The organism is Pantoea ananatis LMG 2665 (assembly GCF_000710035.2).
GTDB lineage: Bacteria > Pseudomonadota > Gammaproteobacteria > Enterobacterales > Enterobacteriaceae > Pantoea > Pantoea ananatis.
In genome coordinates this window covers 53,800-106,375 of record NZ_JMJJ01000012.1, presented here as the reverse complement: position 1 = coordinate 106,375, position 52,576 = coordinate 53,800, and the positions used below count along the sequence as shown (strand labels likewise).

Annotated in this window: 36 protein-coding genes and 7 pseudogenes (1 of these 43 cut by a window edge); 18 read left to right on the top strand and 25 right to left on the bottom strand. The window is 51.8% G+C overall.

Features of this window, described 5'->3' with window-relative positions; all coding sequences use genetic code 11:
• From EL29_RS21290 to EL29_RS21270, 5 genes and pseudogenes are all read right to left on the bottom strand, one after another.
• Positions 1-314 (bottom strand): annotated as a pseudogene (locus EL29_RS21290) (helix-turn-helix domain-containing protein); the annotation flags it as partial.
• A 315-nt stretch (positions 315-629) separates the two neighbouring features.
• Positions 630-1,032, bottom strand: a pseudogene (locus tag EL29_RS23370) (C40 family peptidase); the annotation flags it as partial.
• 768 nt (positions 1,033-1,800) lie between these two features.
• Positions 1,801-2,499 (bottom strand): annotated as a pseudogene (locus EL29_RS21280) (IS6 family transposase).
• A 59-nt stretch (positions 2,500-2,558) separates the two neighbouring features.
• A complete protein-coding gene (locus tag EL29_RS21275; RefSeq protein ID WP_028715704.1) occupies positions 2,559-3,179 on the bottom strand; it encodes a trimeric intracellular cation channel family protein in 621 nt (206 codons plus the stop codon).
• A gap of 54 nt (positions 3,180-3,233) precedes the next feature.
• On the bottom strand, positions 3,234-4,409 hold the full coding sequence (locus EL29_RS21270; protein ID WP_028715703.1) for a M20 aminoacylase family protein: 1,176 nt from the start codon (positions 4,407-4,409) through the stop codon (positions 3,234-3,236).
• 389 nt (positions 4,410-4,798) lie between these two features.
• On the opposite strand from EL29_RS21270, the gene EL29_RS21265 reads away from it, so the two are divergent.
• Positions 4,799-5,806: a choloylglycine hydrolase family protein gene (locus tag EL29_RS21265; protein WP_050442548.1), complete on the top strand. Its 1,008-nt coding sequence runs from the start codon at positions 4,799-4,801 to the stop codon at positions 5,804-5,806.
• 75 nt (positions 5,807-5,881) lie between these two features.
• Here EL29_RS21265 and EL29_RS21260 read toward each other — a convergent pair.
• From EL29_RS21260 to EL29_RS21250, 3 genes and pseudogenes are all read right to left on the bottom strand, one after another.
• Positions 5,882-6,049, bottom strand: a pseudogene (locus EL29_RS21260) (IS6 family transposase); the annotation flags it as partial.
• A gap of 367 nt (positions 6,050-6,416) precedes the next feature.
• A complete protein-coding gene (locus EL29_RS21255; RefSeq protein ID WP_029571488.1) occupies positions 6,417-6,680 on the bottom strand; it encodes a hypothetical protein in 264 nt (87 codons plus the stop codon).
• 308 nt (positions 6,681-6,988) lie between these two features.
• Positions 6,989-7,417: a winged helix-turn-helix transcriptional regulator gene (locus EL29_RS21250; RefSeq protein ID WP_050442547.1), complete on the bottom strand. Its 429-nt coding sequence runs from the start codon at positions 7,415-7,417 to the stop codon at positions 6,989-6,991.
• 114 nt (positions 7,418-7,531) lie between these two features.
• On the opposite strand from EL29_RS21250, the gene EL29_RS21245 reads away from it, so the two are divergent.
• Both EL29_RS21245 and EL29_RS21240 read left to right on the top strand, forming a co-directional pair.
• Complete coding sequence (locus tag EL29_RS21245; RefSeq protein WP_050442546.1) at positions 7,532-8,185, top strand: FMN-dependent NADH-azoreductase; 654 nt, start codon at positions 7,532-7,534, stop codon at positions 8,183-8,185.
• 26 nt (positions 8,186-8,211) lie between these two features.
• Positions 8,212-8,847 (top strand): DsbA family oxidoreductase, encoded by a 636-nt coding sequence (locus EL29_RS21240; RefSeq protein ID WP_028715702.1) that lies wholly within the window; start codon positions 8,212-8,214, stop codon positions 8,845-8,847.
• A 100-nt stretch (positions 8,848-8,947) separates the two neighbouring features.
• Here EL29_RS21240 and EL29_RS21235 read toward each other — a convergent pair whose 3' ends face one another.
• The 3 genes from EL29_RS21235 to EL29_RS21225 all read right to left on the bottom strand — a co-directional run bounded on the left by EL29_RS21235 (position 8,948) and on the right by EL29_RS21225 (position 11,455).
• A complete protein-coding gene (locus tag EL29_RS21235) occupies positions 8,948-9,352 on the bottom strand; it encodes a GNAT family N-acetyltransferase (protein ID WP_028715701.1) in 405 nt (134 codons plus the stop codon).
• 604 nt (positions 9,353-9,956) lie between these two features.
• Entirely contained in the window at positions 9,957-10,472 is a 516-nt protein-coding gene (locus EL29_RS21230; RefSeq protein WP_028715700.1) for an NAD(P)H-dependent oxidoreductase, read from the bottom strand.
• Positions 10,473-10,489: 17 nt separating this feature from the next.
• Positions 10,490-11,455 (bottom strand): aldo/keto reductase, encoded by a 966-nt coding sequence (locus tag EL29_RS21225; protein ID WP_028715699.1) that lies wholly within the window; start codon positions 11,453-11,455, stop codon positions 10,490-10,492.
• Between the two features lie 116 nt (positions 11,456-11,571).
• Here EL29_RS21225 and EL29_RS21220 point away from each other — a divergent pair, with 116 nt between their 5' ends.
• Positions 11,572-12,465 carry a LysR family transcriptional regulator gene (locus tag EL29_RS21220; protein WP_028715698.1) on the top strand — a complete coding sequence of 298 codons (894 nt, stop codon included), beginning with the start codon at positions 11,572-11,574 and terminating at the stop codon, positions 12,463-12,465.
• Positions 12,466-12,618: 153 nt separating this feature from the next.
• Here the strand turns inward: EL29_RS21220 and EL29_RS21215 are convergent, their stop codons facing one another.
• Positions 12,619-13,506 (bottom strand): LysR family transcriptional regulator, encoded by an 888-nt coding sequence (locus tag EL29_RS21215; RefSeq protein ID WP_028715697.1) that lies wholly within the window; start codon positions 13,504-13,506, stop codon positions 12,619-12,621.
• Positions 13,507-13,648: 142 nt separating this feature from the next.
• On the opposite strand from EL29_RS21215, the gene EL29_RS21210 reads away from it, so the two are divergent.
• The 3 genes from EL29_RS21210 (at position 13,649) to EL29_RS21200 (ending at position 16,474) form a co-directional block, all read left to right on the top strand.
• Positions 13,649-15,046, top strand: a complete 1,398-nt coding sequence (locus tag EL29_RS21210) for an amidohydrolase family protein (protein WP_028715696.1) — start codon at positions 13,649-13,651, stop codon at positions 15,044-15,046.
• A 14-nt stretch (positions 15,047-15,060) separates the two neighbouring features.
• Positions 15,061-15,534: a DMT family transporter gene (locus EL29_RS21205; protein ID WP_028715695.1), complete on the top strand. Its 474-nt coding sequence runs from the start codon at positions 15,061-15,063 to the stop codon at positions 15,532-15,534.
• Positions 15,535-15,619: 85 nt separating this feature from the next.
• The gene (locus EL29_RS21200; protein WP_028715694.1) at positions 15,620-16,474 is read left to right on the top strand and encodes an SMP-30/gluconolactonase/LRE family protein; all 855 of its coding nucleotides are present in this window, start codon (positions 15,620-15,622) and stop codon (positions 16,472-16,474) included.
• 538 nt (positions 16,475-17,012) lie between these two features.
• Here the strand turns inward: EL29_RS21200 and EL29_RS23005 are convergent.
• From EL29_RS23005 to EL29_RS21185, 3 genes and pseudogenes are all read right to left on the bottom strand, one after another.
• Positions 17,013-17,504: an SDR family NAD(P)-dependent oxidoreductase gene (locus EL29_RS23005; RefSeq protein ID WP_275100921.1), complete on the bottom strand. Its 492-nt coding sequence runs from the start codon at positions 17,502-17,504 to the stop codon at positions 17,013-17,015.
• A gap of 174 nt (positions 17,505-17,678) precedes the next feature.
• A pseudogene (locus tag EL29_RS21190) lies at positions 17,679-18,687 on the bottom strand (helix-turn-helix domain-containing protein).
• 329 nt (positions 18,688-19,016) lie between these two features.
• Positions 19,017-20,474 (bottom strand): efflux transporter outer membrane subunit, encoded by a 1,458-nt coding sequence (locus EL29_RS21185; RefSeq protein ID WP_028715693.1) that lies wholly within the window; start codon positions 20,472-20,474, stop codon positions 19,017-19,019.
• Positions 20,475-20,563: 89 nt separating this feature from the next.
• Between EL29_RS21185 and EL29_RS21180 the strand changes: the two genes are divergently transcribed.
• From EL29_RS21180 to EL29_RS21150, 7 genes and pseudogenes are all read left to right on the top strand, one after another.
• Positions 20,564-21,178: a TetR/AcrR family transcriptional regulator gene (locus EL29_RS21180; RefSeq protein WP_028715692.1), complete on the top strand. Its 615-nt coding sequence runs from the start codon at positions 20,564-20,566 to the stop codon at positions 21,176-21,178.
• Positions 21,179-21,252: 74 nt separating this feature from the next.
• Complete coding sequence (locus EL29_RS21175) at positions 21,253-22,368, top strand: efflux RND transporter periplasmic adaptor subunit (RefSeq protein WP_028715691.1); 1,116 nt, start codon at positions 21,253-21,255, stop codon at positions 22,366-22,368.
• Positions 22,361-25,447 carry an efflux RND transporter permease subunit gene (locus tag EL29_RS21170; protein WP_029571485.1) on the top strand — a complete coding sequence of 1,029 codons (3,087 nt, stop codon included), beginning with the start codon at positions 22,361-22,363 and terminating at the stop codon, positions 25,445-25,447. Before EL29_RS21175 ends, EL29_RS21170 begins: the two co-directional genes overlap by 8 nt.
• Before the next feature lie 85 nt (positions 25,448-25,532).
• On the top strand, positions 25,533-26,819 hold the full coding sequence (fabF, locus tag EL29_RS21165) for a beta-ketoacyl-ACP synthase II (RefSeq protein ID WP_028715689.1): 1,287 nt from the start codon (positions 25,533-25,535) through the stop codon (positions 26,817-26,819).
• A gap of 876 nt (positions 26,820-27,695) precedes the next feature.
• Positions 27,696-29,633 (top strand): methyl-accepting chemotaxis protein, encoded by a 1,938-nt coding sequence (locus tag EL29_RS21160; protein WP_028715688.1) that lies wholly within the window; start codon positions 27,696-27,698, stop codon positions 29,631-29,633.
• A gap of 506 nt (positions 29,634-30,139) precedes the next feature.
• Positions 30,140-30,274 (top strand): annotated as a pseudogene (locus EL29_RS21155) (molecular chaperone DnaJ); the annotation flags it as partial.
• Between the two features lie 198 nt (positions 30,275-30,472).
• On the top strand, positions 30,473-30,763 hold the full coding sequence (locus EL29_RS21150) for a Bor family protein (RefSeq protein WP_009089453.1): 291 nt from the start codon (positions 30,473-30,475) through the stop codon (positions 30,761-30,763).
• A 211-nt stretch (positions 30,764-30,974) separates the two neighbouring features.
• Here the strand turns inward: EL29_RS21150 and EL29_RS21145 are convergent, their stop codons facing one another.
• Entirely contained in the window at positions 30,975-31,247 is a 273-nt protein-coding gene (locus EL29_RS21145; RefSeq protein ID WP_028715687.1) for a YrhB domain-containing protein, read from the bottom strand.
• A gap of 1,039 nt (positions 31,248-32,286) precedes the next feature.
• A complete protein-coding gene (gene repA / locus EL29_RS21140) occupies positions 32,287-33,306 on the bottom strand; it encodes a plasmid replication initiator RepA (protein WP_028715686.1) in 1,020 nt (339 codons plus the stop codon).
• A 970-nt stretch (positions 33,307-34,276) separates the two neighbouring features.
• Here repA and EL29_RS21135 point away from each other — a divergent pair.
• The 4 genes from EL29_RS21135 to EL29_RS21120 all read left to right on the top strand — a co-directional run bounded on the left by EL29_RS21135 (position 34,277) and on the right by EL29_RS21120 (position 37,104).
• On the top strand, positions 34,277-34,918 hold the full coding sequence (locus tag EL29_RS21135; RefSeq protein WP_028715685.1) for an Ssp6 family T6SS pore-forming effector: 642 nt from the start codon (positions 34,277-34,279) through the stop codon (positions 34,916-34,918).
• Entirely contained in the window at positions 34,899-35,108 is a 210-nt protein-coding gene (locus EL29_RS21130; protein WP_019104923.1) for a hypothetical protein, read from the top strand. The genes EL29_RS21135 and EL29_RS21130 overlap by 20 nt, the downstream gene beginning before the upstream one ends.
• A 41-nt stretch (positions 35,109-35,149) precedes the next feature.
• Positions 35,150-35,704: a plasmid fertility inhibition factor family protein gene (locus EL29_RS21125; protein WP_235193332.1), complete on the top strand. Its 555-nt coding sequence runs from the start codon at positions 35,150-35,152 to the stop codon at positions 35,702-35,704.
• A gap of 203 nt (positions 35,705-35,907) precedes the next feature.
• On the top strand, positions 35,908-37,104 hold the full coding sequence (locus EL29_RS21120; RefSeq protein WP_235193331.1) for a hypothetical protein: 1,197 nt from the start codon (positions 35,908-35,910) through the stop codon (positions 37,102-37,104).
• Positions 37,105-37,271: 167 nt separating this feature from the next.
• On the opposite strand, the gene EL29_RS21115 is transcribed toward EL29_RS21120, so the two are convergent.
• The 8 genes and pseudogenes from EL29_RS21115 to traH form a co-directional block, all read right to left on the bottom strand.
• Positions 37,272-38,096, bottom strand: a complete 825-nt coding sequence (locus tag EL29_RS21115) for a DsbA family protein (RefSeq protein WP_029571484.1) — start codon at positions 38,094-38,096, stop codon at positions 37,272-37,274.
• A gap of 109 nt (positions 38,097-38,205) precedes the next feature.
• Positions 38,206-44,072, bottom strand: a pseudogene (mobF, locus tag EL29_RS21110) (MobF family relaxase).
• Complete coding sequence (traD, locus tag EL29_RS21105; RefSeq protein ID WP_028715678.1) at positions 44,069-46,594, bottom strand: type IV conjugative transfer system coupling protein TraD; 2,526 nt, start codon at positions 46,592-46,594, stop codon at positions 44,069-44,071. The pseudogene mobF and the gene traD overlap by 4 nt, the downstream one beginning before the upstream one ends.
• Positions 46,595-46,709: 115 nt before the next feature.
• Positions 46,710-47,057: a hypothetical protein gene (locus EL29_RS21100; RefSeq protein WP_028715677.1), complete on the bottom strand. Its 348-nt coding sequence runs from the start codon at positions 47,055-47,057 to the stop codon at positions 46,710-46,712.
• A gap of 328 nt (positions 47,058-47,385) precedes the next feature.
• Positions 47,386-48,120 (bottom strand): complement resistance protein TraT, encoded by a 735-nt coding sequence (traT, locus tag EL29_RS21095; RefSeq protein ID WP_028715676.1) that lies wholly within the window; start codon positions 48,118-48,120, stop codon positions 47,386-47,388.
• Positions 48,121-48,438: 318 nt separating this feature from the next.
• Positions 48,439-49,008 (bottom strand): hypothetical protein, encoded by a 570-nt coding sequence (locus EL29_RS21090; RefSeq protein WP_028715675.1) that lies wholly within the window; start codon positions 49,006-49,008, stop codon positions 48,439-48,441.
• A 24-nt stretch (positions 49,009-49,032) separates the two neighbouring features.
• Positions 49,033-51,969, bottom strand: a complete 2,937-nt coding sequence (gene traG, locus EL29_RS21085) for a conjugal transfer mating-pair stabilization protein TraG (RefSeq protein ID WP_028715674.1) — start codon at positions 51,967-51,969, stop codon at positions 49,033-49,035.
• On the bottom strand, positions 51,962-52,576 hold the final stretch of the coding sequence (traH, locus tag EL29_RS21080; protein ID WP_028715673.1) for a conjugal transfer pilus assembly protein TraH. 753 nt of this gene lie beyond the right edge of the window; only the last 615 of its 1,368 coding nucleotides appear in the window; its start codon lies beyond the right edge, outside the window; its stop codon occupies positions 51,962-51,964. Before traH ends, traG begins: the two co-directional genes overlap by 8 nt.

Sequence of the window (52,576 nt, the reverse complement as noted above, 5' to 3'; positions counted from 1 at the left end):
TGTATTAATCAACGGGGAGCAGATCAGTTCCACTCGAGCCATCAGTTGACGCACGGTCTCTGTGGCCAGCACAAGGTCATGAAGCTCGGCAAGCTTCTCGCAGGCAAGCGTGGGACCAAAGTCAGTGTAGTGTTGCCGGGACGCCCGCGACGTTCTGATACAATTGATGCCGCGGCGTATTCACGATAACGACGCAGAACGCGCTGAACTTGACGCTCGGAAAGATCCAGATGAAAGGCCGCATCACGGCGACGCAGACGTTTTTCAATAACAGCCGGAATGACGGAAAGACGGTGAAGTTCTTTGTTCGACATGGTCACCAGCATCAGCAGAGATCTCCCAGAAAAGGTGGTAAACGCGCCGTATCTGGGTGACATTATGAACCAGCTAAAAAGTGACATTATCAAATTGGACTCTCATCTTAAGTGCGCATAATACATCTTATGTTAAATGAGGTGTCTGGCTGTGAACTGAGTCCGTTTCTTTTTTGCCTTACCTCCCTCACCTCCTCTTTTGCCATTCATTTACTCGTCCCAGACCACAGCGCTACATGAAAAACGGTCGATTAGCCTTGTGCTGTATGGCCAGTTATCATGTAGCGATTGTCAATCTTGACTCGAAACCTGTGCCTAACTGGCTCTGTCCAGTATCATCTGTGCCCCGTATTCCAGCGTCAGACGGCGCGCTTTGTGATAAACCGATTACCAGTATGGGTTATTTAGTGATGAGTGAATCACGCCCTTACTGGCTGACGTGTGAATAAACTGCTTATCCGTATCGTAGAAGCCCAAATGCATGCCACCACTAATGCGGAAAAACACAATGTCACCCCTCAGGGGTTGTTCAGTGGTAACGCGAATGCCCATGTGCAGCAAATCGGCTGTCGAGACGCTGCACATGGGTAAATTAAAACGGTCGTGCAAGTTGCGCTACACATAGCCCGAGCAGTCCACGCCGGACAACTGCGTGCGTCCATTGGTAAGGCGTGTCATGCCAGGTGTGCATCTGATCATGCTGCGCAGCGACGATGGGAAATCCTGATTCGGCGGCGGTGTTTAGCGGTGCCGGGTGCCTCCCGGTGAGCCAGAAAAGTCACAACCTGGCCCGCTTGCATGCACGCAGTGGCAAATACACTTTGAGACTTAGCCCCGCCGCATAGGGGGATTCACCGCTTTAAAGTAATCCTATAACTAAAAACTTAAACAAATGGACACAACGCAATTGTAAAATGGCTCTAGTTTTCATTATATTACGATTAGTTGATTTAGATCATTCATTGCATACGGTATAAAAAGCATAAGAACTCAAGTTTCATTAGACAGCGATATGCCAATGAATAAAAAATTATTAGGAGTCGATTTACAACATTGTCATGAAGTGAGCGTATAACCTATTTTTGATGATAAGATTTTGGGTGACACTACATACCTAATTAGTCATGACCAAGAATATTGCCTGAACAAAATTTTTATAAGATAAAATAAAATATTATTATTTTAGGTTCAGGGTTCAGTGAATTAATAATTGATAAATAAGGAGAAATTATCATACAGATCAGGTGTGAACTCTATTGAGCCCTCCCTGTCAGTCTGCCTTAACCCTTCATAAGGGCATGAAAAATATAAAAAGATTGCATTGTTATTTTACAATGCTTTCTAAGCAGGCATTCAAAACATTCCGTCAAAAAAACACTTATTATCAAAAACTTTATCACTAGCCTGTTTTCTTGACTGGTGCTGTGCCACACGAATGGGCTCTGCCGCATTAGTGACATTTAGTTGTCAAAAGTTGCGTTGTTATTTATTTAGATGGCCAGCAATAGAATTGCTCTGCGGGTGACAATTCCCCACTTTTCGGATGTTTATATTGCCCTTTTCGTATCATGTGGAGCATTTCGATACCAGCTATGATGGTCTGCGCCCGTCGAAACGATTTGAATCCCAGCATCGGGCGTATCCGGCGTTTGATATTGCGGTGGTCTTGCTCAATCAGTTTGTTCAGATACTTACTTTGCCTGATAGTAGTGGTTTCCTCATCGGGTCTGTCGGCGTTGAGCCTGGCTAACGCTGCGGTGTTAGCACCACTTTTATCGATACTGATCACCTCGGGTTCGCCTTGATGGCGAATAGCTTTGCGAAAGAAGCGCAATGCGACTGTAGCGTCCCGTTTGGCGGTCATAAGGAAGTCGATGGTATAACCTGCTGTATCGACCTCCCGATACAGACACTTCCATTGGCCGTTATTTTTGTTTTAGGTTTCATCCATGCGCCACCGCCGACCTATTGTGCGCTTGTGTCGGCGAAAAACCTTATCTAACAACGGCACCAGGCGGATAACCCAACGATGCAGAGTGGAGTGGTCAACGAGAATACCGCGCTCTGCCATCATCTCTACGAGGTTACGCAGACCCAGGGAGTAAGCCAGATACCAGCTGACACACTGAACAATCATATCGATGGAGTAATGCAGACGCTTGAAGGCGTTTCGGATCAGAGACACGACAGGTAACATCATGAAAAAAAAAATGTTACTCGACGCAATCTTAATGCGACAGAGCTCTATTGAAGATATCTGTTCTTTATAACGGGGATTCTGATGCTATACTTAATCGCCCACATCCTTATGGCCGTACAGGATATTATAGATATCCACAAACTTAACGACGGTGACATTTTTCCAGAAACACCAAGCAGCTCTATGGTCGCCCCGACTATTGCCGCACTGGCATAAATCTCCTTTGTGAAAATTATTGGGGATTTCCCAAGTAATACGTCCCTCATACATCCCCCGCCCACAGCACTAACACACCCCAGAATTACCGACAACTGAAAACTTCCTGTCATGTGCCATGTTTTGCTGGCACCGAAGGCTGCAAAGAAACCCAGCCCTACAGCGTCAAAAAACGTAACGGGCTTCGAAAACATAATCATTGCTTTCTGGATATAGGATACACACAGCACTGCCAGCAATATAGCCAGAAAATACTCACCGCTGATCAATCCACTTGGCGGCGCAGAGGACAGACACACATCCCTGAGCACGCCCCCTCCAATCGCAGTCACCGAGGAAATGAAGAAAACGCCGAAAAGATCAAAACCTTTTTTAACGCCGGCTATAGCTCCACTTAATGCGAAAATAAACGTTCCTAGAACATCAACAAAATGGAGCATCATTGACATGGTAAGATCCTGGTATCGCCAATACGATCGTTATGGCGATACTTCTATCAGAAATTATGATGTTAAATAGGTTTCAACAAGTGAAGCCCAGTATGCTGCACCAGTAGAAATGATTTCATCATTGAAGTCATACCCTGGATTATGCAAATTGCAGTAACCCGGTGCATCACCGCCGCCGATTAGCATATAGCAGCCATCAGGGTGAGCTTCCAGCATAAAGGCAAAGTCTTCACTGCCCATCGCAGGGGAAGCCAAATGAAGCTTATCCTTTCCAACCAGGTCAGAAGCGATTTTCATCGCGAATTCTGTTGCTTCACTCCCGTTTACTAGGACTGGACTGGAGTTTACTATTTCTACTTCCGCTTTGGCGCCAAAGGAGTCGGCTTGTGCCGTCGCAAGGTCCTGAATACGGCTAACCAAAAGTTCTCTCGTATCTTTATGAATCGAACGGACACTCAACTTCATCAGAGCAGAAGCGTTGACTACATTAGCAGCCTCTCCGGACTCAATACAACCGATGGTGATAACGGCAGCCTCAACGGGATCAACATTTCGAGAAACAATACTTTGCAGGGCCACCCCAATGTGACAGGCAACCAGTGTGGCATCAATACCTTTTTCAGGCATGGCGCCGTGTGCGCCAATACCAGTGATCTTAATATGAATGGTGTCAGAAGAGGCCATCAGAGATCCCGAACGACAATAAAAATGCCCGGTTTTCAAACCTGGCACATTATGGAGACCAAAAATCTTATCGCAGGGGAACAGCTTAAAGAGGCCATCATCGATCATTCGCCGTCCCCCGGATAATGTCTCTTCAGCTGGCTGGAAAATAACGTGCAGGACACCGTTAAAACGGCGGGTATGGGCTAAATACTTTGCAGCGCAAAGCAGCATTACAGTGTGGCCATCATGCCCACACCCATGGAATACACCGTGTTCAAGGCTACTCCACGGTTTGCCGCTTTGTTCCACAATAGGCAGGGCATCCATATCTGCACGTAGCCCGATAACCTTATCTCCTGTTCCGCTGCGCAGGGTACCGACTACGCCCGTTTTGGCAAGACCACAATGAACCGTATAACCCCATTCTTTAAGTTTTGTCGCAACCAGCTCACTGGTCGATTGCTCTTCGAATCCCAGTTCGGGATGCGAATGTATATTTCTTCTTAAGTCAACGAACTCACTTACATTCTCATCCAATGTTTCTATCAAACTCTTTACATACATTAAAAAATACCTCATTAATTAGATGATAATTAAATTAAACCTCACTCCAGTACAACTAAAACCTAACAAAAATTCAAAATATGAAATATTGAGATTTATTATTGATAGATTAATTTGATATGTCAAATACTCAATTTTAACCCCCAACAAAAAAATAAATAACTGAAAACTCATAAAAAAACGAAAAGATTGATTTCCATCAATAATTTTTAAGTAATCTGTGATTTGATTAGTAATAAGACTCAGAGGTAAATATACTATTCTCAGGCGTTGCTAATGCATCATTAAAAAAGATTAAAGGCAAGCATTAAATCGTTTATTTCGCTTTAAAATTGATTATATTTAAAGATAAATGACGATTTTAACACTTAAAAAAGAGGGCTTTAATTATGTGCACCAGCATTACATTTAAATCTTTAGACGGGGATTATTATTTGGGAAGAACGCAGGAATATCATATACTCTACAGGTATACGGGCATAAAAACACCAAGAAAATTTAAAGTGAGTAGTCGTCTCGGAGTTTGGGATGCAATGTATTCTGTGATGGGTATAGGCTTCATGGAAAATGACGGCGAAGCTATTGCTCATGCCGTAATTGATGGTATAAATGAGTTTAGTCTTTGTGGCGTTACACAATACTTTTCTGAATTCAATAAGTACTCGAGTGTTGAAAAAATAAATGAAGCAAAGAAAACCCCTATCCTGGCCGAACAGTTTCTTTTTTGGGTGCTATCAAACTGTAAGAATACTTATGAAGTAGAAGAAAAAATATTGAGCATTGCTATCGCAGACATAGATTCAACAGGAACGGAACATGGTTTACCTCAACACTTCATGTTCACAGATTTAAGTGGCCGCACGATTGTAGTAGAACCGACCAAAGAACTGGAGTTTGAAGTTTATGAAAATTCAATTGGTGTGATGACAAATAACCCTCCATTTCCTTGGCATGTCACTAACCTGAAAAATTATACAGGCCTTTCCATTTATAATTCAGATGACACTGAATTTGGTAATGTTAAATTGCTATCATCGGGTAAAGGTTCAGGGTTTATGGGTGTTCCCGGCGACTATACACCATCCTCACGTTTTGTGAGAACAGCATATTTACTTAAATATAGTGAAACCGTATCTTCTGAGAAATCCATTAACAAAGCCTTTCATGTTTTAGCAACGACTGATATTGTTAAAGGATGTATAGAGTTAAATTACAATAAAAAAAAAGCATTTCAGTATACACATTACACATCAGTCTATGATCTTAAAAATAGAGTATTATATGTAAAATTATATGAAAATATTGCAATTCAAAAAATTGAATTCAGTGATGACAATCATGAGGGTATCGCTTCCTATAAACTAAAAAAATCGCAACAATATGATAATGCAAACTAATTTATAAGATTTCACAAAAAACTGGCTCTGTCGCATTAGTGACATTAAGTTGTCAAAAGTTGCGTTGTTGATTATTTAGGTAGCCAGAAAATAGAATTGCTCCGCGGGTGACAATTCACCACTTTTGGAATGTTGATATTGCGCTTTTCGTATCATGTGGAACAGTTCGATACCAGCTAGGATGGTCTACGCCCGTCGAAACTACTTGAATCCCAGCATCCGGCGTTTGATATTGCAGTGGTGACCTTCACTCCGTTTATTTGTATGGATTGAATTTAACAATGTCCGCTGACCCGCTCCCGGTAAACTAGCATACCATGATGCAAGCAACGTCCGCTTCTGGCACACAGTGGAATCAGGAACAGGCTGTTGTTCGCTATGAGCGAAAAGCGGACGTTCGAAGCTATTCAACAGTAAATGAAGAATCTGCTAATGAAGCTGCATATTAATTTACAGATAGCAGACCACTTTTATGTTGCATAAGGAAAGCGTTGAAACGTTATTATGCAATAGTTTTGCTGAATCTAAAGACGATAGCTGATTATAAATGTTGGGGGCATTTAACTGCGTATTCGTAAACCGCCTTAAGGCGGTTTACGCTGTAATGTGATCAGTGTTTCGTGGCTGACAGGAAGAAAACCTTCTTTTTACTCTGAGTAATGTTATCGGGTGAATCATGATTACCTGTAAAGGTATTTAACATACTCACTGCAGCAAGTATTGCCTGACGCCTGTGGGCGTCTTCTTCAGCCTGTAGAAAATGTTGAAGGCGTGTTGCTAGTGATTCGTTGCTGACTGGTGCATCCTCCCTGATAAGTGACAGCAGGGCTTCGCCAGTGACAGTATGCGTAACTTTCTCGATATCTCTCAACATATTATTCTCCTTACTACCTGGCTGTAAAAGGTCCGCATTGCGGAAAATGATGCTGGTGCTTCATGGCTGTAGCCTGTTTTGTCTGTTTTTTGATTATAGCGACAGGTCCGGTTGAATATATAAAAAAAGAATTATCCTGAAATGTTTAAGGAGTGAGATTTACAGTTCTGCTGGCTGCTGACCTGCTCCCGATTGATCATTACAGACAGTTGTTAGCTACTTCAGCTCTTGGCTCTGAGCGGACTGACGGAATAACCGTTGTCCGCATCCAGCAAAAGACACACCGGGACTTTTGATACTTCCGGCGCTCATGATCCCTGCCCGGCAGCCTTAAATTCCTCAACAGACTTAAATGTATCGTCATAGCGCTGATGTGCTTCTGCGATGGCTGACCGGTTATTGTTTGCCCAGTTCACCAGCGCCATTACAGGCTCTGACAGTGACCGGCCCAGGTCAGTGAGTTCGTAATCAACACGTGGCGGGATGGTCGGATAGACAGTCCGGCTGATTAAGCCATCCCGCTCAAGACCTCTCAGGGTCAGCGTCAGCATCCGCTGGGAAATACCGTCAATGCTGCGCCTTAGCTGATTAAAGCGCTGCTTTCCATTTGCCAGAGACGCGATGATGTAGAGGCTCCACTTGTCGCCAATCCGGTTCAGTATTTCACGGGTGGCCTTGCAGCCTTCGGTTTCAGGAGCCGGCAGTGCTTCAGGAACCCCGGTGTGACTCAGTAACATAGTTGTGCCTTCTTGTTAAGCTCCGACAGGCATTCTAGTATCGATGGTACCGGTTAGTAACCAGGGATAAAAATGTGCCCTGATTATTAATTTTATACCCTAAACGGAGCCACTATGCGTAATATTCTGCTGATTACTTCCAGTCCACGTGGCTCTGAGAGCCTGTCTACCCGCTTTGCCACTCAAATTGCCCGTGGGCTGAAGGCTCAGCGAGGCGGTTCACTGACTGTTCGAGACCTTGTCGCCAGTCCGCCCCCGCATATCACACAGGACTACACTGAAGGCCGCACTGTGTCTCCGGACTCGCGCACACCTGCACAGAATACTGCCGTTAAACGAGCAAGGGAGCTGGTTGATGAATTATGCGCGGCCGACATCATAGTCATTGGTTCAGGAATGATGAATTTCGGCCCTTCTTCACAGCTCAAGGCCTGGATTGACAATATCACATGGCCGGGGCTCACCTTCAGCTATGCCATAGGAGCTCCCCAGGGCCTGCTTACAGGCAGGAAGCTGTATCTGGTCACCGCCGCAGGGGGTGTGTTTTCACAGGGGGATTATGCCGCTTTCGACTTCCAGACCAGCTATCTCCTGCACATACTTGGCTTTATCGGACTGACTGACGCTGAGCTTGTGCGGATAGAAGGTACCGTACTCGGCGCGGAATCTGCACAGGCCGCTGTCGCCAGTGCCGAAGCAGCTGTTGAGTCATTGTTAGCGGGCGCAGCGCAGAGTTATGGCTCTTTCCAGAACCATCCAGGCCTGTAACGGGCTGAATAAGGGAGAAGTCTTACATGCTGAAGATTGACCTCTATACCGACATCATATGTCCCTGGTGCATTGTCGGTCAGTACAGACTCGATAAGGTTCTTAAAGAACGCTTCCCGGGCCTTCAGGCTGATATTCACCATCACCCTGTTATGCTGATGCCCGGCATCCCCGCAGAGGGGGTATTAATCGCTGATTTACTTCTTGAGCGATACGGCGTGCATAACCCTGAAGCCGCGTTTTCCCGTGTTGAACGGGAGGCCCGCCTGTCAGGGCTGGAGCTCAACCTGAAAGGTCAGCCCCGGGCTTATCCCACGCAGGCAGCCCATGCGCTCATTATGGCCGCTCGCTCACGGGGCACGCAGCACCCGCTTGCGGTTGCAATTACAGAAGCCTATTTTCTGAAAGCCATGAACATTGCCAGTACCGTTGTGCTTGCAGACATTGCCACGTCATATGGTTTTGAGCGTTCTGAGGCGCTGGCTGTTGCTGAAGAGCCAGCCTGGCACGCCAGGGTTGACCAGGCGGTAGCAGAAGCGTTTTCAGCAGGCGTGCAGTCTGTTCCGCACTTCGTTTTCAACGCTCACGTCGCGTTCAGCGGAGGCCGCAGCGAAGACGAGATAACAGGGGCTGTCGAAAACGCCCTGCTTCGCTCTCGATAGAGCAAACGATTTGAGTGTCCGCTTCTGGCACAGAGCGGACACGGCATCAATATTACGCAGTTGCCTCTGCCTTGCTGGCAAGCCAAATCAGTGCGAGAGACTAACCGGTACAGCCTCCAGACGGTGCCAAACTGCCGGAAGCCAGTTTACTCAGGAGGTCACCATGGAGATAATAATTCACAATATCGCCATTTATTCTGCCCCCTAAAGATTGATAAAAACGGTTTGCTCCGGCGTTTGATTTCTCGGCATTCCAGCTAAGGCTACGACACTCATGCTCAAGAGCGAGTTTTGCCATAAAGCGCATTATGGATTCCCCAGTGCCTTTACCTCTCTCACTCCGTGAAACATACAGCTCTTTGATGTGTAACTCTCCACTGTACCGGGGCGAAGGATAGAGAATGCTGCAACACGCCAGCCCAACGATATTTTCATCGCGGCGAGCCCTGAGCACCAGAGTACCGGAGAGCTGACTGAAGAGTCGATTGCGGAGATAATTCTTCAACAGTGTTTTCTGAATGATGCCCTTACCATAGTAGTGCTCTTCCATCTCGGTAAAAATTTTCACCATGGATTCCCATTCATCTGGTGGACACATTTCTACCGTTACTTCCATGTTTACTCCCTATAAATGACAAAACGCCATAGCTGAGCCGGGGTTTAGCACAACTACAGTCCACAACCATTCCGCCGGTTTCTGAGTAAGTATCCCCGACACATCAGAAGCGTCGTTTCGATTGTGTCTGAAAGAGAACGATCCGGTCAATCCTGTGCTGGTCTGATGTTGGCACGTTCAATTAAACAATTTAGATATGTCTGCTATGAGCGAAAAGCGGACGTTAAAGATTCATATAGTAATGTCTTTATACGGAGAACATACTTTTATGAGAATTTCGCAAAGCAGGTTCAACGTTCTGAAGTGGCTACCGCATAACTTAAATAAGCAGCAATGCTTCAGAAATGCACAGTGTAGGGGGCTCTCGCGTATGCTGAGGGCCGTCAAAACAGCCATCAGCAGCCATAATTCTGCTAGTTGCCGCCAATGATAATTGTCAGCGACAACCAGCACATCTGAACGTTTTAATAATTGATAGAATGCATGATGCTAATCAGACTAATACCGTTTTGTAGCGTTCAGTCTGTGCTTCAATTTCTTCGTCGGTGATCGTCGCACTTCCGCCTGTAATGAAAGGCTTGATATAGTGCATCCCCAGATATCCGGAGATGGTTTCAAAGGACAGCAGGTATTCGCTTACCGTATGACCGGCTGCGCCATCAGGCTGATAGGCAGACTCAGCACCACCGAGCGAAACGGCCAGCATAAGTTGCTTGTCACGCAGTGCCTGTGTTTCGCCACCATGTGACCAGCCGTAGGTCAGTACGTCATCAAGCCACTGTTTGAGAAGCGGCGGCGTGCTGTACCACTGCATCGGGAACTGCAGCACAATACGGTCGGTATTTTCCAGAACAGCCTGTTCAGCAGCCACGTCAATTTTGCCATCCGGATACAGGTTATACAGATAACGCACTTCGACATCGGGCAGTGATGCTGCACTTTTTGCCAGCGCCGAGTTAACACGGGACAGATGAATGTTGGGATGGATAACAAATACAGTTGTTTTCATTTTTTTATCTCTTGTCTTTAAAAGAATGTGTCGTCAATTTCAAGCCGGGATAAAGCGTCATTGATGTCATGTAATTCAGCGTCACTGAGCTGAATATTTGCAGCATGAAAATTCTCTTCCAGCCGGTGTAATTTCGTTGTACCCGGAATCGGCACGATATAAGGCTTCTGAGCCAGTTCCCACGCGAGGACAACCTGTGCCGACGTTGCGTTGTTTCTTCCGGCAATGTCGGCGATGAGATTAAGAAGCGCCTGATTATTTTCCATTACCTCGGGTTTAAAGCGCCCCATCATGCCCCGGTAATCGCCTTCCCCGTAGGTTGTATCAGCTTTCACCTGACCACTCAGGAAACCATTACCCAGCGGGCTGTAAGCCATAAAGCCGATATCGAGTTCGTCGCAGACTGTAAACAGATCCTGCTCAGGCTTACGCCACATCATCGAATACTGATCTTCAACGGCGGTGACCGGGCACACTGCATGGGCCCGCCGGATATAAGACGCGGGCGCATTGGATAATCCCCAGTACTTTATTTTCCCTTCGGCGATTAACTCTTTCATCAATCCTGCGACCACTTCCGGCTCAACCGCAGGATCAACGCGATGCTGGTAAAACAAGTCAATGTAATCGGTTTTAAGACGGTCAAGAGAACCTTCCAGCTGCTTTCGGACAGACGCCGGGCTACTGTCCAGAACCGGTACCAGCTGACCATCGATATTTTCCATTCCGGTCACGCCAAACTTGGTCGCAATGATGACACTCTCCCTGTGTTTACTAAGAGCAGTACCCAGCAGTTCTTCGTTTTCAAATCCGTAAATAGGGGCCGTGTCGAAAAGGTTGCATCCCAGCTCAACAGCCTTGTCTATCAGCTTTATCCTTTCCTTGATTTCAACTGAATGACCATAGCCATGATCCATGCCCATGCACCCCAGCCCCATCTCTGAGACATGAAGCCCCTGGCTACCTAACCTTCTCAATTTCATGATTATTTCACCCTTATTTAAGACGCTGATGATTTTGAGTGGTTAAGTATACGGCTGGATTTATTGCCGAAAAATTGTTAATTTCGAAAGCCAGAATTGCTGAAAACACAATAATCATGAATAAACTTGATGCTCTGCGATTTTTTGTTGCCGCTGCGGAAACGATGAATTTTCGCGAAGCTGCGGTCAGGCTGGCCATTTCTCCCTCCGTGGTAACGCGAACCATTGCTGAGCTGGAAAATCAGCTCGGCGAACCACTGTTCAAGCGGAATACCCGATCGATTGTGCTGACCAGCTTTGGCGAACTTTTCCTGCCAAAGGCTGTGCGCCTTCTTGAAGACTCACAAGCGCTGTTTCAGACGGCCAGAGATGACAATGAGATGAAGGGGATTGTGAGGATCACACTGTTCCGTTTTCCCGGACACGAACAGGTGCTGTTTGAGCTTTTGACTGCGCTTCGACCCTATCCTGAGCTGTTTATAGACTGGCGGCTGGACATGATGAAGCTGAATTCGATACAGAACCGCATTGATATGGGGATCCGCATCGAACGCGAGCCAAATCCGAACTTTATTATCAGGCCCATCACGCTCGTTCATCACGCGCTGATGACATCGCCTGAACTCATTGAGAAGCTGGGGGCGCCGGAAAACTTCGAAGATCTGCGCCAGCGCTATCCTTTCAGTGGGTTGCTGAATCCTGAAACCGGCAAAGTATTCGAATATATGCTCGATGGCGTCGATACGTTTGTACCGCGCCATCTTGAGTTTTTTACCACCGACTCCCAGTCTGAGATTCAGGCTGCTTTAGCCGGGAAAGCCGTGATCCAGTCAAGTAATCTGGCCTGCAGGGAATACCTCGAAGACGGCAGGCTGGTGAATGTCCTGCCGGAACTGAAACTGGAAACCTGGCAGCTTTATCTTTACCGGCCCTATCAGACCCTTGTACCGCAGCGCATCAGGACCGTTTTTCGCATTCTGGAAGATATTTTACTCCGGCACTTCAGCTGAGTGCGTGCCCGGATGCGGCTGGCACCTTCAGACGGCGGCACCACTTACCCGGAGAGTTGAATGTCCGGGTACAACCCTTTCCCCGATAAGTCGCTGCTCCGGGATGCGCGCATCCGCCAGACACAGACTTTCGTCTACACCGGCCTAGAGGTATCAGTTAACGATTTCATCTATCCAGTCTGCAAATGCGCGAACGGCGGGTGACAGAAAACGCTGATGGGGGTAAAGCAATGTGACAGGAACAGACGACGGCTGCCATTCGGCCAGGACTTCAACCAGCGTTCCTTTCTGCAGGTGTTCTGCGACCACGTTCTCAGCAAGCTGCGCCAGTCCGAACCCTTCAAGGCACATTTTTATATAGAGTCCCGTCTCGTTGACGGCGGCCTGCCCGCTAACGGAGACAGACAGCGTTTCCGTTCCCTGCACAAAACATAGTTCGTCCGTGCGCCGGCTTTGGCCGGAAAAATAGTGAATGGCCCGGTGATGAGATAACTCTTCAGGTGACTGCGGAATACCATACGCCCTGAGATAGCCGGGAGAGGCACAGGTGATCCAGCGAAACTGCCCGAGCGGGCGGGCAACCAGCGTTGAGCTAAGCAACTCTCCGGTTCTGATTACACAATCCACCCCCTCCTGAACCAGATCGACCTGACGATCGCTGACACCAATCATCAGGTAAATATCAGGATACCGGCTGTAGAACGTTTTCAGATTGGGCATAACGATGAAATGAGCTATACCGCCAGGCATATCAACGCGTAAACGGCCCCGGGGGCGCCTGTTCGAATCAGCCAGACTGGCTTCAGTATGTTCAATTAAGGCCAGAATTTCCCGGCACTGCGCCAGATACTGCAGACCTTCGGGAGTCAGACTGACCCGTCTCGTGGTCCGGTTTAGCAGACGCACCTGCAGATATTTCTCCAGATTTTTGATGGTGCTGGTAACCGTCGAGGCAGGCAGGGAGAGTGTTTCCGCTGCCCGCACAAAGCTTCCGGCCTCAGCCACCCTTAAAAAAATCTGCATAGCCTGAATGCGATCCATCTGGCTGCTCTCCTGGATATCCTGTGAGGGTGATAAGTATCATTATTCGTTAATTATGAATTATGAAAACGCGTTAGTCATCTTTTTCACCTTAATCGGAGGGCGTATCGTTTTCCTGTTCACACATAAAGAGACGATGACAATGACAGATTACAACAGAGATATTGTTAATAATCAGCACGAAAACCCGCCGGTAACGCTGATTCGCGGGGCCACCATACTGAGTATGGACGACAATGTAGGAAACCTTGAGCGTGGCGATATTCTTGTCACTGGATCAACGATTACCGCCGTGGGACAGAACCTTGATGCGCCGGGTACTCACGTCATTGATGCCACAAATATGATCGCCATGCCGGGGATGGTCGACTCTCACCGTCACGCCTGGGAAGGTCAGCTGCGACGTATCAACCCCAACGCCACCTGTCTGGACGACTACAGCAACGCCACGCACTTTTCGTTCGCTAAATATTACCGTCCGGAAGATATCTATGTGGGTAACCTGCTGACGGCGCTGGGCGCGATTGACGCGGGCATCACCACAATGATTGATAACTCGCACAACAGCCGGACCGCAGCACATTCCGATGCCGCCGTTGAGGCCCTGCTTGATGCCGGTATTCGCGCGATCCATGCTTCCGGCGTACCGGTGGCCGGTGAATGGGATAAGGCGCACTGGCCTGGCAACTGGCAGCGCCTGCAGGAAAAATATTTCACGGACAATCCTGAGAGTCTTGTGACGCTGGGCGTCATGGCTCAGCTGGAGCCAGAATTATGGGCCGAAGCGCGCAGGCTGGGGTTGCCGATCGTGACCGAATTCTTTGGTGCTGAGATGGCCTCCGAGCTTGAATCGCTGCATCGGCAGGGTCTGCTTGGCCCGGATAATATATTCAACCACTGCACGGCACTGCCTGATGAAGGCTGGGAAATCCTGCGAGAAGCCGGTGTCCGGGTGAACGTATGCCCGCGCTCAGATTCGCATTACGGCATCGAAAGCGGGATGTTCGCTATTGAAGCCGCGCAACGTCATGGTATCCATCCTGGCCTGAGTGTTGACAATGAAACGTCTTACAGCACCGACATGTTTATGGAAATGCGCGTGGCGTTCTATCTGCAGCGTGTGATGGGTATGCACAAGCAGCACTGTTGTGATTCAGCGCATTCGCTGACGACGCTTCCGGCTGCGCAGCTGCTTAAATCGGCCACCGTCGATGGTGCTTACTGTGCAGGAATGCAGGACAAAGTGGGCAGCCTGACGCCAGGCAAGCAGGCTGATCTGGTGCTGATTAACGCGGCTGATATCAACCTCTATCCCAACGGAAATGCGTTTGGTACCGTGGTACATGCAACCGAGCGCAGTAACATCGACACCGTGATGATCGGCGGGCGCATCGTCAAGCAGAACGGCAAAGTGCTGGGTGTGGACAGTGAGCGCCTCCGCGCAGCCATTGATGAATCACGCGAGCACCTTTTTGCGGCGGCAGGGTATGAGCCAGACATCTTTGCGGAAAAATTCCTGCCGCTGGTTCAGGCTAACTGACAGAGACGAACAGCATGAGCGCGATTTATTACGTGATAGCTTTTGCAGCAGGTCTGGGGATTACCCTGCAGACGACCCTGAACAGTCAGCTTGCAAAAGGACTCGGAGGCGACTCTGTCACCGCCGCGTTGTTTTCCTTTACGGCCGGGGCGTTCAGCCTCGGGATTTACTCGCTGCTGCGTGGAGGGTTATTCACCTCCCTTTCAGCCATTCCTTCTCAGCCTGTCTGGAGTCTGGCGGGCGGACTGATCGGTGCCTGCGCGCTGTTCAGCTACGTGGTACTTGCACCGAAAATCGGTTTTTCAGCTCTGCTCGGACTGGCAATTGTCGGGCAGTTGCTCTCATCTCAGATGATCGACCATTTTGGTCTGCTGGGCGCGATCAAGCGCCCGGTTTCTTTAATTAAGTTGGCTGGAATGCTTGTCATGCTGGCCGGTCTCGCCGTCATGCTTTTCGGCGATCGACTTTCCGCACGTTTTCTGCAGTAACGGCTTTCCCCCGTTTGCTACCACGCAGGCGGGGATAAGTCTGGTCTGGCGCAAAGTACGACCTTTATTTATCGAGAGGATTCACATGTTTTCAATCGCAGCTGATATAAGGAATACGCTGGGGGAGTGTCCCCTGTGGTGTGAAAGGACCCGCAGGCTTTACTGGACTGACATTGAAGCCTGTGAACTGCTCGCATTAGAAGAAGGTAACGACGCTGTCATGCGCTGGTCGCTGCCTGAACGCCTTGGTTCCTTTGCTCTGACTGACCGAAGTCATATTCTGCTGATGGGGCTTGCATCCAGGCTGGCTTTGTATGATCTCAACACCGGTTTTCTTACCACGCTGGCCGCCTCACCGGGAGGCACGGGTACCCGCATTGGGGATGGCAGATGTGACCGTAGCGGTAATTTTGTCTTTGGAACAATGGATGACGGTTTTCCCGTGAACGTTATCGGTAAGTTTCACCGGCTTAATGCGGCAACGCTGACAGTTGAGACGCTTGCACTGCCCGATGTCGCCATTCCAAACAGCATCTGTTTCAGCCCCGATGGCGGCACCCTCTATTACTGTGACTCGATGCAGGGTCGGATAATGTGCTGCGATTACCCCTCGCTGCAAAACCAGCGCGTATTCACCAAAGTCGAAGGCGCGCCTGATGGTTCCTGCGTGGATGCCAGGGGCTATTTGTGGAATGCTGAATGGGGAGGGAGTCGTGTGGTCCGCTACCGGCCGGATGGAACCAGAGACGCAGTTCTGTCGTCGCCGGGAATGCAGAGCACCTGCCCGGTACTGGCAGGTGAGAACTTCAGCCGCCTCTGTTGCACTACAGCGTCTGTAGGGCTCACTACGCTGTCTGAATATGACGGTAAATTACTGAAAGCTGAATCTGATGTCAGTCCCGGATTATCTGAAAGCCGCTTTGCGACACATAGAATTTAACGGATTAAATTTGGACAGCATCATATCTGCTTCAGGTCGTAAGGTGACGCTTGCTTTTGGCACAACGCGACTATACGCAAGTAGACGTCTGCCATGAGCGCGATGTAAACAACAGATTATGAAATTGTTCTCAGGCGGCGGGAGTCATAATGCCGGTTAACGCTTCGGCTGTCTGCCACAGGCGCGTCGGGTCGGATTTCATTACGGTTTTGGGTTGTTTTGCGACATGGGGAGCTCCAAAAAGCAGAAAGCGCGGGCCGTAAAATTCTCCCTGCGTCGCCGAAGGGTCAACAGCTGCTCTCAGGAGCGATTCTGTTGCCCACTCTACACGCACTGAAGGCACGAGATAATACATCAGTTTTTTTCGGGTCGATGCCGTTCCCAGATTCGGGCCACTTGTCTGCAGATTAGTGCGCGTATGGCCCGGATGCGCACTCGTACTGAGTAACGGCCAGTGACGTGTTTTTGCGATATGGCCAAGTTGATTCGCAAACAACAAACAGGCCAGTTTGGACTGTGCATACGCCGCAATCGGTTTTTAAGACCGTTCACAATGCAGGTCATCAAACCGAATGTTTCCCATCATTGCAGCGCTGCTGGTCATGGTTGTGACGCGGGGATTTTTTGCTTCCAGTAAAAGCGGTAGCAGAAGATTCGTCAGCGCGAAGTGGCCGAGAAAATTTGTCGCAAACTGCAGTTCAAAGCCGTCTGCGGTGAGCTCACGGCGTGGTGGTGCCATGATCCCCGCATTGTTCACGAGCAGATCCACCGGGCGTCCCTCTCTAAGCAGCTGATGGCTGAACATACGCACGCTTTCAAGGCTGGAGAGATCAACGATACGAACGTCAAGCGAAGCCCCGGAAACGGCCTGACAAATTTCCCGGCACGCCTCTTCCCCTTTCGCCTCATTTCGTACGGCCATGATAATATCGGCTCCCCGCTGCCGCCAGCCTCTTTGCTGCTTCCTTACCCGTGCCGCTGTTGGCTCCGGTGATAATGACCCTGCGGCCCCGTTGCTGGCTGATTTCATACATCTGAGTTGCTCCTGTAGTGCATTGTGACAGGGCTGGCGCTGCTTTCACGCTATCCTGACCCAGCTTAACCGATAGGGCAGGCCAGTACGCCTGCAATCGGTGCCAGAGTTAATGCAATCAGCGCCATTTCGACGCCCGCCTTCCGTTTTCCATTGCTTACGGGTCAAAGCTTATTTCCGGGGAAGACTCTGATGAGCGCGCCCGACCGTTTGTCCACTCCAGTCGTGAGATGCGCGGTAAAAAGAACTGGGGTCTGAAAAACCGAGCAGAAATGCGATTTCTCCACCTGACATTGAAGTGGTGTTGAGGTAATGGCGTGCCAGACGCTCGCGCGTGGAGTTAACCAGTCCGCGAAAATTGACACCTTCTTCTGCAAGACGGCGCTGGAGCGAGCGCTGACTCAGTCCGAGGCGGGTTGCCGCATTCTTTATCGTGGCCGTATTACCCGGTAGCAGCTCCAGCAGGACGGCCCGGACCCGTTCTGCCGATGCGGCGGTTGCTTCAAGTTCACTCAGTCTCTGACGGATATCAGGCTCAAATACGCGCCACATACCTTCACTGGCGGTAAGAAATAGCCTTAATGCATCCCCGGCGGTAAACGTAATGGAAGGCACGCTTCCTTTCATGATGCTGGTACCGAAGAATTTCTCATAGCGTCGGGCATGGGGTTCGGGAAGACTGTCTGGCAGTACCACACGACAAGCGCGGACAGGCTCGCGGGTTGCGAGACGGGCAAACCACAAAAAAGACGATTTCCGCGATTTGTAGCGACAGCGGAGCCTCGGCCTGAAGCGTCAGCCAGCGTGGAGAAACTGTCAGTTCACCCTCTGGTCCCACATCCAGCATCAGCTCCATAGGGCAGACAAGCTTTTTGTACGTGGCGAGGTGCTTTGCAGCCTGAATAAGGTTTGGACTGCAAAGGGCGGCAAAAAGTGGTGGGCTGAAAGATTCGGTCGTCAGGGTTTCCATGACTCGCAGGGGAAACATCGCGTCACCAGACTCAGTTTCCAGCGCGTGTCAGAAGCGGAAATAGTCCTGTGTTGAAAGGGGCTGTTTTCCTCCCGAGAGTAAGTCTTCCGGGAGCGCGGCGCGGCGTAAAACCTGCGCAGGTGTCAGGCCCAGGTCTTTCAGTAAAGCCTGCCAGCCCACATCCACCGGAAAGGTTGCGCTCTGAACCATCTAGTCTCCCTCGTCACGTTCTGGGGCGAGTGACCAGGCTCTTCAATAAGGTGGCTGCAAAGACTGACAGACACCTGACGACCTAATCGCACACCAAGTTTTTTAATTTCATTAAGGCACGTCTCCGGAACGTATACTCCAGTAATAACTTTTGCGACTACTTTTTCACTTTCTCAGGTTTGATGCATTGTACGACAAGCCCCCGTTTTATCCCGAGGCGCCCGATCCCGGCCATGTCTGAAAGTGTCAATGTCCGCTTCTGGCATAAAGCGGACGCTAACATTTCTTCCTTTTTCCGCTATGAGCGAAAAACGGACATTTCCCGTAACTTATCGAGCATCAGCGCTAACCGCAGGTGACTGCCAGCCGCCGCCCAGTGCCCGAAAAGCAGCGACAGCTGCGCGCGCGCTCTCGATCTGAGCTTGTGCTCTGGCGTCTGAAGCCTGCAGAAGATTTTGATCATCATGTAAGACATCGATCAGGCTTGCGGTACCCTGTTTCCATGCGATAAAAGAAGACTGGCGCGCCCCGGACAGTGCGGTTACTCCTCTGGTCAGCGTTACGGTCTGCATTTCACTGTTAATCAGTAACGAGAACGCATTTTCAACGTCCTCACTGGCACGCAGTACTGTCAACCGATAAGCCGCAAGAGCCTCGGCTTCCTGGCCTTTAGCCTGAGCTATCTGTGCATTAATTCGCCCGAAATCGAAGAGCCGCCAGCGCAGACCCAGTACGCCGGCAGCCTGGCTGGCCCCGCCTGAGAAAAGATTCCCTCCGGATACCGACGTTGCGCTGCCAAGTAAGGCACCGAGGGAAAACTTCGGATAATACTCGCTTACAGCGACACCGATACGCGCATTTGAGGCCGCGAGATTACGCTCTGCCACAATAATGTCCGGTCTGCGACGTAACAGATCAGCCGGCGTTCCTGTAGAGGTTATCTGCGGGGCCTGCGGGATGACTCCCGGCAACGCTAACTGCTTACGGTGAGTACCCGGAGGAGTACCAAGCATAACGTCCAATGCATTCATTGCGACATCAAGCCCTGTGCGGAGAACCGGCACGGTTGCCTGTACCTGCGCCAGGGCACCTTCGGTCTGTTGAACCTGATACCTGGGGGCAAGTCCTTTTGTCTGAAGGAGTTTGACCTTTTCCAGCAGCGCCTGCTGCGTCCGGACCTGTTTTTCAGCGATGTCCAGCCGGGTCTGTAACCCGCGCAGGGTGATATAAAGATCAGCAGTCCGGGCGGCAACAGCAAGGCGGGTGGCAATCACCCCCGCTTCAGAAGCCTGATAATCAGCCAGAGCAGCCTCGCGACCGCGACGCAGTCCACCAAAAAGATCAATTTCCCAGCCTGCGTTAAGATCGGTTTCATAGCTGCTGCCGTAACGATTAAAATCCGGTGTTGAGCTTAGAACCTGACCCAGCGGGGTTTCGGTTGACTGATATGTCCGGCCCGCCTGCCCACTGACGTTTGCTGATGGCAACAGTGCGGCTGTGGCCGTGCTTAGTCCGGCATCTGATTGTGCCATCCGGGCGGTTGCCTGTGCGAGGTCCAGATTCTGCGCCAGCGCATCTGCAATAAGACTGCTTAGCACAGGGTCATTAAATCCTTCCCACCACCGCGCAAAGCTGGCAGGCCGGGAAGCGTTTCTCTTCAGTACAGCAGACTCAGTAATATAATGTTCAGCAAGCGGTACATCCGGCCTGTGATAATCCGGTCCGACTGCGCAACCGGTCAGTAAACCGGCGCTCAGCATCAGTACGAAGGGATGTAAAGGGAACATAAATATTCCTTGAGACACTCTTAATTTGTGACTACATTACCAAGTGGTCACTCGTTGTCAATCGACAATTGTTACGTTAAGCTGGAAAAATGAATAAGCAAACAATGACTCACCCCGGCAGGGGGCCCTCAGAACATACTATCCGTGACCAGGTGGTCGCAGCCGCGACTGAACACTTCGCCCATTTTGGTTATGAGAAAACCACCGTATCCGATCTGGCAAAGTCGATAGGCTTCTCGAAGGCATACATATACAAGTTTTTCGATTCTAAACAGGCAATTGGCGAACAGATTTGCTCTAACCGCCTGAATATGATCATGGACATTGTTAATGCAGCCATTGCCGACGCCCCGACGGGATCTGAAAAGATGAGGCAGATGCTGAAGGCCCTGACGCAGGCCGGCAGCGACCTGTTTTTTCACGATCGAAAGCTTTATGACATTGCTGCCGTTGCCGCCCGGGATAAATGGCCATCGGCAGCGCTGCATGAAGAACGTATCCGGCAACTCATTGAAAATATTATTCTTGAAGGGAGAGGTGCCGGAGAGTTCGAGCGGAAAACCCCTCTGGATGAAGCATCGCAGGCTGTTTTTCTGGTCATGAGGCCCTATATCAGCCCGGTTCAGCTGCAGTACAACCTCGATACGGCTGAGTCTGCTGCAGTGCTCCTTTCGTCGCTTATCTTAAGAAGCCTCTCTCCCTGATGTGTGACCATTGACATTTATAGTCACAAGAATAAGAATGCGGTTACCATCTTTTCACTGTATTCAGGTAACCCATGCTCAGGATTAAACCTGTCAATTTAGCTGTCTGCCTGTTGCCGCTGGCCCTGGTGGCCTGTGGCGACAAATCCGGCACCGATGACCCACGTACTCAGCCGCCCCTGGTAAGGGCTGTAAACGTGGCTGATGCTGATAATAATGTCCGTTCATTTACCGGTGTGGTGGTTGCGCGAACACAAAGCGACCTTGGCTTCAGGGTACAGGGTAAAATCCTGGAGCGCCTCGTAGATACGGGCCAGACGGTTAAACGCGGACAGCCGCTGATGCGCCTCGATCCTGCCGATCTCGGCCTCCAGGCACAGGCTCAGCAGCAGGCAGTCAGTGCTGCACGCATACGCGTCAGGCAAACCTCTCTGGACGAAGCGCGTTACCGTGGCCTGGTTGCAGCAGGTGCTGTTTCAGCATCAGCTTACGATCAGGTCAGGGCCGCCGCAGATACAGCAAAAGCAGACCTCAGCGCTGCGCAGGCACAGGCTGACGTTGCGCAGAATGCAAAAAGCTATGCTGTTCTGCTGGCTGATGCTGATGGCGTGGTTATGGAGACGCTTGCTGAACCGGGTCAGGTTGTCAGTGCAGGGCAGCCGGTAATCAGGCTGGCCCGGGCGGGGCAACGCGAAGCCCTTGTACAGCTGCCTGAAACGCTAAGGCCGGTCCCCGGAAGTCAGGCTGAAGCGACGCTGTACGGCGATAAGAATCAGTCAGTGAGTGCCCGGCTTCGCGTGCTTTCCGATGCTGCCGATCCCTTAGCCCGCACCTTTGAAGCACGATATGTGCTTGAGGGCGCGCTGGCCAACGCACCGCTGGGTGCTACCGTTACACTGCATATCGCTGACGGGAAGGTTTCCCGCGAGATAATGCAGGTACCCATAGCCGCACTCTTTGACCCGGGCAAAGGCCAGGGAGTGTGGGTGATCACCGGTGAGCCTGCCCGTGTATCGTGGCGGGCTGTGCAGTTAGAAGGCATTAGTGACGACACGGCCAGAGTCATCAGCGGGCTCAGTGCCGGCGAGGAAGTGGTAGCGCTTGGCGCTCACCTGCTGCATGACGGTGAAACTGTTCGCGTGGCGCGTCAGGGTGATGGGAGCATTGCCGGAGGCCAGCCACATGAGTAACTCGCGTTTCAATCTCTCCGCGCTCGCCGTCCGTGAACGCTCGATTACGTTATTCCTGATCATTCTGATCACAGTCGCGGGCATCATGTCTTTTTTTGAACTGGGCCGGGCAGAAGATCCGCCGTTTACCGTCAAACAGATGACAGTCATTACAGTGTGGCCAGGTGCAACGGCGCAGGTAATGCAGGATCAGGTCGCAGAACCACTTGAAAAGCGGTTGCAGGAGCTTAAATGGTACGACCGGACGGAGACCTATACCCGCGCGGGGATGGCGTTCACCATGCTGTCGCTGCAGGACAGTACCCCACCCTCACAGGTGCAGGAAGAGTTTTATCAGGCGCGAAAAAAACTGGGGGATGAAGCTAAAAACCTGCCTGCAGGCGTCATTGGTCCCATGGTCAACGACGAATTTTCAGATGTCACCTTTTCCCTGTTTGCTCTGAAAGCAAAAGGTGAGCCTCAGCGTTTACTGGTGCGCGATGCAGAATCACTGCGCCAGCGGCTTCTTCACGTGCCGGGCGTAAAAAAGGTCAACATCATTGGTGAGCAGACTGAACGCATCTTTGTCTCTTTTTCCCATGACAGGCTGGCCACACTGGGCGTTTCGCCCCAGGACATATTTTCAGCGCTGAATAACCAGAATGTCCTGACGCCCGCGGGCTCAATTGATACCAAGGGCCCCCAGGTATTTATCCGACTTGACGGTGCTTTTAACAAACTGGAGCAGATTCGTAAAACGCCCGTCGTTGTTAATGGCAGAACGCTACTGCTGTCGGACATTGCCACGGTTGAACGCGGATATGAGGATCCCGCCACGTTTCTGATACGCAATCAGGGTGAACCGGCTCTTCTGCTTGGCATTATCATGCGGGAGGGGTGGAATGGCCTTGAACTGGGCAAGTCACTGGATGCGGAAGCGGCCAGCATCAACGCATCCATGCCGCTCGGCATGACGCTGACGAAAGTCACCGATCAGTCAGTCAACATCAGCTCTGCCGTCAATGAATTTATGATCAAATTCTTCGTTGCGCTGCTTGTGGTCATGGTGGTCTGCTTTGTCAGCATGGGCTGGCGTGTGGGGGTGGTGGTGGCCGCCGCGGTGCCGCTGACCCTGGCCATCGTTTTCATGGTCATGGAAGCATCAGGTAAGAACTTCGACCGCATCACGCTGGGGTCACTCATCCTGGCGCTGGGACTTCTGGTGGACGATGCCATTATAGCGATTGAGATGATGGTCGTAAAAATGGAGGAGGGCTATGACCGGATTAAGGCCTCAGCCTATGCATGGAGTCATACTGCGGCCCCGATGCTGGCAGGAACACTGGTTACGGTCGTGGGCTTTATGCCTAACGGCTTCGCGCAGTCAACTGCGGGTGAATACACCAGTAACATGTTCTGGATAGTGGGTATTGCGTTGATAGCCTCCTGGGTCGTGGCCGTGGTTTTCACGCCTTACTTAGGCGTCAAAATGCTGCCGGAAATTAAAACGGTATCAGGTGGTCACGCCGCAATCTACGATACGCCGCGCTACAACCGTTTTCGCCGGTTACTGGCCCGCGTTGTCGCACGAAAATGGATAGTCGCCGGAACGGTCATCATTGTTTTTACTATGGCGATTCTCGGCATGGGGCTGGTTAAGAAGCAGTTCTTCCCCACATCAGACCGTCCCGAGGTATTGATTGAGGTTCAGATGCCTTACGGCACCTCAATTGAGCAGACGAGTGCGACCACGGCGAAAATTGAGAACTGGCTGAAAAAGCAGAAAGAGGCAAAAATTGTCACCTCTTACATCGGGCAGGGCTCACCGCGCTTCTATCTGGCGATGGCACCGGAGCTTCCCGATCCGTCGTTTGCGAAGATTGTGGTTCTGACCGACAGCCAGGATGCCCGCGATATTCTCAAGGAACGGCTACGCGAAGCCGCAGCCAGCGGACTCGCTCCTGAAGCGCGTATCCGCGCAACGCAACTGGTCTTCGGTCCTTACTCTCCTTATCCGGTGGCTTACCGAGTGATGGGACCTGATCCCGACAAACTGCGTGAGATTGCAGCCGAAGTTGAGGCGGTCATGTTGGCCAGTCCCGTTATGAGGACCGTAAACACGGACTGGGGACAGCGCGTGCCTACGCTACACTTCTCGCTGAATCAGGATCGTCTTCAGGCAGTCGGACTGACTTCAAATGCCGTGGCGCAGCAACTCCAGTTCCTGCTCTCCGGCGTGCCCATTACGTCCGTTCGCGAAGACATCCGCTCCGTACAGGTAATGGGACGTGCAGCAGGTGATATCAGACTCGATCCTGCAAAAATAGCCGGATTTACCCTGGTGGGGTTGTCAGGCCAGCGCATTCCACTGTCACAGATTGGCGATGTTGAAGTAAGAATGGAAGATCCCGTACTGCGACGTCGCGACCGTACCCCGACGATTACCGTACGTGGTGATATTGCTGACAGTATGCAGCCGCCCGATGTTTCCACGGCAATCCTGAAACAATTACAGCCTGTCATTGACAAGCTTCCGGCCGGATACCGCATTGAGCAGGGTGGGCCGATTGAGGAGTCGGGTAAAGCCACTAAAGCAATGGCCCCGCTGTTCCCAATCATGATTGCCATTACGCTTCTGATCATCATTCTGCAGGTGCGGTCAATGTCAGCGATGGTGATGGTTTTTCTGACTGCACCACTGGGGCTGATTGGCGTTGTACCGACGCTGCTGTTGTTTAGTCAGCCGTTCGGGATAAATGCGCTTGTCGGACTGATCGCACTGTCGGGGATTCTGATGCGCAACACATTAATCCTGATAGGGCAGATCCATCAAAATGAGCATGAAGGGCTGACACCCTTTGAGTCCGTCGTTGAAGCAACAATTCAGCGTGCCCGACCGGTATTGCTGACAGCAATGGCCGCCATTCTGGCCTTTATTCCTCTTACGCATTCTGTTTTCTGGGGGACACTGGCTTATACGCTGATAGGTGGAACATTTGCCGGCACCATCGTTACCCTGGTTTTCCTGCCTGCAATGTATGCCATATGGTTCAGGATACGCCCTGAAAACCAGAAATATGTGGAAGGTAAAGCCGAATAATAACCATTAACCGCAGGGGAAAACGTTCGCCTGCGTACTGGTTTATGTCATGACGCTATGCAAAAAAGAACATGAGGTTTCGACAATGAATAAGAATAATTCCGTACGAATAGTTATAACCGGCTGCGGTATTGTGAGCCCTTTAGGATGTGGTACGGAAACCGTCTGGCGAAGGCTTATTGAGGGCCGATCGGGAATAACAGTGCTTCCACCTGAAATCAGCGAGGGTACTGGCGTAACCGTTGCCGGACAGGTCCCTTCACTCGCAGAGGACCCTGACGCAGGTTATGAGCCAGAGCGGTATATTACTGCCAAAGAGCGAAAAAAAATGGATCGCTTCATTGAGTTTGCTCTCATTGCGGCTCAGGAAGCCCTGGCACAGGCGGACTGGCAGCCAGATAATGAACACAAGAAAGAACGGACTGCAACAGTGATTGCATCCGGAGTAGGGGGATTCGGCGCGATTGCGGACGCAGTCAGAACGACCGACACACGCGGGCCACGCCGCTTATCACCCTTCACTGCGCCCTCTTTTCTTGCAAATATGGCTGCAGGTCATGTCTCAATAAAGCATGGTTTCAGAGGACCTATCGGTGCACCAATAACGGCATGTGCTGCGGGCGTGCAGGCCATCGGTGATGCGGCCAGGCTGATAAAAACGGGCGAAGCCGATATTGCGGTTTGTGGAGGTACAGAAGCTGCAATAGATCGCGTTACTCTGGGATGTTTTGCGGCAGCACGCGCGCTCTCCACAAATAATGGTGATAAGCCTGGCGAAGCGTCAAGACCGTTTGACACCGAACGGGACGGATTTGTGATGGCAGAAGGTGCCGGCATACTGGTTATCGAGTCTTTAGAGCATGCTCTCAGCCGGGGCGCAACGCCTCTGGCTGAACTGGTGGGATATGGCACCAGCGCTGATGCATGGCATCTCACTGCCGGCCCTGAAGACGGCAGCGGAGCCCGAAGAGCCATTGAGCTTGCCCTGTCTCAGGCAGATGTGAGTGCGGGTGATGTACAGCACATTAATGCTCATGCCACCTCAACAGTGGTTGGTGATAAAGGTGAGCTCTCGGCCATCCGGTCCGTATTTGGCAAATTCAGCAAAGTTGCCATTAGTTCGACCAAGTCGGCTACCGGGCATCTGCTGGGCGCGGCTGGCGGTATTGAGGCAATCTTTACCGTGCTGGCTCTACGGGACCAGGTTATACCGCCGACGCTGAATTTACATCATCCGGATGAGTCCGCGGAGGGTCTGGACCTGGTTGCATTAAAATCGCGTTATTCAGCCATCCGGCATGCGTTATCGAACGGATTTGGGTTTGGCGGTGTGAATGCCTGCCTTCTCTTTCGCCGGTGGGAAGCGGTTTAATCTGATTATCGTAATCGACAGGCAAAAAGCCAGCTAAAAGCCTGAGTACATGTTTTTAAATAGTATTCCCGGACGTTAAACTCATAACGTAACAGTCAGGAGCCTCGGGTAAGAAAGCCTGTTGAGACAACGATTTATAAAGGGATCAGTGAAGCAATCGCGTTATCAGTTGGCCCGTAAAATGCAGTTGCCGGTAATCAGTTTAAGGCATCAGAAAGCTGAGCCAGTAAAATGACCGGCAAATTTTCTGTCTTCAGATAATAAATGGTCAGGAGCTGAATTTACATGCCCCTCCGGGTATGCTTTTTTTGCTCTGAAGACCCGTTATTTATCCTCAAGATTTAAACCTCAGTAATGAGTAACTCACGCCATCATTAATGTCCGCTTCTGGCACAAAGCGGACAGATTTATTGAGCTTGAGGTCCGCTATGAGCGACCGTGAGCATTGCTAACAACATTCTGTGTGAATCAACAGGTAGCAGGCAGCGATCAAAGCGCCTGCCAGGTCAGATAATTTTGGCTTAGTAACCTTTGCTTCACCTTACCCCCCTTAGACAACGTCTTTCGGCGACATGCTAATAATACAGTGTGCGATTCGCATCTGGTTCAGCCGGCTCATTCAAATCTCAGTAAAAATACTCTGATGAAAATCCAGCAATGGCTAATGCTGCTGCGAAAAGAACTTAATCCCGAGAAAAAATGATTATTTAGCTTAAGTGCTTTGTTTAACGTTACTAAAAGTTTATTACGTAATGCAGTAAAACAACCGTGCGGTATAAAGTTAGTGAGTGAATAACCGATAAATGCATTAAGGTGCGTTACGAATGTATCTTTTGTAATTGTCACTATAACGAATTAATTCACCAGGAATTAAAAATGAATAAGATTCTTAACAATATAAGCCTTACCGCCAAATTTGCCATTCTGGGCCTGTTTTCCCTTGTTCTGTTCTCAGTTCCTACCATGCTTTTTGTGTCCGAAGGTAATAAATACATTCAGGATAAGCAAAGAGAGGTAACAGGTATCCCCGTAGAAAATAAGATTTTAGCCCTACTCAATTTGATACAGCGCCATCGTGCAGAAACCGCCCTTGCCATTGCAACCAAAAATCCAGCAACACCGTCCCGCGTTCAGGTCAGAGATGAAATTGAAAACATCACTGATGTTATTACCAAAGATATGGCCAAGACAGAAGGCAGCGCTGCCATGATCATAAAAATCAATGACGTGCGCGCACAGTGGAGCCAGCTACAGCAAAGAATCGATTCTTCACAACTGACTCTGACAGCCAGTCTTGATGCACATGCCCTCCTCATCCGCAACCTTTTGAATGCGAACCGTGATGTGCTGGATTTTTACGGCCTTTCACTCGATTCAGATATCAACACGTACCGTTTAATTACGAGTAATTTTTCATCATTGCCTGAACTGACCGAAAGCCTTGGGAAAATACGTGCATTTGGTACTTCCCTTCTTGCCCGAAATGAAAGCATAAGTGAAGCAGACTCTGTCCGTATGGAGTCTTTAATCAGTAATGGTTCGTATAACCTGAATTTATTTGTTCAGGATTCTGAAAAACTGTTTTTATCTGATAACACACTTAAGCAAAAATTTAGCGCAAATGCAGATGCAGCCGTTGAGGAGGCAAACAGTGCTCTCAAAACCGCTGAGGCGATTTTCATTAACCGCAGCATGACGAATCAAAACCCGAAGGACTATGCAGCGCTCTTTACACACGCTATTAACAAATTCAGCGACTACGCCATTGCCGGGGGTAATGAACTGAATGAAATGCTGAATGGGCAGATTAAGGAACACCGGTATGCACAATATGCACTACTGACCGTTCTTGTTTTTATCGTCCTGCTGGCAGTAATTTTTGCTCTGGTTATTATTCGCTCCGTTACCAGACCTATCAGTGCCGCATCAAGACTGGCCCTTGAGGTGGCGGGCGGTGACCTTACGTCAACATTGACGGTGACAGGACGCAATGAAACTGCCGCACTGCTTAAGGCATTACTGCAAATGAGTCAGAGACTTACGCTTACGGTGGAAAACATTAAAAGTAACGCTGTCACTATTGCTACGTCATCTGAAGAAATAGCCCGTGGAAATGGTGATTTGTCGGCGCGAACGGAAGAGCAGGCAGCCTCTCTGGCTGAAACTGCGGCAAGTATGGAGCAGTTATCGTCAATCATCGGCAATAATGCGGATAACACGCGTCATGCTGCTGAAATGGCCAACTCCGCTACAACTGCGGCCTTGAGAGGCGGTGAGGCCATGGAGTCAGTCCTGGATTCAATGGAAAAAATAAGCAACAGTGCTGGACAGATTAAAGAAATCATTTCCGTTATTGACGGGATAGCGTTTCAGACGAATATTCTTGCTTTAAACGCAGCCGTCGAAGCTGCCCGGGCAGGTGAGCACGGTAAGGGCTTTGCTGTTGTTGCTTCTGAGGTCAGGGCACTGGCGCAGCGATCGGCTGGAGCGGCGAAGGAAATCAAAGGGCTTATTGAGCAGTCAGTTGAGCATGCCGGACAGGGAATTTTGATGGCCCGGGATGCCGGTGAAAAAGTTAAACAAAGCGTGGAAGCAATTGAGCAGACATCGCAATTGGTCAGAGAGATCTCATCTTCTTCTGAAGAACAGAGCGCGGGCGTATCACAAATAAATATTGCGGTGACACAGATGGATCAGGTTACGCAGCAGAATGCCGTGCTGGTTGAAGAATCTGCATCATCCGCTGATGAACTTGCAAACCGGGCCGCAAGCCTGAGAGATGCTGTCAGCGTGTTCCGCACAAACGCAGTTTAAGCGGTTCAAATGCTTTAGATGTGTGTAATTAAACGTGCACATACTTTTACAAAAACTACATCTCTGTCTGATAAGCCATCTCTGGGGATGGCTTAACTCATTCAAGGCCATGAAAAAGTTATAAAGTACACTATTGCAATTAAAGTCCCTGCGGACTGATCATAAACCTAATGATATATTTGGTATTAACTACCCAATGTGTGTATGGGCTATGTTCATAACGTCCGTAGTGCTTCCATGTTGTTTCTGTAGCAGATGGCCTTCATACTTCTTCTTGTGCCGGACGGCGCGTTACACCTTCCCTCTGGGGCGCTGTTCTGCACCCGCGCCGTCCGGCCGTTCAGTCAAATCTCTTACTGCGCAGTTTCATCAATCAGACTTCAAAATTGAAAATGGAGATATGCAGCTAATCATTAGATGCAGCGTTAGCTGCATAGAGGCGCTGACCTGCTCCCGGAACGTCCGCTTTTGGCACAAAGCGGACTAACGGCAGGCCAGGGTCGGCTATGAGCGAGAAGCATAAGTCGCTGCTGCGTGAGCTGGAATAGAGTTTTGGTGGTGCGGCGGGTGAGAAGAACACTCCGCATACACAAAGCTTTCTCGATGGCGTCAAAAAGTTCTTCTACGATTTGACTCGCTAAGCTGAAACGCTGCGGTAAACCTAAAAAGCCCCTGCTGTGCGGTTTTTTTTATTGCTGTACTATTCAGCAAAACGTATCCGTCAGGCGTATTTAAAAATTTTTCTTATGTTTCCGCTTTCGTTGTCGATAACCTGATTGCTGGCTGAGTGATGATTTCACTCAGCATTTATTTTTTCATTTAAGGCAATAAGGATATTTATGAACAAGCTTTGTGTTGCGGCGTTGTTGGCTCTGAGTTTAACCGGCTGTGCGCAACAGACTTTCGTAATGAAACAGAATCAAGTTGGCGCGGCGACGAAAACCACCAGCCAGCCGTTCTTTGTTTCAGGTATCGGTCAGCGTAAGAGCATTGATGCGGCGCAGGTGTGCGGCGGACAGGAAAAAGTTAGTCGGGTTGAAGTGCAGCAGACGTTTGTTAATGGCTTACTGAGCGTGGTGACGTTTGGTATCTACACGCCACGTGAAGCGCGCGTTTATTGCGCCATCTGATAATGCCTCAGGCCGGTTCGCCGGCCTAATCCTGCGCCTGTTATTAAATCGCATTCGTATATTATAACTATTAAATTCTGCTGTCGTACCGCTGCGCGGCTTGCCTGCTGACGACGTTACTCGAAACGAGTTCAGGCAACGATGTCCAGCCTGGTTAAAGCAGTGGTAAGCTGTTGAGGCATGTCAGCCCGCTTTGAGCGATGAACGGACGTTATTCGTTTTTTTGTTGTTCGTAATCCAGCAAGTATTTATCTAACGGATAAGCAGTGCCGAATGAGTGAATTTCTCCATTATCTTTATCTATTATGAACGGTGCATTTCCCGCCAACTGAGCAGAAAAATCACCCGTTTCCAGATACTCTTTCGATTGATAACAATAGAACCAGCCTTCTGAAAATCGGCCATGAAGTGTAATGACAACTGGAGTGTCAAAGCCTTTAAGGTAATCCAAAGCTTTTTCCATCGCATTTTGATAAGTAATCATTATTCCATTCTCAATCAATAACGTCATGTGAACTAGCCGGTTTGACCAGCTCCCGACAAACTAACATAGCACTATGTATGGAACGTCCGCTCCTGGCACAAAGCGGACGTTTCAATCTGAATTAACCACTGCAGTGAGAGCCGTATTCATAATGCCGCTTCAGCGGCATGAAGGCGCCGGATGATCTAAAAGATGACGCAGAGGCTGAACGGCGCCGTACGCCCGGCGTAGCCGGTTACAGCCGTATAAATCGTGCCCTACCCTACCTTTCCCTGAAGAGCCCTACGTGCTTTCATTAATGAAGAAATGTGGGTAACCCCTTTAACCCCGGTGAGCGGGCTTCACGGCGCTTGCGACGTGAAGGGCGTGATTTCCGGGGCCTTAGTGTCGGCAGCTTGCTGCTGACGCTTAGGGGGGTGTTCACTGTACCCTGAAGCAACGCCACTCACAGCGACACCTTAATTATTAGTTACAACACCCATTAATCAGCCACGCCTGTTCCGGCCCAAAGGGCCGGGCGGGGGCGGCTGGTCAGTGGGGGCGATGGGTTATCAGTTCCGGCTCCGGCCTCTGTCTGGAGGGGCACTCAGGGTGCAGGACTGCGTCGGTGCTGTTTACAGTGAATGGATGTATGCTGTAACTAAAATGACTGGTTTTTGGGGCCCGCGTCAGCGGGAGTTACTTCCCGTTCTGAGCGGCGCGGACGCCTGAGGCCGCTGCGAGCGAAGTCCTTTTCTACTTATCCACAATGTCGCGGGTGACAGAGATCATTCCGGGTTTATCGGAAGAACTTAAAACAGTGTTTAAGATTGTTTTGCAGATTATCTGATATCCGGTTGCTGCTTTCTGAGGTTATCCCATTGCGGATTTTTGTGAATAAGTTACCGGCGGCGGCGTTATGCGCCAACTGCCGGCATCGGGAATACGTCAGGATGGGTGAAAAGCGCCAGATCGGACAGAAATACGGCCAGAATCTGAAAAAAAACCACGGCAAAAGCCCCGGTTAAGGGGCATGGTCTGTAAGTCGTGGGGTCACGTGCTAAACGTGGGTGTCGTGTACCTCAAACAGCTGCATCTGAAAAAGTTGCCGGATGGCCAGCTTCTCAAGACGGTCATCCGTGCAGTACAGCAGTTCGCCTGCGGGCAGCGTTTTACGCAGGTGCTTCATCATCTCAAACACCTGCACGTCCCGTGGATGGCGGCTCAGCCGGTTAGCCCGCTTGCGCATCGCCCCCTGCTGGCGGCGGTACTTCAGCGACTCACGCCTCTTGCGGTCGTACCAACGACGTCGGGCAGCCTGTGGCGAGATGTCTTCATCCTCACTCATCAGCCCTTCCACTATCATCTGCCGGCGTTCCTCACTACTGCGCAGCGCCTTTTCCTGCTCCTTTAAGAGTCTGGCCATGTCCGCGCCCAGCATCCGGAAACCGGCATCGGTGATCCAGACGTACTTCGGCAGCCACTGCCCGGACTCGCGGTCCCACATTTTTTCTTCCGACACCGCGAGCACGCCATACCGGACCTGTTCGCTGATCAGGCGGGACATGCGGCTCACCGTGACGGCCGTCTCCGGAATGACGTTGCCGTGTTCGTCTTTCGGACTGACCTCGTGAGCCAGCCGCGACGTGCACATGCCGACAGAATGTTTGCCTTTATCGCAGAAACTGATCAGAACCGGCCAGGTGGTATCCAGCAGCCGGGCCTTTTCCGGTTTGAAGTGGTTCTTACGTCCCGCCTTCTGCCGGTTCATCAAATAGTAAGGGTGCAGCGACATTCGCATTCGCAGCTCGCTGAGGCCGGTTTCCGGATCGGTTTTCACCAGTCGGTTGTAAAGGTAGCCGATCTGGCCACCTACCGGCTTATAGCGCGCCGGCCGGAACCACTGCGGGTTTTCGCATTTCGCCCGCGTGGAGTGTTCACCCCTGACGCGGCGGGTTTTACGGGGTCCGGCGGGAACGAGAAACGATGCCGTTTCACCGGCATCAACGCCCTGCCAGAAACGTACCTGTTCTTCCGTGCTGAGCTGACTCCAGTGCCGTGACGGGTTGCCCTGTTTCATGACAGCGCCTCCCTGTCAGACTGAGACCGTTCAGTTCTCTGGCCACAGGTATGTCGCCGGTCTTCACTGACAACCTGACGTGTAAACAGGAAAGCCGGAAAAAAGACGCGGGGAAGCCCACCGTCATTACTGCGGGTTTCACGAGCGAACAATACAGTTTTGATGTGAAGAGGTATTTCCGGCCGGTTCAGCCGGAAAACAGACGTCAGCAACGTAGCAGGTGCCAGGCCACACCCGGTCGGGGGGCAAATGCCGGCAGCAGAATAGTCACTGCTGCAACGTCTGGCTTCATACGGGGTCGGGCAGTTTAACCCGATTAAAATCTGGTCATTCACCCTGTCCCGGACTTATGGCGGGCAGGGCTTGTCTTATGAAATGCATGCGTTATAATCCTTCACAGGCGCTGCGCCTGCTTTTGGACCCCCTGATTCTGTCTCTTCCGCCAAGTTGATAACAGTTTCGGGGGGTTTTTGCATTCAGAGTCCGGCAATTGTCGTTCTCTGTACCCTGGACGTTTTCACGGATACGTCCCATCCGGATAAATCTTTCCCCGTACCGCGCATGTCCGGCCACAGGTTTCGCTCATCCCTATCATCAACCACCACAGTATTCTGATAAGGATCTGAATAGATCGCCGCCCGGCGAAGTCAGAAAAGCATACCCGCAGCAACCGGCTAAATCCAGCATTTAATAGGGTTTTAAGGTGTCGGATGGTTAAAAATAAACCGCCCTCGATCCAGACTATTCTCAAAATCACCTGCAGTCCTCAATCGACCTGAATACACGCGCATGGCGGTGCAGCGCGCATTCAGTCCGGGAATGGGGTGTCGATGCCCACAGGGGTTTTTGGAAAGGTTATGTACCGATGACAGCCTGGTTTCGTGACTGCCTGAACTGTCAAAATATTGCCCTGACAGTTACAATATTTTAATGTTTACCTGTCAGACGACACGGTTATTGGGGAAAAGGAATGGACGCAACAATGCTCGCCCGTTCAATCGTATCGGGCGTGGTTTCAGTACCAATGGACTTTTATCTCGGACTGGAGCGAACCTTTCAGGATTTGGACCTTTCTGATGGCGGCCGACGCATCCAGTCACGCAATATGCACGACGACGTTCGCGTTGGCCGTGCTGTATATAATGCCTTCAGGAACAGAAACGAAATTGCGAAAATCGTTAAGATCATCATCGATGATTCTCTGCAGTACCTGCCCGAACCCGCACTGCGTAAGGTTTATGACAAACTGATTGGCAGTGCAACATCAATGACCAGCAGGACCGCTACACAACTGACATTGTCTTCCTATCTCGGTTCAAAGGTCGTCAGTGGTGTCATGCTGTCATTCATGACGCGCGTTGCCCTCCGGGGACTGACCGGTGGCATGACTGGCGGCGTCATTGCTCAGGGCGTGATATCCCGTGCCTGTGAAGCCTCCAGACGGCTGCAGATGCAGAACCCTGAACTGTGGCGAAAGCTGCGGGTTAACGATTACGACATGCTCTATTTCATGTTTGAAGAACCCCTGCAGAACTTCATCAAAATGGGTGAAATGCTGCGTAAAAACCCCTCCGCCTCCAGAGAATTTATCAATGCTATCGAAAATTATTAGACTGCTTCGTAAGCTTATCGCCGAAGTGTCCGGCGGTCTGGTCTTAATGGCTATGGTGGTGGGAATATTTCTGGCGGCAACACTGAATGAAGGGGCCATGCGCATCATTGCTCCGCTGCTCGTTCTCGTCGGTGGACTGGTTGTTTACGGCCTGACCTATCTGATTGCTGAAAAGCCCGATCGCCGTTGACCGTGTCGTGATTAAGGCCATGATAACAAGCGAGCGACCTCATGAATGCAGATCCGATATTCAATGAACATCCTTTGCTTGCCGCCTGCGGAATATGTCGGATAGGGCGCGAGGACGGAGAATATGGAGCCAAAATCTGCACCTTTTCAGTCGGCCTGATAAACGACCAAAAGGCCTGGATGAAACTGTCGCTGGACCATGATTCTGACAAATGGGTCGTGATTGTCCGGAAACGCCCTTTTCTTGAAGCATGGGCACAAAATGGTCGGGAACCTCAGCTTGCAAACGGCGATGAAACCGTGTGGCGAAAAGATTTCAAGTTTCATCGGTCTGAGAAATGCTTTTCGCCCGGATACACTGACCCCGTTCCACTGGCGTTGTGCGATGCACGTTATGAGCTGGATAAAGGGCTACCCGTCCTGAATACGAGTTTTACGGACGGAATAACGCGCACTATATGGCTTCTGGCCAACGGTGCCGAAAGCCTACCTGTTAGCGTAACCTCTGAAAAAAGTGCCCGTCTGCTGTTCAGGGGCGCTGGCGACAGAAAAACTGAGCCGCTTTCCGTCGCATTCCTGCATTCTCTGTGTAAATAAAGCCGAACCACATAAGGTATATCTCGCGTTAGCGGAGCATTTCGGACCACGATAGAGCCTGGGGGAGTGATAAATCTTAAAGAGTCGTCAGAACACAGTTTATGGCGAATGTTAAACTGACGGTGCAGGTCCTGAAATCCCTAAAGATTCACACACCGATGCCGAAATGATGCAAATATCTACCCTCAATGAAGGCATCAATTGTGCGCGAAAAGAACTGCTTTTTTCACCCTCTGGCATTAGTGAGTGTGCTGACATTATTTTTTGGCGCGATACTGCTGGACACGTGTTGGAAGGATTTCAGGTTGTATTCCAATTTTAAAAAGGAATTCTACAAAACCCATTCCTCAGAGAACATCACATCAACAACTGCAGCAAATGCGCTAAACCGGACCGGTTTGGTTTATGACCTGATAAATATGGACGTAACTAACCGGATCGTTAATGATGCAGTTGCTCAGCAAGCCCGCAACAAAGTTACGCTCTACCTTGAAGACGTAAAAGGTCACTGTCACACAGACCTTACTGACGCAGGAAATGAGAAATTCGTTGCATGTGCAGGACATACCCTCGCAAAACATTTTTATTATCGCCCGGGTGGTGCTGTAGCAGCGAATTATGCAGCAGACAATTCAGATTGCGACGCCAACACTTATTTAATGATGACTGCAGCATCCCAGGCAGGGATTGAGTCATGGGTGGTTTTTGCGCCCAGTCATGCTTTCTTTGCCTGGAAAGACAGTTTCGGAAATTACCGGTACTGGGAAACCACTACCGATAATAACCGAGGAAAGTGGGCTGATTTCCGTGAGCCATTGTACAAAAAGGCCATCAGCCCGGCCTATTACCGTCCCCGCGACAGCAGATACGCAACGCAATTTTATCAGGCGATTATCTACACTGACTCTCGTGAAAAGACGCCTCTGGACACGGGCCTCATTCCTTTACTTGATAACCATTTTGTCTCAGACATTTTGCTTTATTACAAAGCCCGTGCAGGAAAGCTTACCGATAAAGATGTTGCCTTTTTAAGATCCGGTTTGCAGGAAGATTTTACCTCAACCAACCGAACCGGGGCGCTTGCGATTTACTACCTTGCTCATGGAAACAAATCTAAAGCGGCCGCTTATCTTTCACGCATAAACTCTGAAGACTGTCAGACAAGTTGTGTTGAACTTTTATCTGAAACAAGCCCTTTAAAGCGCTTTATTACATATCCCTATTCATGGCTGGACAGGTTCTATGACAGGCATGATGCCTATTTTTCTCTTCTGGCTTACTACCTGTTCATGAGTGGAGTCTTTCTGGTGTTTATCGGATTGGTCACAGGGTGGATATGGTGGAAAACATTGGGTTCAGCGAAAAAGCAGACACCGGAAAATGTCATCCAGAGCAAATAATTACAGGCTGGGATGGGGATTATCCGCTAGCTAATCCTGCCTGAAAATTTAACCTAAAGCTTCTGGAAAGAGAGACGATAACAGGGACTGAGACACTGTCTCAGCCTACTGATAAGTGTTGATATCTTTTATACCGGCAGTCACCGATTCAAGCTGCCGGTATTTTTTTATTTCCCCTCAGCCTTGTTGATGGCCTGCTGCATCACCGCTTCGCTGACCACACCCGGTATCACGGTCGTGTTCTCCACAGTAGCGTTCTCTACCGGCATGACAATAATCCCCGGCGTCCCCGTCAGCCCCAGCATCTCTGCCAGAGAATCATTGTTCGCAATAAGGCTGTCAGACCGGGCATAGCCCTCAGTGTTAACAGGCCCTGCCCCTGCAGACTTAGCATTGGTTTCAATGTCTTCAGGTGTAAGTTTTTCTTCGTTGTGGCCAGTACGGTAAATGCTATTGTGATAGGTGATGTAGGCCTCTGCGCCCTTCTGGCGGTAAATGCCCAGACCACGCCGCGAAGCCTGGGTGGATTCCGGAAAGCGCGGCGCGAATATCGTCCAGTCGCGAAACGCAAACCTGACGTCTGGATTAGTGGCCATGACTTTCTCCATCACCGGCGACATCATGCTGCAGGCGATGCATTCGTAATCAAAAAACTCCGTCACAATGACTTTTGCCCCGGCCGGGCCTGCAACAGGCACGCCGTCGAGCTGCATGAGCAGACGGTGGGCTTTTACGGCAGCGTCGGCATAGGCCTTCTGCTTCATTTCGTTTTGGCGCGCCTGCAACTTCTTACTGACCTCGATCAGCACATCCGGATGCGCCACCAGGTAATCAGCGGCTATCTCGCCGATGCGGGCCTGCTGCGCGGGGGTAAAATCATCCGCTGCGGACGCATGCTGCTGTACCGGCGTTAAATCGGCAGGGGCAGCCGGTACGGCGCAGGTGAAGCCTGTGGCCAGCATCGCTGCGGCCAGTTTTACGTGTTTTTTCATAAGTGTCCGTATGTCGCACACCGGCGACGACGTGGTTCATTGACCTGCCCCCGATAAGTGGGGCAGATGGAAGATAAAGGGGCCAGGTGTCGTCTGGCCCACAGGGTGATTAACGCTCTTTCTGGATGTTACGGGTTATCTCTGGCACAGGCTCACTGCGCTCACGGCCGCGTGGTTCCGCCGGCAGGTTAAGCAGGTTCTGCCGTTCCATTTCACGGGCCGCACTGGCGACTGAGCGCTCTGTCAGGCCGTCCGGCATCCGTTGAGGAGGCTGTACGGACCGGTCATGTTCCTCAGTGACTTTCCGGATGATCGCCGCCGGGATGTTTCCGGCCCCCGTTTCACCTGCAGCGATTCGGATATCTGACGGCAGGCCACCGTCTGCAAGGGCGCTGATCACGGCTCTGACGATGCCGGCCTTATTCCCGTCCTGTGCAGGTATGGCACTGGCGGCCTGACGGACAAGTCCGGCATAGTCGGGCTCTTTTTCACCCGGCAGCGCCGGGATTTGCAGCCTGACGGCTTCCGTTACCCGTGCAAGCAACGCGGCACTGAGGGCACCTTTTTCACCGGCTTCGGCTTCCGGAAGACGGGCAAGTGCTTTCGCCGTCGCTTCCGCCGCAATCTGCTTCGCGAGGCTCTGCAGATCTGCGAGTGCCTGTTTTTCTGCCCTGTCTTCCGCTGGCCGGACTAACGACGCCGGGAGCGCCTTGTCCAGGGCAGCGAGGGCAGCACGCAGCGACGCCGTATCATCACGGACAGGGCCGTCAGCAGGCAGGTTTTTAAATATATCCTGAAGCTCAGCCCGCACCAGACTGACCAGCGCCGCATCCGGACGTGAGGAGCGTTCCGGATGGCCACCGGCCACCTTCAGCAACTGCGCCGTTGGCGTTTTGCGGCCGGTCTGCAGGACCACCCCCGTCTCCGGGTATCTCCGCGCTGCTTCCACGCCCTGCTCAAGAGACATCACAATCAGCGTTTGTCCGTTACGGCTTTTCTGGAATATCGCCGCCTGCGCACCATCTGTGAACAGATCCCTGCCGTTCCCGGCCACCTTCAGGCCCTTATCAGGCTGAAGTGGATACAGGCTGACGCCAGCCGTTTTGCCGTTCCCGTCAAAGACAGGCAGGGCAAGATGGGGCGCAGGATACTTCCTGGTGGGCGGAACAATACGCGCGGTGACGGGATTGTGCTTCAGCCCCTGTTCACGCAGGAACGTCCGCCCGATTGCCGTTTTGGACAGTGACTTACCCATCCCCCATACTAGCCGCGCCTGGGCGCGTTCTGGCTGTGGATCGAGCGCATCGTGCGCCGTCTCCGGCTCTCTGTCCCTGTTCTGCAGCGTGTTCAGCCAGTCTGACAGACCGTCCGTGTAAATCTGCACATGATCGACCGCGCGGGACAGGCTGATGTAAAATGCCCGCATTCCGCTCATGCGCTGACGCGCGCCCTCAGTCCCTTCAAGCGCAATGACAAAATCTGCACTGGCCCCCTGTGCGCCGTAGCCGGTCACCGCCCACGCATAGTCGAGATGCTGATCGGCCGTCACGGTGCCCGGTTCAATCACCTTTTCGCCGGCAGCATTCTTCAGCACCACCTCGCCGTTCTCCCGCAGCGCCTGCACCCGGTACTGTTCATGCGCAGCGTGGCCGGCTGCTTTCTGCGTTTTGTTCATGCGCACGCTGTCTCCCACCCGCAGTTCAATATGCTGGCGCTCGAAAACCTCGATTTCCGTCACGTTCAGCTCGGCGGGAGAATAAAAGTGCGTTCTGCCGCCTTCGTCCCGCAGGACGATCCGGTTTATCCCCGAATCCACCGCCGTCACGCTGAGATAGCTGTCGTTGACCTTTACCACCTGACCGGAACTCCAGGCCGACGTGCGGTTGAAGTCATGACGCCCGCCCGTGATGCGCGACAGCACCGGCACGGTAACGGCCTTCTCACCCAGCTCCTTCAGTTCAGTCAGCCTGTCATGAATGCCCTGATTAATGGCGCGACGGTCTTCGTTCAGCTGCGCGATGATAAGCGTCTTTTCCCGTGCGGCGGGTGTGCGCCCTGTCCAGTCCGCCACAATGGCCTCCACCGGTGCCTGGGTTTCGACAACAGAACGGGCAGGCAGAACCACCTGCTCTGCTCGTGGCACCACCGAAGGAAGCACCTGCATGATTTTTTCAATGGCCGCGGCTCCCTTGTTCTCGATCGCGCTGTAAACCGCAGATTTCAGGTTTTCATCGCGCTGCCGGACAATCTCTTTCATCACGGCAACGTCAATGGGGCTGCGCTCCTGAACCAGCCGGAAAGGCGCACCGCTCTCGGGAGAGGTAAACTGCGCGACGTCCCCGACCAAGACTGCCCGGCCCCCGCCTGATGAAATAGCCTGATAAGCCGCCGCGGTGTCCTGGTTTCCCAGCATCGATGACTCATCAATGAGGAAAAGCGTGTTCTCATAACGGACGCTTTCGCCTTCCGCCGTGCGTTTCTGCCAGTCCACGATGAACGATTTCAGCGTCTGGGCCTCGATGCCGACGCTGCGCATCTCCTTCACCGCGCGGTGCGTGGGGGCCAGTCCGATAACCTGCGGGCGGGCATGCTCAGGCAGCGTATCAAGCGCCGACGTTACCGCCCGGAACTGAGTGGTTTTACCGGTGCCCGCATACCCCTGTATGGCAATAAACCGGTCTTTACTTCCGAGGATAAGGTGCGTCGCCTCACCCTGCCCGCCGGTCAGCCCGGCGGTGAGTGACGCAGGCACGGCCTCCATGAGCGGCGGCACGGCATTTTTTCCCGCCGCAATTTCAGCCACGATAGCCTTTTCCATCTCCCAGGTGGCACGCGCCACATAGCGGCTCTCACCGTCAACCGACACGCGAATCAGCGCCTTCTCCGCCACCTGCTGTCGTAGCATCTGCTGCAGTCCGGGTGTGTCGGGCACAAAGCTCATGGCCTCCTTCAGCAACTCAACCTCGGTGAAGGCCACGTCGCGCATCTGGGCCACGGCGCGCGTGAACGCCTTCTGCAGGTCAGTCTGTACGCCGCTTTTCAGCGCCGTCACGGCCTCCGTGGCGTCGTCTTTACCGCTCATCTCGCGGACCAGCGACAGCGGCGTGCGGACCGACCGCATCCGTTCAATGCGGTCTTCCGCCCGGGCCTGCGGCTCGCCCGTGAAGATTTCCGCTTCATGGCCGCTGCGCGCCAGGGTGTTCATCATGTTCGCCGTCAGATCCCGCCCGTTGAGGCTGGCCAGCACCACCCCGCGATCGTTATCGAGGCTGCCGGGCGCGGCGACGTAGGCGTGGGTCAGGTACAGCGCGCGGCCGCTTTCGAGGGTCACCGGCTTTTTCTGTCCGTCGCGCAGGACGGTAATCTGACCTTCACTGACGGACTCCACCGTCAGACGGTCGCGTGCCTTCAGGCCAGCCGCTTTATCGCCGGCCACGGCAAACAGCTTTTCACCGGCAGAGACCGGCAGCGTCTCGCGGTCAAACAGCCGCCAGTCTCCCGTCAGGGTCCGGATATCCTGTACGCTGACAACGCCGTCAGTATCGATGAGCGACAGCTGGCGGGTGTCTTCGTGAATACGCTCTATAACGTAATGTCGCGTCTCATTTTTGTCCGAGCGATCTTCCAGTACCTGCCCGGGCCGGTAGGTGTTTACCAGACGACGGGTTTTGGCCGTGGTAAAAACCGGAATACGGGCCTCCACGGAGACCTCTTCCTGACCGAGTTTACCGGCGTCTTTCAGCGCCGACCGGATGAGGCCGTTCAGATGCTGCTGCTCACGTTCGCCTGCGACCGTCGCGCTCAGCGTCATCTCCGGCCCGCTCAGTTCGGCATAGCGCGTGGCCAGCGCCTGATAGCGGTCACGTTTGTCAGCAATACTGATAACGCGGGCTGCCAGTCCGGGCGACGGCTCGCTGAGTGACAGACGCGGGACGCCCGACTGCTCCAGGACAGACAGCGCACTGGTTGCGGCCGTGCGGCCCGCTCCGTCAAGGAACAGCAGCTGGGCATTCTTCTCCAGCGCCTCGCCAGTCAGCACAAGCATCTCCTTGAGGCTCAGCTTCTCTGCGCCGTCTACCACGAGCGTACTCTGAGGCGCCAGGCTGAAGCCGTTACCGAGTATCCGGCTGCGCTGCATCAGGCTGTCTTTCAGCAGCCCGGATTTGCCGAGTGACAGGGCGCGCTCGGCAGAGGCGGCCATGACCATCACGTCACGTCCGTGAGCGCGTGACATTGTCACCAGCTGCTCTGCCGTTTCCCGCTGGCGCAGCGCTGATGAAGGGGCATTGAGGATGGCCACCGGTGCCTGCATCGCTTTCTCAAAGCGGGCGGGCACCGGCTCTTTCGGCGCGCGAAAGCTGGCCACCACGTTTTCTCTGACCGCACTGCCCGCAACAGACTGCAGCGACAGTTCGTCAAGCAGGTGTATGCGGGAGGTGAATACGCCCTTGTCCGCATCCAGCGGCACCAGTTCGCCACTGCTGATCACCTTATCCAGGGCGCGTTTCAGATCGGGGATTTTCTCTTCGTGCTGCCCTGCGCTGAAGGCAGTCACCAGCAGATCGCCATACGTAAAGCGGGTCTGGCTGTCGCTCAGTACGGAAATGGCTTCCCGGACGGCCTCTGTGGCATCGGTGCGCAGGGGAGCTTCAGGGCCGGACTGCACAGTCTCACGCGCCCGGGCATCGCTGACGACCTGTTTAATGTCAAAGCCCAGATCGTCCATCTGCCGCTGCCAGCGCGCCTGCAGGCGACTGCGGCCCCTTTCGGTTTCAGGTTTGACAATCGGCTCATTGCCGGGGGCAGAGATGTCCCGTGCCGGTCCCGTATCGACCGGCTCCGCTTTGTCCGGCGCTGCGGTGACGGTCTTCTCAGCCGTCCCTGCCTGCTCCGGTTCCGGCGCAGCCTTACCGGCAGCGTCTGCGTGCGGACCAGCTTTCTGCTGAACGTCCGTGTGCCTTTCTGTGGAATCGGATGCAGGGGTCTTAACCGGGATTTCCGCGTTTTTGCCGCTGACCACCTCTGCCTGTCCGGACTCTGGCTGCTGAACTGCGCTTTCCACCTTTATGCCACGTTCCGGTGAAACCCCGTCAGGCCCGTGCCTCGCGACGTCGTCAGGACTCTTTGCCGGCAGGGTGTCGCCTTCACCGTAGCGGTCAAGCGACTGTTTACGCTGGCGCGTGTCGAGCGCGGCCACATCACGGCTTTTCAGGCTGGCATCTTCCCCCACGCTGCCATGAATTTCCCTGTGCCGTGAAGAGAACTCTTCCAGTACGGTTTCGGTAAAGCCTTTAACCTCCCAGAGGCCATGCGGTCCGCCGGTCAGCTCCGTTTCATAACCCAGCGCTTCGGTTTTTCCCTTCAGAGAACTGCGGTAAATCTGGCCAAACTTCACCTGGTGTTTGTAAATCGTCTCAATGAACCCGGTTCCGTGGATGTAGTCGGTGGACAGGGCTTTCCATTTGCCTTCATGTTCAGTGGCGTTCACCACAACGGCGTGGGTGTGAATCTGCGGATCGAGGTTGCGCGAGGTGTCATGCGTGAACAGCGCGGCCACCATCTTGCCGGTCGGTTCGATGCGGGTAATACCGTCTCGGGTGTTGCGCACGCTTATCAGGTTTTCAATCACCCCCAGCGCCTCTTTCACCGCCTCGTGATGTGCCTCCAGCAGGCGTTTGTCGCCTCCGGCCAGTATCAGCATGGAGATGCTTTTAGGGGCGGAAAACGTCAGGTCATGTCCCGGACGGTGGACGTGCGCGCCCTGCACCTCTTTGCCCAGCTCCGTTCCGTTGGGGAGCTTGCCATGCAGCACGTCCGTAAACGTCTGCAGGTCAACCGGGCCTTCCAGGCCCAGCTCGCGCGCGCCCTCACCCAGCCACTGACTTTCCAGGTCATCGAGAAAATAGTAGTTATCTTTGCTGCTGTAGTAACTGGCAGCATCGGCGGGCGGACGCCACCGGGGCGAACGGTCATCATCGCTCATAATCTCCGTGGTCATGATGTTCGCCCATTTCCTGCCAGGCCTCGTAATCTTCACGGTGGTGCAGGATGTTTTTTTCATCGTCAGCCATGCGGTAGTTTGCCTGCCGGTACTGGTCCGCGTAGGCCTCCTCCCGGCTGTCATGCACGCCTTTACTGTGTCCTGCCGTCTGCACAGTGAGCTGCCCTGCATCATCTTTTTCCGCCACCATGTTCAGCTCTGGCGCTTCGCCCTGCGTACCCTCCTCAGCCGTCGCGGAGTCATCCGTGTTGGCAGGCAGATTTGCCCGGCGGGCCAGGATGTCGAGCGCACTGGTCGTTTTGACCGGTGGTTTAGGGGGTACGGGCGCGGCAACTACTTTCGCTGCCGGTACTGATGCGGTTTTTTCTGCCGGCACGTCAGGCTCAGGACGGGCGACGGGCCTTACGGCCGGTGCAGATCGTGAAGCTGCTGCTCCACGACCGGGAAATGCCCGGACGTTATCAGGCAGCAGACTTTCAGCCAGAATCTCAGCAGGTTCCGCTGACGGGGCTTTTTGAGGGACGGGTACTGGGTTTTGCCCCGGTGCAGGCAGAGGCGTGACGCTGGCGGCAACAGGTGCAGGCTGCCTGACTTCCGCCCCTGACTCAGCAGCAACGGATGCCAGCGGCGGGTGTATGGTTCCCTCCAGGATTTCATCGCCGGTCGGAAAGCGCAGCCCCAGCCCGACAGCGTCACGCTCGTTCTGGCTGATGATTTTTTCCAGTTCAGGACTGAGGTTGTCTCTGAAGTCGCGCTCGATGAGCGCAGGATGATATTTCTTCTGTTCGCGGTACTTCAGGCTGAGCTTCACTACCGGATACTCGCCCGGCATACGCACGTAAAAGCGCAGGTTGGGCAGCTTCATGATCTGGTCATAATCAACAACCGGCTCCCTGACCTTGTCCTTGCTGATGGAAATACCGTCACGCTCCTGCGCCAGACCAAAGCTGTTCTGCTCACGGGCTTCACGCCGGCGCTGATGGCCCAGGTCCTCCTCGATCATCTTTGCCACCTCGGCGCTGGGTGAACGGCCGTAAAAGCGCGTGTTCAGCAGGTCAAAAATGGACTTGGCCATCTCGCGCCCGTAGACGTTAATCAGCTGGGGCATGTTCTGAATACCCAGTACAAAACAGGCACCGAACTTACGGCCCTCGGCCAGCGTTTCGCCCAGATCCGGGAGTTTCTGCAGGCCCAGAATTTCATCGCCGATAATCCATACACGGCGTTTGCTGTCCTCGCCCATGCTCTGAATAAACAGCGTGGCCAGCGAAAGCCACATCGTTATCAGCGGTCGGACAGATTTACGGTGACGGGCCGTGGTGGAAATAAACAGCCAGCTGTTGTCATACTGCTTCTCTGTCATCCATTCCCGGATGCTGAACTCGGGTTTACCCTCCTTGTCGAGCCCCTGCAGGTAACGCAGCGACTTGGCGTAGTTGGTCAGAACCGAGCGTATCGAGATGGCGGTTTTTTCGATTTTCTCCTCAACCAGGTTGGCCGAGGGCGTGTTCTTCAGGAATTCACGCAGGCTTTTCAGGTCAATGGACAGCAGGGTTTTCAGGAATTTTTCAATGTTGCGATTCGGGTCAGATGCAAACTGCATGGCCGTATCACTGAAGATGGTCCGTGATGAGGACACCCAGAACGGGTCCGAGTCGCCCTCAACCGGCATCAGCGCGGCCGTCATGTTCTCGTAATCCACGACCTCGCGGCCTTCACGCCACAGCACCCAGTTTTCGCAGCGTCTGTCATGCGTGTTCAGGATTTTGTCCACGCGTTCGTCGTAGTGCGTTTCGACAAACGTACCGCCCGAGTCGTAAATGATGGCGCGATCACCCCGCTTGCGGATGTAATCAAGCAGCCAACGGATAATGGTGGATTTCCCGACGTTGACGGTGCCGTGAATCAGGTAATTCATGATCTCGGCATTGCGGACCATGTGCAGCCCGGCCACCTGCAGATCCGACTTTTCCCCGGCCTTTTTCAGCAGCTGGTTAATAACTTTGAGGTTATCCGTAAGCTCCATTCCGGATATAAACTCATCCTCGGTTTCTTTTTTGCCTTTGTACCCTACGTACCAGGCAATCAGGCAGTAAAGCAGGCATGCTGTGGTACCGCAGACCGTGGCCACAAAACGGAGGCTGGCCAGAAAGGCATTTCCCATCCCCTGCATCCAGGCATCGGAGAGCAACTGCTCTGGCGTCATTTTCACCTTACACAGTTGCGTACCATCTCCGCAGTGCCAGGTAATGTCCCAGGTCGCGGTAGCGCTGGCAGGACTGAGTCCCATCAGCGAATGCGTCGGCCATGCAGCCCAGTACCAGAAGCCATTTCGCATCACGTCATCGGGCGTGGTCAGCCAGAAAAGCAGCGCCGTAGAGGCAATAAACAACAGTAACATCCAGTGGAAAATCCAGTTACTCACCTGCGCGAACATACGCAGGCGGTAAGCCATAATCTGGCCACCCTGGGTAAGATTTTTTGGCGTAAAACTCATGGGAAACTCCGGCAGACACGCAGAAGTGTCCCGCCCCGTTTAAAAGGAGCGGGTTGTAGGGTTACTGGGATAAGGAAGCGCCGGACCGGGACATCCGGCAAAGATGTTTACAGAGTCAGCCCGGAATTTTGCGGATGAAACCCGTCCGCTTAAGCAGCCAGCATCCAGCCAGAACAGGCAGGCCGCAGGCGGCAAAGAAAATATTCCAGCAGAGCAGCGTCAGTACCGACAACACGGCGCCGGCCGTCAGCGTCAGCAGCGCCATCAGAAAGGCGATCATACCCTCCGGCATCAGACCGTTTTGTGTACTTCGCATGGCCAGATCATATGTAAAGAAGTCACTGTGCGTCATGATGAACTGAATCATTGGCTGGCCGTACTGGCATAACACCAGCGCACTCCAGGCGAGGAACAGGGTAAACCAGGTTACAGCTGTGCGTACCACACCAGAAAATTGCAGCATAAGAGCTCCTTGTTAAGGGATATGAGAGTCAGGAAACATCGGTGAAATTGAGAGTATGCAGCGCCCGCCGCAGTCGCCGGGTCCGCTGAACCGGCGCGAGGAGGCGAAATGTCACCAGTTCAGCCATGAGGCACGAACGCACCGTTACAAAACACGGGTGCTTTAATTCAGGAATGTCATCAGAAGGGGCGGCATACACCCGGTTGCCAGGAAAGAAGGTCTGTTATTTTCCTCGGGTGTATGCCTGTTTCGTGTCTTTTTGCAGAGTTCTCAGTGTCGGCGTTTGAACACTCTGAAAGAACTCAGCAATGCTATACAGGTACTCAGATTAAGGCAGGATACCTGCGACAGATTTTGCCAGTTGGGCTTCGAGTACAGGTTTGGCATCATCGAATTTAAGGTTTACCTTGTTGGCGTTTGAAACCACACGCGTCTGATATTTCATTCGGTCACCCTGTTCGCTGCTGGTCTGCAATTTGATGCCGGATGTACCCTGCCGAAGAGCAGCTACGTTATCGGTGGTGACAGCTGCTTTACTGCGCTCTGAAATCTGCAGGTCGGTTACCATTGTGTAGTTAACGTCTTCTACCATCGCATCTGCGGCCATACCAATCAATCCTGCTGCAAGGCCAGCCCCCAGAACAGCGCCGCCTGAATTACCGTTATAAGCTGTGATGCCGGCCCCCAGTGCTGCTCCAGCTGCGCCACCTTCATAACCGCTGTTCAGGAATCCCTGCGCTTCCCGCAAATCCATTTTATCGGCTTTCAGTACGTTGACCTGAATCCAGTAGTTGGCTGCATCCGGGCTTGAAGTGAGGGTATAGCCTTTAGCCTGAACATCCTGCCCTATAAGGCCGTACAGGTCGCCCATATCTTTATCTGAAGTATTGCGCACCTGCAGCCAAACGGTTTTATTACTTGACGGATCAAGCCAGACTGTCTGACTCATTTGCGTTTTTACATCAAGATTTCTTTTTTTGATAGCGGTACTCATCGCACCACACCCGGACAGCACAAGACATGCAGCAGCAATCGCCGCCACAAAGAGGGAACGCTTTTTCATTTCAGTATCCTTGTTAAACGAAAAAAATGAGCATGAATGCCCGACATAATTTCCCAGAGGAGTTTTTTAGTCCTGTCACTTACTTTATTCAGAGGCAGGAGACATTGGTTTTATTTAAAGAACATCTGCTTGCTTATAATTATGCAGAGCATTGTGAGGATGTAACGGGTTTTTAATCAAGAAATGTTCTCATGACTTAAATCAAACTTATCTGCAAAAATAAAAGATTTGGCATTTAAGAATAAAAATAACCGGGCGGCCGCCCGGCTTGAAAGGAAATATCTATTGATAATGACTTTAGAGCAGGTCACAACATAATTAGATCTTTTTCAGTAAGGCACTGACTTTTTCGAGTGCAACTCCTGCGCCCAGACGATTTACTTCAGAACCAATAACAATATTGATTACGAATAGCAAGGCAAATTCCAAAGCTGGTACACCGAAAGCAAACCAAGGAACAAACCCTGCAGTTACTGATGAGATGAACATACATGTTAAAAACAGAAATACAGTTTTTTGCACAACTCTTTTCAAATGACTTAAGATAAGAGACTTAACTCTAACCTCAGCCGGAATGGTCATGTACATGATGAGGTTGTTGTAAGCCATAAAGGCGAAAAACAAACCTATTATTGCGGTTGGTAATATAACCGCCCATCCATCTGTCATTAGAAAATCCCAATAGTGACTCAATGACATTTCTTTCGCAAACTCGAAACAAAAGATTGAGAACGTACTTAACAACGACAGAAGGACAGATATTGCAGGTACATAAAAACATGCCTTCAACAAATCAGTATTTGAGGGAATTATGCGCTTACCTGAAGAAAAGGTATTAGTAAGCATATCTAAATCTGCATTGACATCTGCTGTCGTTAAACTTGCCATAATCCCTCTCCCACTCAGATTAATTTATGAGGCATTTTTTTGCTGGGCTCTTAGTTGCTCAAGTTTAGCCTTAAGCTCATCCGTTTCGTGTGCATCAAAAACAGGTTTAGTCTGTTTTATATCTTCTTCCGTTCGTCCGATTTGTTGGCTCTTCACAGCACCCTGATGTTCGCTTCTAAGTATATCACTGGATGCCTGAACAGTGCTTTTATTTTTGCTTATTTCTCCGTCAATTTGTCCAATTTTTCCCGTATTCTCAAAGTTTCTATCTGCAAGCTTATCAGCAATATTTTGAGGACTACTTAAAGAACCAGCTTGTTGGTTGATACGGTCTACACCAGCCTGATAATCGCCGCTGATTAAAGACGTCCCAGCCTCGTGGCCGCCAACAACATTTCTTTCTGAACGCCCCTGAATCGTATTACCGCTTCTGCCATTATTCCCTGAAACCTCAAGAGAGCCAGAGGGTGTTAAAGGCTGAGATGTTGCCTGCTCAGTTCTGCCCATATAATTCTGCATGATTTCAGGTTCAAGACGTTCTTTCATGAACTCGGTGGCGGCAGCCTGAGCCGTATTGACGTTGGTCAGTACGTGCTGCGCATCACTTCCGTACTTAGCCGTAGTCCAATCCACAAACTCTTGATTGTAATTGGCGTCCAAACTTGCGCTCTGGTTCTGAGCCAGCGTGGCCATACGGCTGAATTCCTGACTACGGGTACTGCTGTCCGTGTATTGGTGATACTGACTTTTCGCATCATTAAGCGTGGCTGCAAACTGTTGAATTTTTGAATCTGACTCGTTATTAGTATGGCTTCCAGACTCGCTCAGACGGGTAGAGATGACCGTTTCCATTCCCTGTCTAAAGTCTTTCGCGTCCTGACTACTCTGGTCATGCCTGTTATCGCGTCCCTCTGTATGGCTGTCCTGAGTACCATGTGAACTACCGGATGTATGCCGCCAGTCTGCATTTATGTTCCCCTCCGCTCCAACACTTAATCCAGATGCCCACTTGCCGAACTTCCCTGCCAGTTGGTCGCCACTATCAAATTTCACATATCCTCTTGCTCCAGCTCCCATCCCACCCTGATTTGTAACATCCATCAGTTTGTTAAAGGCTTCAGCCTGCGAAATATTGTGCGATTTTGCATAGCTTTCCACGGCAGACTGCATTTGGCTCATACCCCTGCTCTCATTACTGCTCACGCTGTTATCGCTACCTTTCGTAATAGAGTCGCTGGTTCCGCTCTGACGGTTAAACTGCTCCAGTTGCTGATAACCGCTGGTTACGCTGTGATTGTAACCATCCAGTGCCGTCTGGGCTTCCTGCTGTGCCTGTCGAGACTGCTCGGAGAAGCCACTGCTTGCCAGAGAACTCAGCTTAAGATTCACAGGCAGATTTGAAATGGCACCACTGGTGTCATAAACGTTATGCCCGTCAGCCGTCTGAGTATGTGTGGCACCATTGCTGGTCTGGAACGACTGCTGGCCGGACCGCTGCGCCATATTGGTGTCAAACTTGTTGGCGTTCACGTTATCCATCGACATATTGTTAAAGGACCAGTTGCCGTCTGCGGTTGTTGAAGCCTGACCGCTCGTTGTGAATGCCGCTGAACTCAGTACCCCGCCTACCGCCTGCGAGGCAATGGAAGCCGCACCCTTTGTCAAAAAGAATGACAATACCGGTATCGACATGCTGAGGTAGCCTGCGATGTTGGCAGCATCGGAATGCTGAAGCGCCACCTGATCCATATTTGCCAGTACCAGCTGTGTCGCACCGGTTTTCGTCTGCAGATAGAAGTTGGCCAGCGAGTTGAGTACGGCAAACATAACTGGCCACATCTGAAAGTACAGAAACCCACCTGCATACATCTTCAACGTGTTAAGGCCGAATATGCTGTGGTTAACCAGCGACAGCACAATAACAAGCGGAAACAGTGCTATCAGTATCAGCATCATCAGAGACTGGAACATCGGCAGCGTCCGCGTGGCGATAACGCCGCCCGCCCCCCAGCTGATACGCTGCTTGGTCAGGCTTGATTCTGTCGCGAGATTCAGCAGGTTAGACGTATCGGAGGAACGCGCCGCAAATCCTTTCCAGCCGTCACGGATAGCCGCATTAGTGATGTTATTGCGCATGATCTGCGATGCCGTAAGCCCGCCGGAATAGAAGAAACCGTAACTGTCGTTCATCGCATTGATCAGCATGGAATCCGCATTCACTTTGTTCCCGAAAAGACGGGTTGCAACAGAGTGAAGAGTATCAGCACCGGGCACGATATCACGGCTCACCAGTGTTTTGATGGACGCAGCAGCCTGCTGGCAGGTCACAAACACCTTCCCGTTGCCCGTATTCTGGTAAAGGCCGCGCAACGGACTCGGCTGACTGGTGATAAGCGTCAGAGGGTCGCTGCTGTGCAACAGGTCGTTAACCGTGTACTTGTTGTTCAGCATAATATCGCCAATCACACAGTTCTCGACGTAATCGGGAAGCAACTGCGCCAGATCCGGATTGAGCGTCCGGAAATCGGACGACTGCGCAACAATCTGGGAGCCAAAGAGCATGCCGGTCTTGGTGTAGGTGAGCGAGTCAGGCCGCGCCAGGCTGTAATCATACAACTGAGCAACGGCAAATCCCGGTGCGGTCGTCAGCCCTGCGATTGCCGCCAGTCCGGCTGGCACATTATCGTCCTCGTAGACGGCGGCCGGATCGGTGATGTCATGAATCTGCACGCTGCGTTTTGGCACGAGCAGCACCGACGTAATGAGAAAGAACACGCCAAACCACTGCAGGAACACCATCGGATTTCGCGATTTAACAAAGCTGGCCATCACACCCAGCACCCCAAACAGGCCGACAATGCGTTTCAGTGTGTCATAGGTGTCCGAACCGATAATGGTCACCACACCGTTGAACACCTGCCGCCACATGTCACCGCCATAGATGGTCCAGACTTCAGTCATTGCCCGTTCCCCACTGGTAGTTACTCTGGTAAGACGTTGAGATAATGGTTGAAACCTGCTGCTGCAGGTACTGCATGTTGCGGTCAATGCCGTCGAGCGCATTCTGGTCTGCAGTGGACTGGAGTTTCATCTGTGCGAGCAGCGACTGCGCAGTCAGAACGTTGCCCCGCAATTCCCCTGCGGCCTGTTCCGGATAGTTTCTGCCGGCGAGAGACTGACTTGCCTGCTTGACCAGCTCCTGCAGGTACTGGATCATCATGTCCTGCGCGATAAAGTCAGCCACCTGTACCAGGTAGGTCGGACTCATGCCCATGCTGCGCGAGTTGGTCAGATATTTAAGTACCGGCACTGACGTCGTGTTGATGAAGCCTTTTTCCTGATCGGTCAGCGGTGAATCTGAACTGAGTTTTCCGTCAATCGACAGCATCAGCTTGCGCACCTGGGAAACCAGTGCGGCATCACTGCTGATGTTCACGGTCGCGACCGTAGGGCCCAGGCAGACGTCCATCGTGTCACAGCCGTAAATTTTTGCGGTGCCGCCGTTCATGAGAACCGTGATAACGTCGCGGTTATCCACCATTGGGGTGAGGATTGTCACCTGGCCCTG

Excerpts from the sequence above, each read along its gene's own strand:
- EL29_RS21275 (WP_028715704.1), bottom strand. The coding sequence starts at position 3,179 with ATGTCAATGATGCTCCATTTTGTTGATGTTCTAGGAACGTTTATTTTC.
- EL29_RS21270 (WP_028715703.1), bottom strand. The coding sequence starts at position 4,409 with ATGTATGTAAAGAGTTTGATAGAAACATTGGATGAGAATGTAAGTGAG.
- EL29_RS21265 (WP_050442548.1), top strand. The coding sequence starts at position 4,799 with ATGTGCACCAGCATTACATTTAAATCTTTAGACGGGGATTATTATTTG.
- EL29_RS21255 (WP_029571488.1), bottom strand. The coding sequence starts at position 6,680 with ATGTTGAGAGATATCGAGAAAGTTACGCATACTGTCACTGGCGAAGCC.
- EL29_RS21250 (WP_050442547.1), bottom strand. The coding sequence starts at position 7,417 with ATGTTACTGAGTCACACCGGGGTTCCTGAAGCACTGCCGGCTCCTGAA.
- EL29_RS21245 (WP_050442546.1), top strand. The coding sequence starts at position 7,532 with ATGCGTAATATTCTGCTGATTACTTCCAGTCCACGTGGCTCTGAGAGC.
- EL29_RS21240 (WP_028715702.1), top strand. The coding sequence starts at position 8,212 with ATGCTGAAGATTGACCTCTATACCGACATCATATGTCCCTGGTGCATT.
- EL29_RS21230 (WP_028715700.1), bottom strand. The coding sequence starts at position 10,472 with ATGAAAACAACTGTATTTGTTATCCATCCCAACATTCATCTGTCCCGT.
- EL29_RS21225 (WP_028715699.1), bottom strand. The coding sequence starts at position 11,455 with ATGAAATTGAGAAGGTTAGGTAGCCAGGGGCTTCATGTCTCAGAGATG.
- EL29_RS21220 (WP_028715698.1), top strand. The coding sequence starts at position 11,572 with ATGAATAAACTTGATGCTCTGCGATTTTTTGTTGCCGCTGCGGAAACG.
- EL29_RS21215 (WP_028715697.1), bottom strand. The coding sequence starts at position 13,506 with ATGGATCGCATTCAGGCTATGCAGATTTTTTTAAGGGTGGCTGAGGCC.
- EL29_RS21210 (WP_028715696.1), top strand. The coding sequence starts at position 13,649 with ATGACAGATTACAACAGAGATATTGTTAATAATCAGCACGAAAACCCG.
- EL29_RS21205 (WP_028715695.1), top strand. The coding sequence starts at position 15,061 with ATGAGCGCGATTTATTACGTGATAGCTTTTGCAGCAGGTCTGGGGATT.
- EL29_RS21200 (WP_028715694.1), top strand. The coding sequence starts at position 15,620 with ATGTTTTCAATCGCAGCTGATATAAGGAATACGCTGGGGGAGTGTCCC.
- EL29_RS23005 (WP_275100921.1), bottom strand. The coding sequence starts at position 17,504 with ATGAAATCAGCCAGCAACGGGGCCGCAGGGTCATTATCACCGGAGCCA.
- EL29_RS21185 (WP_028715693.1), bottom strand. The coding sequence starts at position 20,474 with ATGTTCCCTTTACATCCCTTCGTACTGATGCTGAGCGCCGGTTTACTG.
- EL29_RS21180 (WP_028715692.1), top strand. The coding sequence starts at position 20,564 with ATGAATAAGCAAACAATGACTCACCCCGGCAGGGGGCCCTCAGAACAT.
- EL29_RS21175 (WP_028715691.1), top strand. The coding sequence starts at position 21,253 with ATGCTCAGGATTAAACCTGTCAATTTAGCTGTCTGCCTGTTGCCGCTG.
- EL29_RS21170 (WP_029571485.1), top strand. The coding sequence starts at position 22,361 with ATGAGTAACTCGCGTTTCAATCTCTCCGCGCTCGCCGTCCGTGAACGC.
- fabF (WP_028715689.1), top strand. The coding sequence starts at position 25,533 with ATGAATAAGAATAATTCCGTACGAATAGTTATAACCGGCTGCGGTATT.
- EL29_RS21160 (WP_028715688.1), top strand. The coding sequence starts at position 27,696 with ATGAATAAGATTCTTAACAATATAAGCCTTACCGCCAAATTTGCCATT.
- EL29_RS21150 (WP_009089453.1), top strand. The coding sequence starts at position 30,473 with ATGAACAAGCTTTGTGTTGCGGCGTTGTTGGCTCTGAGTTTAACCGGC.
- EL29_RS21145 (WP_028715687.1), bottom strand. The coding sequence starts at position 31,247 with ATGATTACTTATCAAAATGCGATGGAAAAAGCTTTGGATTACCTTAAA.
- repA (WP_028715686.1), bottom strand. The coding sequence starts at position 33,306 with ATGAAACAGGGCAACCCGTCACGGCACTGGAGTCAGCTCAGCACGGAA.
- EL29_RS21135 (WP_028715685.1), top strand. The coding sequence starts at position 34,277 with ATGGACGCAACAATGCTCGCCCGTTCAATCGTATCGGGCGTGGTTTCA.
- EL29_RS21130 (WP_019104923.1), top strand. The coding sequence starts at position 34,899 with ATGCTATCGAAAATTATTAGACTGCTTCGTAAGCTTATCGCCGAAGTG.
- EL29_RS21125 (WP_235193332.1), top strand. The coding sequence starts at position 35,150 with ATGAATGCAGATCCGATATTCAATGAACATCCTTTGCTTGCCGCCTGC.
- EL29_RS21115 (WP_029571484.1), bottom strand. The coding sequence starts at position 38,096 with ATGAAAAAACACGTAAAACTGGCCGCAGCGATGCTGGCCACAGGCTTC.
- traD (WP_028715678.1), bottom strand. The coding sequence starts at position 46,594 with ATGAGTTTTACGCCAAAAAATCTTACCCAGGGTGGCCAGATTATGGCT.
- EL29_RS21100 (WP_028715677.1), bottom strand. The coding sequence starts at position 47,057 with ATGCTGCAATTTTCTGGTGTGGTACGCACAGCTGTAACCTGGTTTACC.
- traT (WP_028715676.1), bottom strand. The coding sequence starts at position 48,120 with ATGAAAAAGCGTTCCCTCTTTGTGGCGGCGATTGCTGCTGCATGTCTT.
- EL29_RS21090 (WP_028715675.1), bottom strand. The coding sequence starts at position 49,008 with ATGGCAAGTTTAACGACAGCAGATGTCAATGCAGATTTAGATATGCTT.
- traG (WP_028715674.1), bottom strand. The coding sequence starts at position 51,969 with ATGACTGAAGTCTGGACCATCTATGGCGGTGACATGTGGCGGCAGGTG.